The organism is Mesorhizobium sp. P2_B11 (assembly GCF_056404855.1).
In genome coordinates this window covers 514098-570481 of record NZ_JBFUDF010000001.1, presented here as the reverse complement: position 1 = coordinate 570481, position 56384 = coordinate 514098, and the positions used below count along the sequence as shown (strand labels likewise).

Below are 56384 nucleotides of genomic sequence, written 5' to 3'. Positions count from 1 at the left end.
GGCGCGCGGCTACAAGGCAAGGCAAATGGCGGCCTATTCCGAGCTGCAGGAAGCCGAGTTCGCGGCCGAAGTCCACGGCTACACCGCGACCAAACACCAGCGCGAGGTCGGCACCGGCTATTTCGACGCGGTGTCGATGGCAATCAGCGGCGGCCAGTCCTCGACCACCGCCATGCATGAATCGACCGAGCACGCCCAGTTCAAACCGGCAGCGGAATAGCAGCAACCAACAGAGGAAACGCCCAAAAGGGCAAGGGACATAGGAGAAGAAAATGGCATCGATAAGCCGCGTCAAGGAACGTGCAGAAGAGCAGTCCACCACCATGAGCGTCGACCAGCAGGCGACCATCCGCATGCTGGCCAACGACCTGCACAGGCTCAATCAATCGGTGATGAAGGCCGTCGAGGCGGGCGTCTCGGTGGAACTGGTGCGCTCGGCCCGGCATCATGGCGGCGACGGCAATTGGGGCGACCTGCTGATCCCGGTGATCGTCACCCAGCAGAGCCACGGATGATCTTCCCTTACGGAAGCTTTGTGCTTGCGGAATCTTCCGACACGGTCGTGCACTGGCCGATTTCAACGTCACTCGCGCGTTTTCAGCGCGGGTGACTTTCGCTTTTGATCGTGCCCTCAACTACAGTTTGAAATCAGACCTTAGTTCTGGGTCTTAATATTTCCGGCTATATTTCCCAGCTCCGCCATTTCAGCTTGACATGGCGCGCGATCTCGCGCCAATTGGCTCTCATATTTCAACCCTGCATTGAAGCAGCGCCGAGTGCCCGCCCCGCCCATGTGCCCTGTGAATCGCGAGACCGACACCGCCAAACATCTGAATTCGACAGGCAGGGATGCGAACTCCGAGATATCAACGGATTTCTCCCACGTGCTCGTGGTCGGAAAATCGCCGATCAACCGGGTTGTGGTGTCGAAGATCGTCGAGAAGTCCGGGCTGAAGCCGATCTCCGAGTCGCCCGAAATGGCGACCAAGACATTGCGCACCCTTAGTCCGGGCGCGGTCGTTCTCGACGGCGGCGCCGACAACAAGGACTGCGACGCACTGATGTCGGCCATCGGCGCCTTGCGGCGCGCGTCGGGCCGGTCGCTGCCTTCGGTGATCCTGCTTTCAACCAAGACCGGCACGCCCGAAAGCCTCGGCCTGTCCAGCGTGATCGACGTGGTGGTGACCAAGCCGATCACCACCGAAAGGCTGCAGCCGGTGATCGACCGGCTGATCGGCCTCGGGCGCGGCTGACCGCACTCCGCGCCTCACTGTCTGAAACGAGGCAAGGCGGTCAACCTTTGCTGTCGATGCTTTCGATCAAAGCCGGCAGCTCGCCCAGATCAACAATCTGCCGAAAGCGCGGTGCCGAGACCGGTGGCTCGACATGCTCCAGCACCCAGGTCAGTTCGTGCGGGATATAGACGCCCCAGCTGCCGGCCTCGATGGCTGGCACCACATCCGACTTGAGCGAATTGCCAACCATCATGCTGTCCTGCGGGCTGCCGTGGCGGCCAAAGATCCTGGCGTAGGTGGCGGCGCTCTTGTCGCTGACGATCTCGACGGCATCGAACAGGTCGCCGAGGCCGGAGGCTTCCAGCTTGCGTTCCTGATCGAACAGATCGCCCTTGGTGATCAGCACCAGATGAAAGGCGCCGGCGAGCTTTTCCACGGTCTCGCGCGCATGCGGCAGCGCCTCGACCGGATGTCCCAGCATGTCGCGGCCGGCGGCCAGGATTTCGGCGATGGTCGAGGCCGGCACACGGCCCTCGGTGACCTCGATCGCCGTTTCGATCATCGACAAGGTGAAGCCCTTGATGCCGAAGCCGTAGACGGCAAGGTTGCGCTTTTCGGCCTCGAGCAGCCGCGCCGAGATGTGCTCAGCCTCGCCATGGTCGGCGAGCAGTGCGGCAAAGCGCTTTTCGGTCGTGCGGAAGAACTGTTCGTTCTGCCACAGCGTGTCGTCGGCATCGAAGCCGATGGTGGTCAATTTGCCGGGCATGCGGTGTCTTCTGCTGCTCGATCTGCGGGAGGCCGACCCTAATCTGCGCGGAGCGATTTTCAACCAGGAAGGCGAACGTCCTTGTTTGACGCAATTCTCATCTAGGCGGCCTCCCCTTCCCTTCCATCACCCGCCCCGGCTATACTGCGAAATCCGCAACCCAAACTGGTGAATGATGCCGCCTGCAAAAAAGGAAGTCCGTCCGTCGAGCCGCGGAGGACGCGTCCGCACGCCTGCCTTCGTGAAAAACCAACGCGGCGTGAAGAACTGGAAGGAAGTCAGCGCCTGGCTAGAATGGCGCGGCATCGAAGACATAGAATGCATCACCCCCGACCAGGCGGGCGTCGCCCGCGGCAAGATKATGCCGTCTAAGAAGTTCACCTCCAACACCTCGCTGGCGCTGCCTTCGGCGGTGTTCATGACGACGATTTCGGGCGGCTATCCCGAGGATGGCAACGGTTTCCATTATCCGGAAGACGATGGCGACCTGAAGCTGATGCCGGATCTGTCGACGCTGACCGTGGTGCCGTGGGAAGAAGACCCGACGGCCGCCGTCATCTGCGATCTCGTCCATCAGGACGGCCGCTCGGTGGAGTTCACGCCACGCAATGTGCTGAAACGCGTGCTGGCCGCCTATGACAAGCGTGGGCTGAAGCCTGTGGTGGCGCCCGAGATCGAATTCTACCTGGTGCGCAAGAATCCCGATCCGGACTATCCGCTGACCCCGCCGGTCGGGCGTTCGGGACGGGCGATCGGCGGCGGCGCCGGCTATTCGATCGCCGGCGTCAACGAATTCGACGAACTGATCGACGACATCTACCATTTCTCCGAGAGCCAGGGCCTGGAGATCGACACGCTGATCCACGAAGAGGGCGCCGGCCAGCTCGAGATCAATTTGCGTCACGGCGACCCGATCGAGCTTGCCGACCAGGTGTTCATGTTCAAGCGCACCATCCGCGAGGCAGCGCTGAAGCACGAGATCTACGCCACGTTCATGGCCAAGCCCATCCAGGGGCAGCCGGGCTCGGCCATGCACATCCACCAGTCGATCATCGACAAGAAGACCGGCCAGAACATTTTTTCGGCCGAGGACGGCTCGGAAACCGACGACTTCTTCCATTTCATCGGCGGCATGCAGAAGCATGTGCCGAACGCGCTGGTGATGTTTGCGCCCTACGTCAATTCCTACCGCCGGCTGACGCAATCGGCCTCGGCCCCGGTCAACAACAAATGGGGCTATGACAACCGCACCACGGCGTTCCGCGTGCCGCGCTCGGACCCGGCGGCGCGGCGTGTCGAAAACCGCATCCCGTCTTCCGACGCCAATCCCTATCTGGCGCTGGCGGCGTCGCTTGCCTGCGGGTTGATCGGCATGACCAACAAGATCAAGGCCGAGCCACCGGTGCTGACCACCGCCAACGCAGACGAGATCGACCTGCCGCGCGGGCTGCTCGAGGCCGTCGACCTGTTCGAAGGCGACGAGGAACTCTGCGCCCTTTTGGGCAAGTCCTTCGCCGCCACCTATGCGGCGATCAAGCGGGCCGAATTCGAGACCTTCATGGAAGTGATCAGCCCGTGGGAGCGGGAGTACTTGTTGCTGAATGTTTAGGCGGCGATGCGTGAATGGTGAACAGTGAATGGTGAGTAGTTTCATCTTGGATGGATGAGCGCAGAAGACTCGTCTTCTCGCAGCCATTCACTATTCACCGTTCATTGGATTCATTGGCGTTCCCATGACCTATCAATCTCCGATTTCTCCGGGCCGCTCGTGGTATGAGGATACGGCCGGCCTCCGACCTGAATACCCTTCGCTAGACGGTGATCGCCAATGCGATGTCGTCATTGTCGGCGGAGGCTTCACGGGCCTGTCCGCCGCCGCCCATCTTGCCAAGGCCGGAACGGACGTCGTTCTGATCGAGGCGTATCGCTTCGGCGACGGCGCCTCCGGGCGCAACGGCGGCCAGCTCGGCACCGGCCAGCGCGCGTGGGCCGAGGAGCTGGAGGCGGAATACGGCTTCTCCCGCGCCAAGGCGCTGTTCGACCTTGCCGAGGAAGCCAAGGCGCATCTGCTCGAATTCGCCGCCGTCAACCAGATCGATATCGACTATATGCCGGGTCAGCTGTCGGTGGCGCACAAGCAGCGCTACGTCGACGACTACAAGGCGCATGCCGAGATCATGGCGAGCCGCTTCAACTATCCGCATATCGCCTTCATGGATGCCAGGGAAACGGCCGAGCGGCTGGGCTCCACGCGCTACTTCGGCGGTACCCGCGACACCGGCACCGGGCACATCCACCCGATGAAGCTGGTGATCGGCACGGCAAAAGTGGCGGCAGCGGCGGGCGCCCATCTGTTCGAACAGACGCCGTCGACCGGCATCACGTCCAGCGGCGGCACGGTGAAAGTCACGACGCCGAGAGGCACGATCACCGCGCAGAAATGCCTGATCGGCGTCAATGCCTATGGCGGCACGCTCGAGCCGGTGAGTGCCGCGCACATCATGCCGATCGGCTCCTTCATCGGCGCGACGGTGCCGTTGGGCGTCGATTCGAAAGTGCTGCCGGGCGGCGAAGCGGTCGACGATTCCCGGTTCGTGGTGCGCTATTTCCGCAAATCCAGGGATGGAAGGCTGCTGTTCGGTGGGCGCGAAGTCTACGGCGTCAACGATCCGAAGGACATCCATATCCATATCCGCCGGCAGATCGCGGAACTCTATCCGGAGCTCCGAGATGTCGAGATCACCCATGGCTGGGGTGGCTATGTCGGCATCACCGTGCCGAGAAAACCGTTCGTGCGCGAGGTGATGCCCAATGTGATCTCTGCCGGCGGCTATTCCGGCCACGGCGTCATGCTGTCGAACTTCTTCGGCAAGCTCTATGCCGAGACCGTCGCCGGCAATCGCGACCGGCTGAAGCTGATCGAGGACCTGAAAATCCCGGCCTTCCCCGGCGGCCGGCGCTTTAGAACGCCATTGTTGTTCCTGGCGCTCAACTGGTTTGCCCTGAGGGATCGAATATAGGGAAAGTATCTCATATCGGCCCGGCTGATACCGGGCTGATTCTATTGAGATGTTGGTTGCCGTAGCGAGACGTTGCGGAATCCTTAACAAGGGCGCAGAATTCCTCCCAAGGGCGCACTGATGCCACAATCAAGGGCAAAGGATGCCGGTTCTGGGCGATTGAACGGGGATTTCTGCGGGCTTGCCCGCTTTGTTGTTGGGACCGATGCCGATCGAATGCCGCACTACTGGCGCTGATCGAAAGAACACCGGCCCGCCTTTTGGAGGTGGCAAGAGTGAACGAGCCCTTCAGTTTCGGCGCGCCGGAACGTCGGCGCTTTGCCATGCAATTCGGTTATGACATGCGGCCCTCCTTCTGGCAGGGCGTGCGCACGAATTCGCATCTGGTGATCGCCGCAGTCGGCACCGCAGCGCTGCTTGGCGTGGCGGGTATCGCGCTTTGGCTGGCGTTGCCGGCCAACGACCGGCAAGCGGTCGCCAGCACACAGCAGAACGTTCCGACCATTCCGGTCAAGACAACCAAGATCGCCCCGGTCACGCCCGCAACGACAGTTGCCGTGGCAGCGGCGCCGCAAGCCGCGCGCAAGGGCGACGCGGTTTCAACGACGGTGGCTGCCGGGGCGGCCGCGATACCGGCGCTGGCGGCCAACGATCCGCGCTGGACTGCGCCGCAATCGAACAGCGACCCCGCAGCAACACCGTCCGACCAGGCCGCGGCTGAGCAGGCTGCCGCCAAACCGTCAGATGCGGCAGCGTATGAGGAACCGTCGGCGCAGAGCGATGCCACCACGCAACTGTCCAAGGTTGCCGCACCAGACCCCGCAGCGAAGGACGGGCACACCGATGGCGCCGAAACCGCCGCGATCCCGACGCCAAAGCCGCAACTGCCGGACGCGCAATCTTCCGCCGCAACGGACGAGGCCAAGACCAAGCCCCAGAAGGTGGCCGCTGCCGCCGGCACCGGACGTATTCTCAGGACGGTGACAATGCGCACCGGCCCGCAGAAGAATGCCGCCGCCATGGGTACGGTGCCCGCCAAGGCGTCGGTGCAGGTGGTGAGCTGCAAGAAATGGTGCCAGATCGTCTACAACGGCAAGCGCGGCTGGATCTACAAGAGCTACATCAAGACCGGGGCGTGAGATAACGACGTCATCGAAGCTGCCAGTTTCTGGTCAGCCGCCGAGCAGCCATCTGAAACGGTGCCTTCTGCGAGCAAGTCTGCGCTTCGCTACGAAATCCCGGTGTTCCTCGAACGGCACTTCATAAAGGCCACACGTTTGGCAGCTTTTTGGCTTGCCGCATACCGGGATCCAGCATTTCACATCGTGCGTCCAGGCGAGCGCGATCCTTTCCAGATGAAGGTTGGACGAACTTTTCAGCAGGATCAGTTCTCCTGGGACTGCCGTCTGTTTGATATGATCCGAAACTTCCTTGGCGCTGCGAAGCTCAACGAAACGGCCGCTGTCACGGTCGGCCTGGCTGGCGCGCGAGCGATGCGCATTGTCGCCGGTGTAGATGACCTGATCGGCGATTTCGCGCGCGATCTTGTAGGTCGTGCCGTACTTTCTCGACGAGCCGGCGTAGTCGGATATCTGGCCAAGCACGATGCGCTTCCGAGTGGCCTTGGCCTTTGCAATCATCTCCAGGGCGATGTTGAGCGAGTGCCAGGGCGCTTTGGCCGTATCGACCAGGAATTGCGGACCTGCTTGTACCACTTGCACGGTGGAGCGGTTGGGTAACGGTTCAAACGATGCCGTTCGCGCCGCAACTGTCTCCGGCGGGACGCCAAGTTCCAAGGCGGTGGCAACGGCCGCTGCAGTCGGCAGCCAGAATTGCTCGCCGGGAAAAGGCGCCTGAACAGTCAAGCTGCCAGCGCGCCAATGAAGGGTGAACCGAAGCAATTCCGGATACGCGGCATACACATCACTCACGCGGTAGTCTGCCTCTACGGATTGGCCGAAGGTCGCAATTCGGCACTTCGCGCCAGACGCCATACCGAGCACCAGTGGGTCATCGCAATTGAGAACCGCAAGTCCATCGGGTTGGATTGCCTCGACCAGCGCCCGCTTCTCTGCCGCCACAGCGTCCAGAGTCCTGAATTTACCGAAGTGCTCCAGCCGGACCATCGTGACCACCGCCACGCTTGGCTTCAGCATCTGCGCCATTGCGCCGATCGAGCCGAAGTCGGAAGCGCCGGCTTCGAAAACGACGTAATCGACTTTGCCGGCCTTCCTCAGGCGCTTGTAGAGCGTCCGAATAAGCGCAGGCATCGTGTTGGCCTGGGCCTGGAGATGCACCTTGCCTTGGGCGCCCAGTAAATGTGCAAGCAGGCTGGTGGATGTGGATTTGCCGGAGCTGCCGGTAATGCCGATGAACGTCGCCTTGCTACGCGCTCGCACCCAGCGCGCCTGCAGCCGTCGCAGCGCCCAACCCAGGTCCTTGCGAATTTTCCGGAATTCCAGTTTCACAACCCGCCGGTTTTTAGCACAGCCTTATATGCGTCGTGCCAAATTCTGGAGTCAAACGGTACTGGCGCTCGGGCCATAACTTTAGCGACCGAGAAGCCGCAGCAGTCTCAGCTTGCGGCGCTTCGATTTTCTCTGCGCCACAAATTCGCGGTGCTGCTCAAACGGCACTTCATAGAGGCCGCATTGCTCGCATCCCTCGGTCTTGCCGCATACCGGAACCCAGCACTGGACGTTGTGGGTCCAGGCAAGTGCGACACGTTCGAGGTGAAGGCTGGATGAGCTCTTGATCAGGATCAGCTCGTCCGGCTGCGCGGTTTGTGCGACATAGTCCGATACTTCCTTTGCCGTGCGCAGTTCGACGAAGCGGCCGCTGTCGCGATCAGCCTGGTTTGCCTTTGAGCGGTGGGCGTGATCGCCGGCATAGATCACCTGGTCAGCGATCTCGCGCGCACCGCTATAAGCTTGGGCATACTTGTTATTCGAGCCGGCAAAATCCGATAGCTGGCCAAGAACGATGCGTTTTCGCGCGAATGTGGACCTGGCTACCATGTCGAAAGCAAGGGTCAGCGAATGCCATGGCGCCTTTGCGGCGTCCACGATGAAGTGGGGGCCGCCGGCGGGGACGAGCACCTGACCGCGGTTCGCCAGGGGCTGGAACGTCGCAGTCCTGTCTTTTACGGTCTGCGGAGGCACTCCCAGCTCCAGAGCGGTTGCCGCGGCCGCGACCGTCGGCAGCCAGAAATGCGCGCCGGGGAACGGCGTCTTGATGTCGAGCACACCGCCGCGCCAATGGAGGGAGAATCGCAACGGCTTGGGATAGGCGGCCTCGATATCGCTGACGCGATAATCCGCCTGCTCCGATGTGCCGAATGTGACGGCCCGGCAATCGCTCACCGAGGCCATGCCCAGCACATGTGGGTCATCGGCATTGAGCATCGCGAAGCCGCCCGGCTCCAGCGCCGCGACCAATGCGCTCTTTTCATGCGCGACGTTTTCCAGGGTCTTGAAACTGGCACGATGCTCCAGCCGGACCATCGTGACAACAGCCACGTCAGGGCGAAGCAACTCGGCCATTGGCCTGATTGTGTCCGGACCGGAGGCGCCAGCCTCGAACACGACGTAGTCGGCTTTGCCGCCCTTCCCCATTCGCCTGGATAGCGTCGAGACCAACAGCTTCATCGTGTTGGCCAGAACCTGTGTATAGACCGAACCGTGGCCCGCCAGGATATGTCCAAGCAGGCTTCCCGCCGTCGTCTTGCCGGAACTTCCGGTAATGCCAATGAACGTCGCCTTGCTTCTCGCCCGCGCACGTCTGGCGAGGTAAAGCCGCAGCCGCCAGCCCAGATCGTTGCGACTTTTCTGCCGCCTGTTCCTCATCACCCGCCAACACCATCCACGATCCGTTATGCCTTTCGGTGGATCGTGAAGTCAAACTGGGGCCTGGCGTGACGACGTCAACTGTTCGTTCCTTGGCCGGCCGGCGAACCGATGCGAAGTCTTCCCAACGTTGCTGTGCCTGCCATGCCTGCGAACAGAGGGCTACTTCCCCTGAATGGCTCAGATGCAGCGTCCGCCGTCGACCTCCAGCGCCACGCCGGTGATGAAGGCGGCTTCGTCGGAAGCGAGCCAGAGCGCGGCGTTGGCGATATCGAGCGGTGTCGACAGCCGGCCGAGCGGGATCGAGGCGCGGAATTTTTCGCGGATTTCGGGCGTGTCGGTGCCCATGAATTTCTCCAGCATGGCGGTTTCACCGGCGACCGGGCACAGGCAGTTGACGCGGATGTTCTTCGGCGCGAGCTCGACCGCCATCGACTTGGTGGCGGTGATCGCCCAGCCTTTCGACGCATTGTACCAGGTGAGGCCCGGCCGCGGCCTGAGACCCGCGGTCGAAGCCGTGGTCAGGATGACGCCGCCGCCCTGCCGCTCCATGATCGGCACCACGGCAAGTGCGGCATGGTATATCGCCTTCATGTTGACGGATGTGATCAGGTCGAAGGTCGCCTCGTCGACGTCGAGCATGTCGCCATTGCGATGGGTATAGCCGGCATTGTTGACCATGATGTCGATGCGGCCGAAGGCGCTTTTGGCGGCGTAGACCATCTCGTCGAATTCAGAGCGCTGCGAAACGTCGGTCTGCGTCCAGATCGCGGCCTCGCCGATCTCGGCGGCGACACGCTCGGCGCCCTTGGCGTTGAGGTCGGCGACGACGACCTTGGCGCCCTCTTCGGCAAAGCGCCTGGCCATGCCTTCGCCGAAGCCCGCCGCAGCACCGGTTATGACGGCAACCTTGTTTTCCAGACGCATGCTTTTCCCGCTCATTCCAAGATCACCTCGCAAGTGAATTTCTCTCTTTGTTTCGATGCATGTCGACCTCTCAAAACCGGGGCCACTTTTGAGCGACATGCATTAGCTTTCGTCACATTCCCGCTCTATGTTGCAGGTGCGAAAGCTCCCCGGGACCCTCTGACAACGACAAGCCTCCGGGTGGCAGCCAGTGTCAAGGCACATTTGGACCGAATCAATATGGAGTGATTGGTCCTTGATGTGACACCATGGCACTGGATAATTTAAATCGATTAGATTATATCAGCCGCGTCACAGCGAGCGGCGTCAAAGCGGACAGACCATGACCAGCCAGATCATCCCCGTCGATCCTTTCGACTTCATCATCTTCGGCGGCACCGGCGACCTGTCGGAACGCAAGCTCCTGCCGTCGCTCTACCATCGCCAGCGCGACCATCAGTTTTCCGAGCCGACCCGCATCATCGGCACGTCGCGCTCGAAGATGACCGACGCCGAATTCCAGGCTTTCGCCAGCCAGGCGATTTCCGATCATGTCAAGCCGGCCGATATCGACCCCAAGGAGCTGAAGACGTTCCTTGCCCGGTTGTCCTACATCCCGGCCGACGCTACGACCGGCGCAGGCTTCGACAAATTGAAGAAGGCGATCGGCGACAGCGACCGCATCCGCGCCTTCTATCTCGCTGTGGCGCCAGCGCTGTTCGGCGATATCTCGCACAAGCTGAAAGAGCACAAGCTGATCACGCCGAATTCGCGCATCGTGCTGGAAAAGCCGATCGGCCGCGACCTTGCCTCCGCGCGCGCGCTCAACGACGCCGTCGGTGACGATTTCGACGAAAGCCAGATCTTCCGCATCGACCACTATCTCGGCAAGGAGACGGTGCAGAACCTGATGGCGCTGCGCTTTGCCAATGCGCTCTACCAGCCGCTGTGGAATTCCGCGCATATCGACCATGTGCAGATCACGGTCGCCGAAACCGTCGGTCTCGAAGACCGCGTCACCTATTACGACAAGGCTGGCGCGCTGCGCGACATGGTGCAGAACCACATGCTGCAGCTCTTGTGCCTGGTCGCCATGGAAACGCCGTCCTCGATGGACGCGGATGCCGTGCGCGACGAGAAGCTCAAGGTGCTGCGCGCGCTGAAGCGCATCAACGGCAACGAGGCGCCCAAGCATACGGTGCGTGGCCAGTACCGTGCCGGCGCGTCGGCCGGCGGCGCGGTGAAGGGTTATGTCGAGGAACTCGGCAAGGACAGCACCACCGAAACCTTCGTTGCCATCAGGGCCGAAATCGGCAACTGGCGCTGGGCCGGCGTGCCGTTCTATCTCAGGACCGGCAAAAGGCTGGCAAGCCGGGTTTCGGAAATCGTCATCGAGTTCAAGCCGATCCCCTTCTCGATCTTCGACGAGAGCGCGGGACCGATCTTCGCCAACCAGCTGGTCATCCGGCTGCAGCCCGACGAAGGTGTCAAGCAGTTCATCATGATCAAGGATCCGGGTCCGGGCGGCATGCGGCTGCGCCAGATCCCGCTCGACATGAGCTTCGCAACGTCGTTCGACGGTCGCGCGCCCGATGCCTACGAACGGCTGATCATGGATGTCGTGCGCGGCAACCAGACGCTGTTCATGCGCCGCGACGAGGTCGAGGCGGCATGGAAGTGGATCGATCCGATCCAGAACGCCTGGGAAAGCGCCAGGCAGGAAGCGCAAGGCTATACGGCCGGCACCTGGGGCCCTTCGGCCTCGATTGCGCTGATCGAACGCGACGGGCGGACATGGCACGAGAGCAATTGAGCGAGCCCGCCTATAACTGGAACGGCTTTGCCGGGCGCCAGGACCTGGCGGCAGCCCTTGCCGGCAATGTCGCGGCGCGGCTGACCAAGGCCATCGACGAGCGCGGCGGCGGCCTGCTCGCCGTTTCCGGCGGCACCACGCCGGCGAAGTTCTTTGCAGCGCTTTCGGCGATTCCGATCGCCTGGAACAAGGTGACGGTCACCCTGGTCGACGAACGGTTCGTGCCGGCCTCCTCGCCACGCTCGAATGCCGGGCTGGTTGCCGCCAACTTGCTCCAGAACGCGGCCGCAGCCGCGCATTTCGTGCCGATGTATCATGAGGCTGCAAGCATCGAGACCGCCGCAGCGTCCGACGACACGGCACTCAAGGCACTGGCCTGGCCGCTCGACGTCGTCGTGCTCGGCATGGGCGGCGACGGCCACACCGCGTCGTTCTTTCCCGATGCCGACAATCTTCCCGCCTTGCTCGATCCTGCTTCGCGCAGAATCGTGCTGCCGGTGCATGCACCGAGCGGCGGCGAGCCGCGGCTGACGCTCTCGATGGCGCGCATCATCGCCGCCGGCTTCATCGCGCTGCATATCGAAGGCGAGGACAAGCTTACCGCCTTCGAGGATGCGATGGGACCGGGAAAGCACAAGCCTATCCGCGCCGTGATCGATGCCTCGCCCAAGCCCGTAGAGGTGTTCTGGGCGCCCTGATTTCAACTGCCATAGTCCCGGCAGACGGTGGAGGACGTTCTCCGGGGCTTGAAAGGATTGACCGCCATGACAGCCAGACGCGACATCGAAGCCATCACGGAACGCATCCGCCAGCGCTCGAAAGCCGGACGCGAACGCTATCTCGGCCGCATCGCCGAGGCCTCGAACCGCACCGCCAACCGGGCGGTGCTGTCCTGCGGCAACCTCGCGCATGGCTTTGCCGTCTGCAGCCCGTCTGAAAAGCTGGCGCTCGGCGCCGACAAGGTGCCGAACCTCGGCATCATCACCTCCTACAACGACATGCTGTCGGCGCATCAGCCGTTCGAGACATATCCGGCGCTGATCAAGGAAGCCGCGAAGGAAGTTGGCGGCATCGCGCAAGTCGCCGGCGGCGTGCCGGCCATGTGTGACGGTGTCACCCAGGGACAGCCCGGCATGGAGCTGTCGCTGTTTTCACGCGACATCATCGCCATGGCGGCCGCGGTCGGCCTGTCGCACAACATGTTCGATGCCGCCGTCTATCTCGGCGTCTGCGACAAGATCGTGCCGGGACTGGTGATCGCGGCCCTCACCTTCGGCCATCTGCCGGCGGTGTTCATCCCGGCCGGGCCGATGACGACGGGCCTGCCCAATGACGAGAAGGCCAAGGTTCGCCAGCTCTATGCCGAAGGCAAGGCCGGACGCGCCGAACTGCTCGAAGCCGAGTCCAAATCCTACCATGGGCCGGGCACCTGCACCTTCTACGGCACCGCCAACTCCAACCAGATGCTGATGGAGATCATGGGCCTGCATACGCCCGGCGCCTCCTTCGTCAATCCGGGCACGCCGCTGCGCGACGCGCTGACGCGTGAGGCGACGAAGCGGGCGCTGGCGATCACCGCGCTCGGCAACGCCTACACGCCGGTCGGCCGCATGATCGACGAACGCTCTTTCGTCAACGGCGTGGTCGGCCTGCACGCCACCGGCGGCTCGACCAACCACACCATCCACCTGATCGCCATGGCGGCAGCCGCCGGCATCACGCTGACCTGGCAGGACATTTCCGACCTGTCGGAAGCAGTGCCGCTTCTCGCCCGCGTCTATCCGAACGGGCTTGCCGACGTGAACCATTTCCACGCCGCCGGCGGGCTTGGCTTCCTGATCCGCGAACTGCTCGACGAAGGCATCCTGCATGAGGATGTGCAGACGGTGTGGGGCGAAGGTCTGCGGCCCTATGCGGTCGAGGCCAGGCTCGGCGAAGACGGCAGCGTGGTGCGCGAGGCCTCGCCACTTGAGAGCGGCGATGAGAAAGTGCTGGCGCCGTTCAAGAAGGCCTTCCAGCCGACCGGCGGCCTGAAAGTGCTGGCCGGCAATCTCGGCCACGCCGTCATCAAGACGTCGGCCGTGAAGCCGGAACGCCGCGTCATCGAGGCGCCGGCAAAAGTGTTCGACAGCCAGCAAGGTCTCAACGAAGCCTTCAAGGCCGGCACGCTCACCGGCGACTTCATCGCCGTCATCCGCTTCCAGGGGCCGAAGGCCAACGGCATGCCGGAACTGCACAAGCTGACCACTGTGCTCGGCATCCTGCAGGATCGCGGCCAGCGCGTCGCGCTGGTCACCGACGGGCGCATGTCGGGCGCTTCCGGCAAGGTGCCGGCGGCGATCCATGTGACGCCGGAAGCGGTCGAGGAAGGGCCCATCGCCCGTATCCATGACGGCGACATCATCCGGCTCGACGCCGACGCCGGCACACTGGAAGTGCTGGTGCCGGGGCCGGAGCTTGCGCTGCGCCGCACGGCCGACATCGATCTCATCGGCAACGAGTTCGGCTTCGGCCGTGAGCTGTTCGCCGGTTTCCGCCAGCTGGTCGGCCGCGCCGATCATGGCGCCAGCGCTTTCGGCACCGCCTGAGCCATCATTCACGCGATACAAAAAGGGCGGCTCAAGCCGCCCTTTTTCGTTTGGGATAAAACGTTAATTACGGCTGGACCGTAACCTCGCTCCGTTCGCCGGCCTTGACAGTCACCGGCATTTCCTTGTCCTGGCCTTCACCGGACATGTGGCGGACGACAACATAGTCGCCGGCCGGAATGGTCTGCTGCCAGGTGTCGCCATAGCTCAGGCCAAGTGCCTTGCGGTTGCCCTGGATGTCCTTCTTCGATGACAGCACCTCGATCGAATAGGCGCCCGGCGCCGACATGGCTAGCACACCGGCATCGAGCGTCACCTTGACGTCCTTGACATCGCCAGCCTTGACGCTGAACGGCTGCTCGACGGTCGCGAGGTCAAGCGCGGTGACCGCGACATAGTCGTCCGGCGGCAGCCAGAACTTGCTGTCAGGGCCATAGGAATGGGCGACATCTTCGCGCGAGCCGTCGATCTTCTTCTTGGCCTTGACGATCTGAATGCTGATGCCTGACGAGTCGGCCTTGTCGCCGCCTGCGGTGTAATAGGCGTTGACGACCGCATGGCCGACGCCGACGACGATATCCTTTTCGACGGTCTGGCCGGCGGCGAGCTGGATGGTCTCGCTTACCGAGCCGCTGCCGATCTCGACCTTCACCTTCTGCTCACCGGCCGGCACGATGATCTTGGTATCGCCATAGTGGGTGGTGCTGCCGCCCGGGAAGGCGAAGTCGACATGGGCTTCATCGCTGATATCGGCACCCTGGTAGGCTTTTGGATGGATGAGCATGGTGCCGGCGTTCAAGGTGAAGAGCGGCTTGTAGACCTGACCGGCCTCGATCTTGACCTTCTGTTCCACCTGAGCCTCGTCGGCGCGCGCGACGACGATATAGTCGCCCGGCTCGAGATTGGCCTCGTAGCTGTTGTACTGGGTGGTGACGGACTCGCCGCGCGTGCCATCGGACTTGGCCTTGTAGACCTCCCAAGCATTGCCGTCGGTGATCGGATCGCCGCCTTCGGCCATGACCACGCTCGGAATGAAATTGAATTCGGGCTTTGCCGGCTCGGGCGCCGGGGTTGGAGCCGGAGCCGGCGCGGGTTCAGGCGCGGGTGCCGGGGCCGGCGCGGCGACGGTTTCGACCAGCGCTTCCTGCAGCGCCTTCTCGTCCGAAGCCTGGATGTATTTGCCGCCGGTGTTGTCGGCGAGGCAGGCGATCTGCTTGCCTTCGTCGGCGGTCAGGCCGAAGCCGACGACGTCTGCGGTGAAGTCGACGCCCGAGGCTTCCAGCTCCTTGCCCAGCGCGCACGGATCGCCGCCGCAGGTTTCAAGCCCGTCGGTGATGAGAACGACGGTCGCCTTGTCCTCGGTGTATTTCAGTGCTTCGGCCGCCTGTTTGACGGCAGCGGTCAGCGGCGTCTTGCCCAAAAATTTCAGGCTGTCGGCAGCGGCCGAGATGGCACTGGCCGAGCCCGCCTGCGGCGGCACGATCAGCTCGATGTCCTCGCAGCTGCCCTTTTCACGGTGGCCATAGGCCATGAAGCCGATCTCGTCGTCGGCCGGGACCGACTGCAGCACGGTCCTGAGCGATTCACGGGCGATTTCGAGCTTCGGCTTGCCGTCGATCTGGGCCCACATCGAGCCTGAAGCGTCAAGAATGATGATGACCTTGTTCGCGGCAAAGCCGAGCGACGTCATCGACAAAAGGAGCAGCGCCGCAGCGACGCTCCGCAAAAGTCCCGCCATGGAAATCTCCTTGAGGCCGCCCTCTGGTCCGCGCCGGAAGCTATTTGACGGCGCGTTCTGACACAAGCCCGCAGCGTGTCACGAACGGTTGCAGTGTAACAGGATCGGCCCCCGGCCAAGGCCTGTTCCGAGGCCGGCTCAAACACTGCATCAGTAGGTGGTGCGCCGCTCCTCCGAGGGCGGACGGCCGAACTGCAGCCGGTAGCTCTGCGCGAAATAGGAGTGCGAGGTGAAGCCGGTGGCAATGGCCACATCGAGGATCGGCATGTTGGTCTGGCGCAGCAATTCGCGGGCCCGCTCGAGCCTGAGCCGCATGTAGTAGCGGCCGGGTGTCACGCTCAGATGGCGCAGGAACAGCCGCTCGACCTGGCGCACCGACAGGCCTGCCGACTTGGCGAGCTGCACCGCCGACAAAGGTTCGTCGAGATGGTCGGCCATCAGTTCGACAATACGCCTCAGCTTCTCCGACTTGCCCGTCAGGTCGCGCTCCGGCCCGACGCGCTGGCGGTCGCCGGCGGAGCGGATGCGCTCATGCTGGAACTGGTTGGCGACGCCATTGGCGAGGTTCGAGCCGAAATCGCCACGCACGATCTCCAGCATCAGGTCGATCGAGGTGGTGCCGCCGGCGCAGGTGTAGCGCTTGCGGTCGATCTCGAAGACGTTGCCGGTGCAATTGATGTCGGGAAAGCGCTCGACGAAGCCGGCGCGATTCTCCCAATGGATGGTGCAGCGATAGCCTTCGAGCTGGCCGGCTTCGGCCAGGAGATAAGAACCGACCGACAGCGCGCCGAGCGCGTTGCCGCGCCGGCCCCAGCTGCGCAGCGCCGCCAGCACCTTGCTCTTGCCGGGGAACTCGATCGACAGGCCCACCGACACGAACAGGATGTCGACCGGCGGCAGGTCGGCCACGGCATAGTCGATCTTGAGCGGCAGGCCGTTGGAGGCCATGACCGGATCGCCGTCGGCCGAGACCGTGGTCCAGCCGTAGAAATCGCGGCCGAGCAGGCGGTTGGCCGAGCGGAAGGTGTCGATCGCCGCGGCCAGCGAAAACATCGAAAACTTGTCGACCAGCAGGAATGCGAATTGCCGGCCGCCTTGAACGGGATCATCCATGACCGGCCGTTCAGAGGGAATAATGGGGTTCGGCAAAGAAGCTGCTTTCTGGGTCAGAAGGAGGGCCGCTTCAAGCCGGCCGCAAGGTAGGCTGAGGCTAACGTATTGGCCATCAGCATGGCAATGGTCATCGGTCCGACACCGCCGGGCACCGGCGTGATGGCGCCGGCGGCCTTCGCCGCTTCGGCATAGGCGACGTCGCCGACGAGGCGGGTTTTGCCTTCGCCCTTCTCGGGCGCCGGAATGCGGTTGATCCCGACATCGATGACGGTGGCACCCGGCTTGACCCAGTCGCCCTTGACCATTTCGGGCCGGCCGACGGCAGCCACCAATATGTCGGCGGTGCGGGCCAGCGCCGGCAAGTCCTTGGTGCGGCTATGGGCGATGGTAACGGTGCAATTGGCGGCAAGCAAAAGATTGGCCATCGGCTTGCCGACAATGTTGGAGCGGCCGACGACCACGGCATTGAGGCCGGAAAGGTCCTTGCCGCGCACGCGTTCGATCAAGAGCATGGAACCCGCCGGCGTGCAGGGCACGAAGGCGGTTTCGAGTTCGCCGGTGCCGAGCTTGCCGACATTGATGAAATGGAAGCCGTCGACATCCTTTTGCGGCGCGATGGCCTGGATGATCTTGCCGGCATCGATATGGCCGGGAAGCGGCAGCTGAACCAGAATGCCGTTGACGGCCGGATCGGCGTTGAGCTCGCCGATGATCTTCAGCAGTGCCGCTTCGGACGTGTCGGCCGGCAGCGTGTGCTGGAGCGAATGAAAACCGCATTCCTTGGCGGTGCGCGACTTGGAAGCGACATAGACCTGGCTTGCCGGATCCTCGCCGACGATGACCACCGCCAGGCCGGGCTTGGCCTTGCCCTTGGCGATCAGGTCCGCGGTCAAGGCCTTGACCTTCTGAACCACGTCTTCGGCGACGCTCTTTCCGTCAATCACTTCGGCCATGAACCATCCTCGACATCATTCCAGCCAGGGCGCCGCGCGCGCCTTGGACATTGTTTCGCGCATGTCGTTGTTCCAAACGTTCCGCCCATTCGGGTCAAGCCCGACGGCAGCGCTTTTTGAGCGCCATGCTGCGCGGCATTTTCACGAAATTTGGCCCGGGCAATCCCGTCAAAGCGCCGTCAGATGCCGCTAACTCGAAACCGGCAGCTTTTATTGTGTGCTGACGGGCTCAGAGCGGCTCATCCCTTCACGGAAAGGCTGAACCGCTCTGCCTGTTGTTTTGACGCAATTCCGGACGGAAAACCGCGATGCACTTTTCCTGGAGTTGCTCAGAAATAGCGGCGGCGCGAACGGTTTTCGGTGAGTTCGCGCACCGCCTCGCGAAATTCGCGCAGGCCGGCGCGGATATCGTCGATTTGCGCCTGCTGGTCGTCCGACGGCGCCTCGGCCGGCTGCGGGGAAGACCAACTCTCGTGCGCTGCCGGCATCGGTCGGGCCTGCGAATAGGCGTAGTCAGCCGGTCGGCCGGGTTGCGCGTAGCCGGGCTGCTGCTCATAGGCGTGCGGAGCCTCGTGCCGGAAGTCCGGCTGACGATAGCCTACGGGCTCCTGCGCCGGCCTTGCGTATTCGGCGGCTGGTTGGGCGCCGTAGGTCTCGACGGGCCGTTCCCCTGATGTCCCGCTGCCTGGCGTGGCTTTGCGCATCGCTGAAAACAGTCCGCCGAACAGACCTGGGCCGCGGGCGGCGGGAGCGGCCTCGACCGGCAACACCAGAGGTGCTGCAGGTGGCGCCACAGGCAGCGGCGCGCGATAGACCTTGTCTTCGACGGGTGGCCGGCGCTCGTCCATTCTGCCGCGCGAACGCGAACCGGTGGCGTCGCGCAGGCTTGCAAAGGCGCCGCGCATTGCACCGAGACCGATGCCGGAAGCAAGGCCAAGCAGCAGGCCCGCAAGCGCGATCACAGCCCGCGACGGTCCGTTGGGTTCGAGTGGCGGTTGCGCTGCGGTCAGCACATTGATGTTGGTGGTGTTGATTTTTACCTGTTCGCCGGTCTGCTTGGCGCGCAGAAGATATTGTTCGTAGACAGAGCGTTTGGCGGTCGCATCGCGCTCCAGTTCGCGCAGGCTGACCAGATCGCTGTTGACGTCGCCGCTCTGGACCTTTGCCTGGGCCAGGCGGGAAGCAAGATCCTGCTCAAGCTGGACCGAGCGCTTCAAGTCGACCTGCAGCGACGAGGCGATGCGGCGCAGTTCGCCTGCGATGCGCTCGCGCGAGCCGTCGAGCTGGGCATCGAGCGCCTGATATTCGGGATGCCGCGGCCCCAGACGCACGGCGGCGCGGTCGGCCTCCTGCTTCAACGCTGCATATTGCGCACGCAGTTCGCTCATCGTGTTGGAGTTGATTTCTTCCGGCAGAGTGCCGTTGATAACCGAATTGAYGTCCAGCGAACGCGCCGACGCGGCGCGGGCATTGAGTTCCAGCGTGCGGGCCCGGGTGACGGAGAGCTGCTCGTTGAGCTTCAGCATCTGGTCGTCGCTGATCAGGTGGCCCTGCGCGTCAACGAGATCATGCGTGGCCCTGAAATCCTCGACCTTGCGCTCGGCCGCCTCGACATCCTTGCGCAGGTCATCGAGCTTGGCGGTCAGCTGGTCCGTCGCGCGTCCGGCCATCCCGAACTGGTATTGGGCCGCCTCCTGCTGGAAAACGTCCCTCGTCGTGTTGGCGATCTCCGCCGACTTGTCGGCACTTTGGGTGGTGGCGCCGATGGAAACGACAAAGCTCTTGCCGCTGCGCTCCACCGACAGGCTCTTGGCCAGATTGCCAACCGCCAGCGCCTGGCGGCGCGCTTCACCGGCTCCGCCAGGTCCATCCTGGCGCGACAGGATCGAGCGGATCAGCGACATGACGCCGAGGCCGCCGGAACCCTGTCCGTTGAACTCCGGATCGGCGACGAGATTGAGATCGGCGACGACCTTGTCGAGGACCTTGCCTGACGTCACCATCTTGATACGGGTTTCGACGACGGCCAGCGCCGCATCAGGCTGCCCGACCGGTTGGGTGAGATCGTTGTCGGAAAGCTTCAGGTCACCCGGCTCAATGACCACCTGGGTGGTGGCTTCGTATTTCTTCGGCGTCGAAACGGCGACGGCGACGCCGAGCACCGTTCCCAGTATCGTCGTCGAGACAATCAGCAGCTTGGACCGGGTGATGCCGCGGACGACCTGCAGCGGGTCGATCAGCGGCTTCCATTGCTGATCGTCGTCATCGTCGCGGTCCCGCCGCTGCTCGTCGGCATAGCGGGGCCTGTAAGCGGCTTGCGAGCGGTAGGCTTCGAAACGGGCCGCCTCGTCACGCGGTCTGAAGCCAGACGCCTCAGATGGCCTGGCCTGCTGGTAGCGAACGGCATCGTCTGCCGACGACCACGGTTCGCCCGAAACGGGTCCGCGGTCGGCTCGCGGCGGCTCGGGCGCCGCTTCGCGTGAGGCGTTTGACTGCGCCTCGCGCTGCGAGCGGGCAATCCGGTGACGCGTTGCGGCGTCTTCGCGCCATGACGGATCGGCCCGGTCGCCGATCGAAACCGGCGATGCATCCGCCGCCTCGTCGCCGCGCACAGCCCTGCCGAGCGCCAGGAGGGAGCGCTCGCGCCTCCAGTCTTCACGGTTTTCCCTGTCGACCATGTCTCGAAACTTTACCCTTGGCGGCTTGGGAGCGGCGGTCGGCCAATCGTTAAGCCACGCTAAACAGACATGGGAAACAAAAGGTTAATTTCCTTGACCCGAAGCCCAAGTTTCTCGCGTCCGCCGCACATTGTCGAGTGCGTAGAAAGGGTGGTCAGAACCGCACGTTAAACTTTCCGGCCTATGGCTTTCCTCGACATGATGCAGGCCAGCGACACACCGCAAAGGCGGACACTCGCCCGGATCGGTACCTTCGTGGCCGAACGACGGGGGCTGGTCCGCGACTATCTCTCGGCGATCAGCGGCGCCGGCGGGCGGCTGGTGTTCTCGCTCGCCTATTTCATCGCGCTCGCCAACACGCTGTCGATCGCCGAGTTCGGCATGTTCGCGACCGCTTCCGCCGCCGGCGTCATGCTGTCTCGCATCCTCGCCTTCGGCTTCATCTCGGCGCTCTATCGTACCGCCACCATCCGTCCCAACCTGATCGGCACCTTCACCGCCGGCTTCCTGCTGCTTGGCGCCGTGTCCTTGCCGTTGCTGGCGGCGGCCTCCTGGGGCGTCTACCTGATCTTCTTCGCCAGCACCGTGCCGCTGGCCGTCTTTGCCGCAATCGTCTTTGCCGAAGCGCTTTTGTGGCGGCCGGTCGAGGTGGTGCTGATCGTCAACAACGGGCTCGGCAAATTCGGCCGCGCCGCCGTGCTGTCGATCGTGACCACGGCGTTCCGCGCGCTCGGCGCCGTGTTGTTCATGCTGTCCGGGCAGCACAGCGTCTGGGTCTGGTCGTTGTTCTACATCGGCGCCAATGCCGCCTCGCTGCTGCTCGCCTTCGGCTTCTACTATCCGCGCCAGCGGCTCAGGCTGCGCACCGAGCTGTATCTGCGGCGGCTTGCCGATTCGATCTATGTCGCCGGCGCCGAAGTGCTGTTCTACCTGCAGTCGGAATTCGACAAGCTGCTTGTGCTGGCGATCGGCGGGCCGCATCTGGCCGGCATCTATGCCATCATCATGCGGCTGGTCGATCTGACCGCAATCCCGATCCGCACCTTCTCGATGATGCTGGTGCAGAAGATGATGCGAGCGCCGGAAATGTTGGCGCGGCTGCGGGTCAAGAGCGGCATCGAGGGCGGCGTGTTCCTGGTGTCGACACTGGCGCTGGCGGCACTCGGCATCGTGCTGCATTTCTTCCCCAATGCGCTGGGCCGCAACGTCGCCGAGGCGGCACCGCTGGTGGCATTGGCAATCGGCGTGCCGGGACTGCGCAATTTGATCGAGTACCAGGCCGAGCTGCTGTTCGCGCGCGGGCAGACCGCGATCCGCGCGCTCAACCTTGGCCTGCTGGCCGGGCTGAAGGCGGTGCTGTTGACCTATGTGCTGACCACGATCGCCGACACGCCCACTCTGGTGCTGTCGCTCAATGTCGTCTTCCTGCTTCTTTATCTCGCCTCGGCACTGCTGACCTACTCAGCAATGCGCAAACCGGCGAAAGCGATCTAATCCAGCCCGATCAGACGGCGGATGCGGCCGATATCGGTGCCGATGAAGGACTGCATGCCGATCGCCACCTGCTCCGGCGCCATGGCGGCGACGAAGCTTCGGAATTCGTCATCCGACAGCGCCTCGCCGGTCCAGTGGACGCGGCAGAATTCTTCTGCACCGTGGAAATGGCCGGCGCCTTTCAGCACATCGTCGACATAGCGGCCGTAGATCATGCATTCGGAGAAGCGGCGCGCCGAGCCGATGACTTCGACCCAGTTGCGACCACCATGCACCTTCTCGATCTCAGCGCACATCGCCATCACCGTCTGCCGGCGCCAGCCAATCAGCGTCGAGATGTAGTCGTGGGTCGAGACTTCTGATGGATCGACGCCAAGCGCCGAGGCTGCATTGCGCGACCAGATGCGATGCTCATCATGACCCTCGCTCGACAGCACGCCGTCGCGCCGGAACAACCGCACTTTGCCGTCGCGCCAGAACGCGCTCAGATCGAACGGTTTGACGAACGCGACGTCGGAATCGCAGAAGACCAGCACGTCCTCCCCAGCATGTGCAGCGATGGCGATGCGGCGCAGCTGCTGCACGTGCCAGCCGCGCAGCGGCTGGGTCTTGAAGCTCAGCCAGATGCGACGGCGAAACAGGCTCATCGGATCGTCGAACACGCGCAGCCAGCGCGGCAGCAGGTCGCGTTCATCGACGACGCTGCGGCGGCTGCTTTCCAATTGGCGAAACAGCGCCATGTCGCGATGCTCGACCAGTATGTAGTGATGCGCCACGCCGGAGACATTGCGGTCGAGGGTCTCGCACAGCAGGCGGCAGCGCTCGAAATCCGGCGCATAGCTGGCGGTCACCACCGCCGCTGTCGGCGTCTGCGGCAGGACACCCGTGTCCACGGCGGGGCTCGGCACGAAGCGGCTGTTCACCGCGGCTCTCCGACAGACCTGGGCGAGAATTTCTGCCTGACGGCACGCCACAGGAACACCGGATTGCCGACGACGTAGCGGCGCCACAGCCGACCCGGCTCGATGCACAGGCGAAACAGCCATTCGAGCCTCAGCTGGCGCATCCACAGCGGTGCTCGCGGCACGGAGCCGGAAAGGAAATCGAGCAGCGCGCCGACGGCGATCGGCAGCGTGCAGTGGCGCGCATCGATATGACGGGCGATCCACAATTCCTGGCGCGGCACGCCCATGGCGACAAGCAGCACGTCGGGCCGCAACGCCTCGATGCGGTCGACGATTGCCTGCTCTTCGGCGGGCGAGAAATAGCCGTCATGGATGACGACGAATTTGTGCTGCACGGCCAGCGCAGCCAGCTTGATCGACGCCGCCTCGGCGTTGGCGCGAGTGGCGCCAAGCAGCCCGACGGTCAGCGGCCTTGCCGATGCCTGCAGAAAGGCCGGAATGAAATCGGTGCCGTTGAGATTGTCCGGAAATGGCGAGCCGTAGAGCAGCTTTGCCGCCAGATCGACGCCGACGCCGTCGGGCAGGATGAGGAAATCGTCGAGCGCTTCGGCAAAGACCGGATCGGTATAGGCGATGTTGGCGTTGTGAGCGTTGAGAAAGCTGATCTTGGTGAAGCGCCGCTCGACAATCAACCGAGCCATTAGCGCGATCGCATCATCCCAGCGGATGGCGAGGACCGGAATGCCGAGGATCGTCTTCAGCCTATCGAGGCCCAAGGCGGCGCGGGCGGTGTGCATGTTCATGCAAACACCTCCTGCCCGACCGGCCCGAGCTTTTCCAAACCGAGCCTGATGGCGGCATCGAGCGCCTTCATCTGACTGCGGTGGAAGGCGCTGCCGTCGACATCCCTGACATCGGCCGCCGCCGCCTCCAGCGCGCCCGCGAAGGCAGCGGGATCGTCCGACACCACGCAGTTGGCCGGGCGATGGTCGATGCCGCGCAGCGAGCGGCTGGTGGCGACCGACGGCAGGCCAAGCTCGAAGGTTTCGATGGTCTTGAGCTGCACGCCTGAGCCGGCGGTGCTGATCAGCGGAATGACGGCGCCACCGCGCACGAAAGCCTGCGCGTCGGGCACGCGGCCGACGAATTGGACACCGGGATGCGAAGAGCTGATATCGGACGGCATGTTGCCGGCGATCCTGATGCGAAAACTCCGGCGAAGATGCGGCACGACCTTTTCCAGGAACCAGTCGAGGCCGATGCGATTCGGCTGCCAGGTCCAGGTGCCGATCAGCGCCGCGTCGTAATCGATGCGGCGCGGCTTTACCGGCTTCGGCGCCGTGGCAGTGGTCACCAGCGGCAGCACTGCCGAGCGCTCATCGGAGGCAACGCCGAGTGCGGCGCGATCTTCCTCGGCAAGCGTAAAGACGAAGCGGGCCTGGCGGCAGAGCCGCTCCTCCATGATCTTGAGCAGCCTCGCCTCGCGGGCAAACAGCAAGCGCTGGAAGCGACTGTTTGCAGCCGCCGCATTCTCCAGTGCCGAAGCATGTTCGACATTGTGAGCGACAAAGATCGAGGGACGGTCGGCGAACAGTTTTTCGAAGGCGCCGGCAAACTGCACGGAATTCAGGACATAGCCGTCGAAAGGACCGGCGCGCTCGATCGCAGCACTGACGTCACTGTCGGAAACCGCGCGCAACTTGACGGAAGCGAAGGTGAGCCCTGACAGCATCGCCTTGCCGAGCCAGGCGAGCTTCTGCCGTACCGAGGCGTTTTCCGTGCGCACGTCGACGGCGCCGAGCACGATGGTGTTTTCGGGGTCGCTCGGCGCCTTGCCCGGCCAGATGAAGCCGATGACGGTGACGCGCACGCCGGCGCGCCGCAAAGCGGCGATGATCGCAGCATTGGCGATCTCATAGCCCGAGGCGAGTGCGCCGTCGGGCACGATCGATGTGGCGAACAGCAGATGCATCTCACCTATCCAGGCGCCAGCCACTAGCAAAGCTGGGTGAACCCTTGATTAAGTCACACAACGCAACGGTGGAAAGGCGAAAATCGGCCGGCGCCGCTGCGAAAGATGATTAACCAAACGTTATCATCGCAATGCTATCGAAAACCAGATTTAATACTTGCGGCTGGAAGCGGATGATCCCTTTGCCATCGGATGGTTCGGTATCGATCGCGGGACGCTCTCCGGGGCTCGCCGCCGAGACCATCGAAGCCGTCGTCACGCTGCCGACTTTCAAGCGGCCAGAGCTGCTCCTGGAAACGCTGGCGTCGCTGAAGGCGCAAATGACAGCGAGGCGTTTCGCCGTCATCGTCATCGAGAACGAAGCCGAGGCCCGCGAGGGCGCCAAGGCGGCGCTGCCGCTGTTTGCGCGCGGCGATATGGCTGGCATGGTCATCATCGCGCATGAGCGCGGCAATTGCAGCGCCTACAATGCCGGCTGGCAGACGGCGATCCTGCATTTTCCTGACTTCCGCCACCTGCTTGTCATCGACGATGACGAGATCGCCGACGCAGATTGGCTGGAGCGCATGTGCAAGGCGTCGGAGACGCTTGGCGCCGACATTGTCGGCGGGCCGCAAGTGCCTGTGTTTGCCGATCCGGCCCACGCCAAATGGGCCGAGCACCCGGTGTTTGCGCCGCCCTATCGCGAGACCGGGCGCGTGGCCGCACTCTATTCCTCGGGCAACCTTCTGGTCGGGCGCAATGTGCTGACCGCCATGGGGCCGCCCTTCCTCGACTTGCGCTTCAACTTCATGGGCGGCGGCGATTCCGACTTCCTCAGCCGGTCGGCGCAGAAAGGTTTCGTGCTTGGCTGGTGCGCCGAGGCCAGGGTGCGCGAAGGCGTTCCGGCCAGGCGCGTCGAGGCCAACTGGATCCGCGCCCGATCCTTGCGCAACGGCGTGATCTCGACACTGGTCGAGAAGAAGAAACGCGCCGGCACGCCGTTGGCCGGAGTCAAGGTGTTTGCTAAAAGTCTGGCACTGCTTGCCGCCTCGCCGCTGCGCGGTGCGATCAAGCTGGCGCGGACAGGCTCCCTGTCGACGGCGCTTTATCCCGTCTATGTCGCGCTCGGCCGCGTGCTTGCCGAATTCGGATACGCCAATGAGCAATACAGGCAGCCTGAGAAGAACTGACGAGCTGCTGCTGGGCGGCATCGTCACCCGCGACGGCATGGCGACGGCGATTGCCGCGCTGCTGTTTGCCGTCATCATCGTGTCGTTCCGGCCATTTCAGCCGGCCGGCGCCGAACTGACCGGCGATGGCGGCGATATCGTCAACCAGCTCGGCTTCAGTTCGCTCGGCGCCATTTCGATCTTCTCGCTGCTGACCTTCGCCGACCCCAAGGTGGTGCGCTCGCTGCTCAGCCCGTCCTGGATCCTGATGCTCGGCTTTTTCATGCTTTCGGTCATCAACGCGACCGATCCGTCCTCGGCGATGCGCGCGGCCTTCTTCACGCTGCTCGGCATTTTGACGATCGCCACGGTGCTGATCCTGCCGCGCGATGCCGACAGTTTCTCGAAAGTCATCATCTTCTGCGCGGTCGTCGTTATCGGCCTGTCCTATATCGGCCTCATCGTCTTTCCGCATGAGGCACTGCATACAGCCGACTCGCAGGAGCCTGAACATGCGGGCCTGTGGCGCGGCGTCTTCGCCCACAAGAACATCGCCGGGCCGGTCATGGCCTGCTTCAGCTTCGCCGGGCTCTATCTCTTCCGGCGTGGGCAAAAATTCTGGGGCGTGGCGATCTTCGGTGCGGCGATGGTCTTCATGCTGCACACCGGTTCCAAGACGACGGCCGGCCTGGTGCCGTTCTCGATCCTGATCGTGGTGCTGCCGGGCCTGATCGGCATGCGGTTCGGCACGCCGGTCCTGTTTGCGCTGGCAATGATTGCCACGGCTGTCGGCACGCTGGGCATCGTCTTCATCCCGCCGGTCAAGGAACTGGCGGCGACCTATTTCCCCGACCTCACCTATACAGGCCGCACCACGCTGTGGGAGTTTTCCGGCGAGATGCTGGCGAAGAAGCCGTGGACCGGCTACGGCTATGAAAGTTTTTGGGGCACGCCGCTGCTGCTCAGCCAGGACCAGCCTTTCGACCGGCCCTGGGACATCCGGACCATCGTGCACGGCCATGACGGCTATCTCGACATTGCCGTGCTGATGGGCATCCCGGCGCTCTGCGTTGCCGTCTACACATTCCTGATCGCGCCGCTGCGCGACTACATGCGCATCCCGCCGCGCAAGGAGAACATCTATCTCGGCGACTTCTTCATGATGGTGGTGCTGTTCACGGCGCTGAACGCTTTCCTCGAAAGCTTCTTCTTCCACCGCGGCGACCCGGTCTGGCTGTTCTTCGTGCTCGGCGTGCTTGGCCTGCGGCAAGTGTCGCTGCGGCCGATAGCGGTGCGCCGGCGACCTTGACCGGCTGGCCTGATCCAGCCAGCCTTGAGGGTCTTCCCCGCCCGTCGGCGAGCGTTTAAGGAGAAGCCTGTCTCGGAGGGCTCTCAATGACGATCAGGCTTGTTCTCGCCGGTTGCGGCAATATGGGTTACGCCATGCTGGCGGGCTGGCTGAAATCCGGCAAGCTTGCCGCGCAAGCCGTGTTCGTGGTCGAGCCCAATGCCGAGCTGCGCAAGCGCGCCGAGCATCTTGGCTGCGGCGTCGCCGCGGATGCGAAGGGCATCCCGGCCGATGCTGAGCCCGACCTCGTCGTCATCGCCGTGAAGCCGCAGGTCATCCGCGACGTCACCGCTGCCTACAAGCGTTTCGCCGATGGCAGGACCACCTTCGTCAGCATCGCTGCCGGCACGTCTGTCGCCACCTTCGAGCACATCCTCGGCCATCTCGCGCCGATCATCCGCTGCATGCCGAACACGCCGGCGGCGATCGGCAAGGGCATGATGGTGGTCTACTCCAACCCCTTGGTGACCGACGATGTCCGCCGTTTCGTTGCCGAGTTGCTGTCGGCGAGCGGAGTGGTGACCACGATCGACGACGAAGGGCTGATGGATGCGGTGACGGCGGTGTCCGGCTCCGGCCCGGCCTATATCTTCCACTTCATCGAAGGGCTGACGGTGGCCGCCGAAAAGGCCGGCCTGCCGAGAGATACCGCCAGGCTGCTGGCCATGCAGACCGTCTATGGCGCCGCAGCACTCGCAGCCGAAAGCGGCGAGGAGCCCGGCGTGCTGCGCCAGCAAGTCACCAGCCCCAACGGCACCACAGCCGCGGCGCTTGCCGTGCTGATGGGCGAAGAGCGGTTGACGAAGCTGCTGACCGAAGCGGTGGAAGCCGCACGGCTGAGGTCGATAGAGCTCGGGAAATAACACCTGCGGGGCGTCAGGGCTGTATGCAGCCCTGACCCGAGCCAGGCCGCATCAGCCCCACTTCATTTCACCCTTGGCGACCTTTGCGCCCAGCTCCAGCGACGAGACGTCAAGCAGATCGGGATAGCGCCGCTTCATCGCCGCAATCAGCTCGACGCTGGATTTCGCCTTGTCGGCTTCCTCATTGAACGCTTCGAGATAGGCGCGGGTGAATTCCACCGCCGCCAGGCCGTCCGGCGCACCGGCGACCTGATGCGACGGCACCACGATCTTGGGTTTGCGCGCAGCGATTTCACCCAGCGCGGCAATCCATTTCTTGCGCTCGTCAATGGTTGGCTCATCGGCAACCCAGACATGCACGCCCGACGAGATCAGCACGCCACCGAACACGGCTTCAAGACTGGGCACCCAGAGATAGCGGCGGTCTTTCAGATCGGCGACGGTGACGATCTCGACCGTGTTGCCTTCGATTTCAAGCGCGGCGACATCGGACACCTCGGGAATGACGACATCCGCCAGAACCTTCGGACCGTTGTCCTTGAGCTGCGGCCCCCAGACATCGAGCTTGCCCTGCACATTGGCCTTGATCGCGGCCACCGTCGCGCCGGCCGCGATGATCCTGGCGCCGGGAAAGGCATCCGCGATGGGACGCAGACCGAAATAATAGTCAGGGTCGCTGCAGCTGACATAGATCGTGGTCAGGGTCTTGCCCGTCGCCTTGATCGCATCCGCGACCGCCCGGCCATCGGAGAGCGTAAATCCGCCGTCGAGCAGGATGGCTTCCTTCTCGCCGGTCAGCAGCACCGGCGTGCGGCGGAAGCCGCTCTCATCGGCCTGAAAATAGGTCCATGCCAGCTTGCCGGCAGCGCTGGCTGCAAAGGTCAGCGGCTGCAGCACGGCAACCGCGCCCGCGGCCAGAAGGGTTTTCATCGTGTCGCGTCTTGTCCAAACGGTCTGCAACATCTCAATCCTCAATGGGTTTCAACTGATCGGCCGGAGATTGGCATCTCGGCATCGTTTGAAAAATACGGATCAAAAAGACAGAGTGTCTGAATGGATCAGACAATGGTGGCCGGCGCATGAGGCACGGCTAGCCCTATGCGATTGCCCCGTCACTTCACCCCGAAAGCCTACGCCCCGTAGAGCATCTCATCCTGCAGCTTGCGCAGGGCGTAAAGCCTGGTCGTCTGGTCGGGCGTGGCATTGTCCGTGGTCAGCAGTTCGCCCTTCCTGACCGGTTTCAGCACCTTGCCACCCTCGAGCAGGCCGACCGGTACGGCGTGGTGGGCGCGGGCCTCTTCAGCGGTCATGGTCCAGGAACGGTAGCAGGTCTCGCCGATGGCATCGAACGTCTCGCCGGCGGCGAGATCGCGTTTGGCCACCGCGCAGACCTCGGCGACCGGCTTCGGCAGCGGCACCATGTCGGGCCGGCCGTAGAGCATGATGCGGGCGGCCGTCAGCGGCACTTCCAGCGAAGTCAGGTGATAGGGCCGGAAGAAGCTGTAATAGGGGCCGTGGCCGATATGCAGATCGTCCATGCGCTCGACGATGCGCGGATGCGTCGCCTCGACGATGACGAAGACGCCGGGCGCCACGCCCTTGCCAATGGTGTAGTCAACCACGCCCTTCTTCGACAGGATGCCGCCATCGGCGCGCGGGATCAGCACCTTGGCCAGTTCGTCGCGGTCGGCCTTCGGGCCATGCATGCCAGGAACATCCGGTACCAGGCCGGTGGCGTTGGCGATGGCGCACATCTCGACCATGGTTTTCGAGCCGTCGACGAACTCGACCAGCATACGCGGGTTCATGTTGCGGCGGATCGCTTCCTCGCGATAGTCGTCGGGCACGGCATCATGGTTGAGCGGGTTGTTCTTGCCCTTGCCGGCCGAGACGATGGTGTAGCCGAGCGCCGAAGCGAACTCGATCAGCTCCATGCAGCTCGATGGCTCATCGCCGGCGCCGACCGAATAAACGACGCCGAGACGATCGGCCTGCTGCTTGAGATAACAGCCGATGGTGACGTCAGCCTCGACATTCATCATCACCAGATGCTTGCCGTGTTCCATTGCCTTCAAGTCGAAATCGGCGGCGACGCCGGGTTTTCCGGTGGCATCGATGACGACGTCGATCAGCGGATTGGTGACCAGCATCTCGTTCGAGGTGATGGCGATTTTTCCCGACTCGATCGCCGAAGTGACTTTCGAGCCTGTATCGGCTTCGACGGCCATGGCCTCGTCGCCATAGGCGATCCGGATCGCGTCACGCGCCGTGTGCGGGCGCCGCGTCGAGATCGCCGACACCGAGATGCCCGGCATCAGCATGCCTTGCGTGACCAGATCGGTGCCCATTTCGCCGGAGCCGATGACGCCGATGCGCACCGGCTTGCCTTCGGCAGCGCGCTTCGCGAGATCGCGGGCCAGTCCGGTCAGGGCGACATTGGTCATGCAAGCGTGTCCACGGCTTCTTGATTTGCAGGCGGGAATAGCAGGGAACGGCCCTACTTTGCCAACGAAACCGGCGGACTGCGGCAATTTCTCGGACAATAGACGCTGCCGGCCAGGTTAACCCCGTCAAGAAACCGACTGGCCGAATGCTGCTTCAAACCACCCTGACGTAGCTCGTCATGCCGGTTTTCTGGTGTTCGATGATGTGGCAGTGCAGCAGCCAGTCGCCAAGATTATCGGCGACGAAGCCGAGCTGCACCTTCTCATTGGGCTGGATGAGATAGGTGTCGGAGATCACCGGCTGCACCGGGCGCGTCGAGGACGACAGCACCTTGAAGCTCATGCCGTGCAGATGGATCGGATGCGATTGCGGCGTCAAATTCTCCATGTCGATGACATAGCTTTTGCCGAGTTTCAGTTCGGCCAAGGGCGCGGTGGGGTCCGGCGTGTCACCCGGCCACGGCACCTTGTTGATGGCCCAGAAACTGTACCCCAGCGTGCCGCATATGCTGTCGCTCGGCACGTTTTCCGCTGTGGCGCTGAGCGACAGCGCAATATGCCTGGCGCTGGCGAGGTCGACCTCCTGCACCGGATTGGCTTCCAGCGGCGCGAGGTCGCGCAGGTCCCGCTTGAGCGAGCTGCCGGTGGCGCGCAGCGTGGCGAGCGTCTTGGGTTTTGTCCCCCTGACGTCGCCGAGGCTGACGATGGCGCCCTCCTGGTCCGGCATGCGGATGGCGAGGTCCATGCGCTGGCCCGGACCGAGCAGCAAGGCATCGGGCGCAAAACGCTGAGGCACCGGATTGCCGTCGAGCGCGATAACAGTGGCTTCCGCGCCTTCGACGCGAAAGGCGTAGATGCGGGTGACATCGGTGATAGCGACCCGCAGCCGCACCAGCCCGCCCGCCGGCGCGTCGAACTGCGGCTGGTCGAGCCAGTTGGCGGTGCGAACCGTACCATAGGTGCCGGTTTTTGCGGCATCGCGCGGGCGGAACTGCTGGATGAACTGGGCGTCGTCGCCGAGCCGCCAGTCGCGCAGGTTGACGACCGCCTCGGCGTCGAACTTCGGATCGCTGGGGTTTTCGACAACGATGACGCCGGTGAGGCCATGGCCCATCTGCTCCAGCGTGTTGCAGTGCGGGTGATACCAGAAGGTGCCGGCGTCGGGCGGGGTGAAGGCGTAGTCGAAATGATCGCCGGTGTAGACGTAGGGCTGAACCAGGAAAGGGACGCCGTCCATCTTGTTGGGAACGCGGATGCCGTGCCAGTGGATGGTGGTCGGATCGTCGATGCCGTTGACGAGCTGCGCGGCAAAGGGCTCGCCCTTTTTCATCCTGAGCACCGGCGGCATGCCGGATTGACCATAGGTCAGCACGTCCCGGGTCTCGGCCGCATCCATGAACTTCGCCTGGATCTTCGCCGTCTTGAGCACCGCCGGCTCCGGCGCAGCCGCCGCCCAGCCGCCGAGCCTCGCCATAGCAGCAAGGCCGACCCCGCCAACGCCGGCAACCGCAGCCGTTTTTAGAAGCCTGCGGCGGGTGAATATGGTCATATGAAGCTCCAACTGAAATGCGGCTGTGTTGGCGCTCTGGATGGCGGCGGCTACCGGCGCAAGGTGATATTGCCATATCGCACCTCTGTCAGGCCATGGCGGGCCGATGACATTTGCTTGCGCGGCAGTGTGAACGCCGGCGTCGCCGTTTCAATGCAATTCCGCCAGCAGTGCCTGTGCTTCGGCGAGGTTCTTTTCGGAACCTGCGGCGAGATCGTCCATCTTCTTGTCGCGGAAGATGACGAGCGCCTCCTGGCAGGCGGCTATGGCTTCCTGGGCAAGCGCCTTGTCCTTGTGGGCAGCGCCGAGATCAACCAGCACGTCGCACAGGCTATCCTGCGTGAAGGCGACGGCCGGCACCGACTTGATCTTCTTTTGCACCACGATCGCCTCGCGCAGGACCAGCACCGCTTCCTCGAAATGCGCGACGTTGTTTTCGGCGCGGCCGGCCATGGTCAGGGCGTAGCCCATCTCGTTGCGCGCATTGGCCCAGCGTTCGGGATCGCGCTCGCGGCCGATCTGCTCAGCCAGCGCCCGGTTGACGACAACCGCCTCCTCGTACAGTTCGGTCGAAGGCTCGCGGGCCGCGATCATGCTCAGCGTCTGCGCGAGGCTGGTCTGGTTGATGATCCACTGACCGGGATCGCGCTCGATCGTGCGAACCGTGGCGAGGTCGCGGTAGATCTGGGCGGCTCGCTTCAGCTTGCCGACATCGTTAGCCCAGTAGCCGAGGCTCGACAGGCCGCTGGCGAGATTGTTCTGGTTGTTCTCCCAGACCGCCAGCGCGTTGTCGCGCGTCACCACGCTGAGTGCCGCGTCATAGGCGGCAATCGCGCGGGTGAGCAACTCGACGTCCTTGCCGTCCGCAACCATCAGCAAGGCATTGCCGATATCGCCCTTGGTGCGCGCCCATTGCATGCGATCGGGAAAGCCGTCGTAGACCAGCGCTGCCGTCTCGAAGTTCTCCACCGCCTTGGCATAGAACGAGGCGTCGCCGCCGATGCGGCCTTGGCTATAGAGGGTAAAACCGAGATCGTAGTTGATGCTGGCCCATTCTTCCGGATCGGCGTCCCTTGAATAGGCCGGAAGGGCCGCCTTGAGCGCGTCGGCCGCTTGCGCCAGTAAGTCCAGGTTGGATGTGTTGGTGCCAAGAATTGACAGGGTCTGGCCAAGCACGCGCCGCGTCTGGCCGATCTCCGTGACGTCACCGCCCGCCGTTTGCCCGTCCAGCGCCGCCCGCAGCGCCTCCACCGATTGCTGCAGCATTTGATCGTCGGAAGCCAGCTTGCCCGAAATCATCAGCGCATAGCCAAGACGGAATTCCGTCTTGGCCCAATTGGCCGGATCGTTGTCGCGGGTGCGGACCGTGAGCACCTGACCATAGGTATCGATCGCCTGCCGCAGGATCGAAATGTCCTCGGCGCGATCGCCCCAGTTCGACAGCGTGCCTGCCAAGTTGTAACCGATCGAAGCGAACTCGCGCGGCGCACCGCCAGCGGTATAGACTTCCCATGCCTGACGATACGCGGTCACCGCCTGGATGTAGTAATCGGTTCCCGTGTCGAGATCGCCGAGCGTGTCGTAGACCGACCCCAGATTCTGGTGCAGGGAAGCCCAGTCGAGCGGCAGTTTCTCACGCGGATATTCGGACAGCGCTGCCTGGTACGCCGTCGCGGCCTGCAGCAGTAGATCCTTCTTCTTCTGCTTGGCTCCGAGGCGGTACAGGGCATTGCCCAGCGTCAGCTGGCCGTTGGCCCAGCTGGCTGCGGCGTGTTCGCGCGTCCACACAGTAAGCGACGCCAAAGCAGCGTCGCGCGCCTGCTCGAGGGTGGCGATGTCGCCGTTGATCTGACCGATCGATTCCAGTGCCGTGCTCAGATTGTTCTGTATCGTCGCCCATTGCGCCGGTGCGCGCTCCCGGGTCATTTCGCCGGTCGCCGCCTGATAGGCAGCGACTGCCTGCTGCATGGTCGCGATATCCTTTTCGCGCTCACCAAGGCGATAGAGCGCAGCACCTAGATTGACCTGGCTCAGCGCCCAGTCGAGCGGCACACGCTCCCTGCTGTATTCGGTCAGTGCCGCACGATGCGCCTCGATCGCCGCGCGGAAACTGTCTGATGTGGTCTGGCGTTCGCCGATTTCGGACAGCACGATGCCGAGATTGTTCTGCGTCGCCGCCCATTCCAACGGCAGCCGCTTCGACGACTGCACCTCAAGCGCCGAGCGGAAGGCCGCGACCGCCCGCTCCAGCAGCGCCGTGCCGTTCTCGCGCTGGCCGAGCCGCCAGTAGACCGTACCGAGATTGCCATAGGTCGAAGCCCAGTCGTCCGGATAGGCATCGTGAGTGTAGACGGTCAGCGCCTGCTCATAGGCGGCTGCTGCCTTGTCGAGGTTTTCGCGGCCGGCTTCCCGCTCGCCCAGAGTGGAAAGCGTTGCCGCCATATTGTTCTGGGTGGCGGCCCAGAGCAGCGGCGATTTTTCGCGGGTGACATAGGTCAGCGCCTGCGCGTAGGCCGTCAGGGCCTGGGTGAGATACGCATTGTCGCCGGAGAAGTCCCCCTGTTCCGACAGCGCGTTGGCCTCTGCCGCCTTGTAGTAGAACGCGTCCTCGTCGCTCCATTTGGCGGCCTGCTCATAGGCCTTGGCATAGTCCTGCGCCGCCTCCTTGAAGTTGAAGGAGATTTCATAGGTCCTGGCGCTTGAGGCGAAGACTTTCGCGAATTCGAGCCGCTTTGCCTTCAGCTCGGCCTCTGCCTGGTCGACCGTCGACGACAGCTCACCGATGCGGGCCTTGGCCTGTTCGTTGAATTTTTGCGCTGCCTCCAGCGCACCTTCCTGCACCGCCTGTTCGGCCAGCTTCGACAGCCTGGCGATCTCGGGATCCGGGTTTTTCAAAGTCTCGCGCTCGGCCAGCACTTGTTTCAGCCGCTCGGTTTGGCCACGCAGCAGCTTGTCCAGTTCGGCCGGGTCCTTGGGTATGTCGACGCCGAGCGCTTTCAACATGGCATAGAGCGCATCCATCGGAACATTGCCGTCGCGCGCGATGGTCTCGATCTGGCGGCGCTCCGGGTCGGGCAATGACGCTATGGTAACCAGCAGCTGGCGCCGTTCTCTGAGGATTTCGCCCTCATCGCCTTTCGGCGCCTCGGCGGGGGTGCCGAAGTAAAGCAGCCGGCGCAGGCTTTCATTGACCCAGGGCCGCTGCTGGCCGTTGGTCTTGAGATAGACCTCCTCGCCGATCATGCGCAGGAGGGTGCCGAATTCTTCGCCGCCCATCGTGTCGATGTGGCGCAGGACGGCGGCCGCATAGGGGCTGTTGCCGTCGGCCGGACCGTCGAGCGCAACCTTGCCCGGTTCGGCGGCAAAGCCGATGACCTGACCGAGGCTGTCGTCGGTCGAGCCCTTGGCTTCGGCATTGCCTTTCAGGGAAACCACGCCGCGCGTTTCGCCGAGGCCGCCGGCGCTGATCGGCTTGCCCTCGTCATTGGGCGAACGCTTCAGCAGCGTGCCGGGCGGGAAAGGATCATTGCGGCAGGCGTCGAGCAGCACGATGGTGACCGGCACCTTGGATTTCAGCTCGGCCACGATGGCGGAAAGCGCGACCAGCTTCTCGCCGGCATCGCCGAGCGACGAGACGTCGGCATCGACAGGCACCAGATAGTTCTCGCCGCCGGCCTCGATGCCGTGGCCGGAATAATAGATGATGGCGACGTCCGCACCTTCGGCATCTTCGACGAATCCTTCGAGGTCGCGGCGCAATTTGCGGGCGTCGCGATTGGTGGCGACATCGGTCTCGAAGCCGAGCTTGTCGAACATCTCCTCGATGGCGCGGGCGTCGTTTTCCGGATTGGGCAATTTCCCGACATGCTGGTAGTCTGACTGGCCGATGACCAGCGCCACGCCTTTCAGCGTTTTCGGTTCTTCAGCCAAAGCAGGGATGATCGCGCACAGGCACAGCAGCAGTGCCGCGGCCATTGCCGCGCACGTGCGCCCCGTCGCACCTGCTGTTCGCCCAAAAAGCATCGTCTAGCCCAAAACCCGGCAATATCTTGCGCAAGCGAGATGGCATCATGATGGCCGGCCGATGGCAAGTCCTTGGGCGAGCTGTGGTCTTGTCGTGGGTAATGCGGACAACGCCGGCTGGCTTTCAGCAGGCGAGTGGGTAGTGTTCTGCATGAGGCGCCGGATGCGGAAATTCCGGAGCCCGACAGTTTTCAGGGGAGGTTTGCAATGACGACGGACTACACGCCGAAATTCGACCTGGGCGGCAAGGTGGCGCTCGTCACCGGCGCCTCACGCGGCATCGGCCGCGCCTGTGCGCTGGCCTGCGCCGGCTCGGGCGCCGACATGATTGTCGGTGTGCGCAGCAAGGCCGATGGGGCCGAGCTTGTCGCCGAGATCGAACGCATCGGCCGGCGGGCGCTTGCCGTGCATATGGATGCGACCGATCTCGCCACGGTGCGGGCTGGTGTTGCGGAGGCGCACGCCGCCTTCGGCCGCATCGAGGTTCTGGTCAACAATGTCGGGCTCGGGCCGGAAAACCTGGCCGAGAACGTCACCGAGGCGGATTTCGACCTGACGGTGAACGTCAACCTAAAGGGCACCTTCTTCACCACCCAGGCGGTGGCCAAGCTGATGATTGCGCAGAAAGGCGGACGCATCATCAACATCAGCTCGCAGGCCGGCACGGTGACGCTGAAGGGCGAAGCCATCTACTGCATGAGCAAGGCGGCGATAAATCATCTGACCCGCTGCCTGGCCGCCGAGTGGGCGCAGCATGGCATCGCCGTCAACAGCGTGGCGCCGACCTTCATCTGGACCGACGGCACGCGGCCCTCGCTGGCCGAGCCGGAGTTTCATGCGCATGTGCTGGGCCATATCCCGCTCGGCCGCATCGGCGATCCGATCGACGTCGCGGGAACCGTGGTGTTCCTGGCCTCGCCGGCGGCCTCGCTGATCACCGGCGCCAACATTCTGGTCGATGGCGGCTGGTCGGTGGCGTAGAGCGCCCGGCGTCAAAAGCGCGGCCGGGCTGCCGGCCGAATGGATGGCGCCATTGGCGACGGCGACCCACAGGTGGGAAGCGGCCTTCGCGCCGGTGCTATCTCTTCGGCATCGTCGAACGCAGAAGCGTCTGCATATGCTCCGGAAGGTCAAGTTCGCCGCGTGCCTCTATCTCCAGGAGATATCGAGCCTTGGCCAGGCGGTCGCCTTCTTCAACCGCGGGATAAGCGCAGATGGCCAGCAACGCCTTCTCTTCATCCCGGCTAGCTCTTTCGTGGTCGGAGCGGTCAGCGCGCATGTCGCGGACGGCCTTGCCGAACGCGACGTAAGCGGTCTGGTGGGTTTCGATCAGCCCTTGCAGGCGACTGGACGATTGCTTTTCCGGTGGCGACGGCTTTGCGACGGCGGCTCTCGCCACAATGGTCGACGTGACAACGGCGCCACCGGATTGAAACAGCAAGGCGCGGCGATTGATCCTGGACGTGACACTATCTCCTCTTCAGGCGGGCGCACCATGGCGCGGCGAGCACCATCAGCACCGTAACACGGCGGTCTGCGCATTTTTGTCAGGATGGTGAATGGCCACGCGGCGCTGAGGCTACCCGGCACCGTTCGCCCCGGGTTGCAATGGCGGCCTGCTGTTGTCATGTTGCCCTCATGTCAGACAAATGGAGTTGCCATGACCGCCCATCCCAAACTGCCGGCCGCGCCCCACAAACACCAGAACCTCATCGGCGGACGCTGGAGCGACAGCGATGGYGGCGAGATCGTTCGCCTGAGCCCGGCGCATGGCGTGCCGGTGTCGATCGTGCCGCGCGGTACGGCGGCCGATGTCGACAAGGCGGTCACTGCTGCGCGCCGACGGTTCGACGGCGGCGGCTGGGCGGAGACGCCGGCCAGCTATCGCGCCGCGATCCTGCGCAAGGCGGCCGACATCATCATGCGGCGCAAGGATGAGCTGGCACTGATCGAAACGCTGGAGAGCGGCAAGCCGCTGTGGCAGGCCGTCGGCGAGGTCACCGGCGCGGCCGGCTGCTGGTACTATGCGTCGGGCCAGGCGCAAGGCGTGCATGGCGAGACCTACAACAATCTCGGCCATGATTCACTGGGCCTGGTGCTGCGCGAACCGATCGGCGTCGTCGGCCTGATTACACCGTGGAATTTCCCATTCTACATCCTGGCCGAGCGCCTGCCCTTCATCCTGGCCGCCGGCTGCACGGTGGTGATCAAGCCGTCGGAACACACCTCGTCGACGACGGTGATGATGGGCCACATCCTGGAAGAGGCCGGCCTGCCGGAGGGCGTGGTCAACATCGTCACCGGCTATGGCGACCCGGTCGGCCAGGCGATCGTGAACCATATGGACATCGACATGGTGTCCTTCACCGGCTCGACGCGGGTCGGGCGCTCCACGGTCATCGCCTCGGCCGCCAACATCAAGAAGGTCAGCCTCGAACTCGGCGGCAAGAACCCGGTCGTGGTCACCGCCGACGCCGACCTCGACAAGGCGGCCGACGGCATCGTCTACGGCGTCCTGCACAATGCCGGCCAATGCTGCGTTTCGGGCAGCCGGCTGATCGTGCATGAGAGTGTGGAAAAGGCGCTGACCGAGCGCGTCCTGGCGCTGATGGCCAAGGTACGCGTCGGCGACCCGCTGGCGCCGGAAACCCGCGTCGGCGCCATCGTCAACGAGACGCAGATGACGCGCATTTTGAGTCTCATCGACCAGGGCAAGGCGCAAGGCGGCAGGCTGGTGACCGGTGGCGGCCGCATGGAGCCGCAAGCCGGCTATTTCGTCGAGCCGACGCTGTTCACCGGCATAACGCCCGACATGACGATCGCCCGTGAAGAGGTGTTCGGCCCGGTGCTGGGCATCTCCACCTTCAAGACGATCGCCGAGGCGATCCGCATGGCCAACGACACCGAATACGGCCTTGCCGCCACCATCTGGTCGTCCGATTTGCGGGCGAGCATGGACCTGATGCGCGGTATTCGCGCCGGAAGAATGTGGATCAACACCACCATCACCGGCGGCCCCGAAATGCCGATCGGCGGCTACAAACAGTCCGGCCTAGGCCGCGAGACCGGACCATCCGGCATCGACGAATACACCGAAGCGAAATCGGTGATCGTCGATCTCGGTGCGCGCCAGCCCTGGGTTGTCTGATCCCAAAGCCGCCGTCGTTCCGCAATGGCCTCCGGCGCGACGCGCCAGAGGTCGGAAATGCCTGAGGTCGGACATGATCACACCTCCGCCGGCGAGCCTCGCCGGCGCGGTGTCCTACTTGATCACGATCGTCGCGTTCGGGATCTTGACGCCGTTGCTGCCCGGGAAGGAGGCGCCAAGAAACGCCTTCATGTCGTCGRTGATGGCAATGACGCGCTGGCGGCTGTCGACAAAATTGATGTCGTCGGTGGCGGTTGCAAGCTTCGTCGCCGGGTTGATGCAGCCGATCGAAGACAGGAAGCCGCGGCCCGGATGCATCAGGATCCCGACCCGCTTGCCGGTCGGCAGCAGCAGCAGGCCGGGACGCTTCAGCGCAGCCGGATTGACGTTCGAGGTATAGCCGATCGTCACATATTTGGCGCCGGCTTGCGTGAACAGATTGTAGGTGCCGGCCTCGACACAACGATTGTTGCCGGCAGTCTTGTTGTCGCCCGGTCCCTTCGTCTCGGCAGTCACGCCGGAGAGACCGGCGACTCTGACGCCGTCGTGAAAGACTTCGTATTTGCCGACTGTTCTGCGCTTCACGCCTCTGGTCTGCTCACCGGTGCGCGTAATTCTCAACTCCCAATTATTGGCCATTCCACCCTCCCTGCCCTGTTAAGATCGTTGCGCAAGACATCAATAAATTCGAGCGCTTCGGCAATGATGTGTTGCCGATCATGATTGCTACACAGAAATGTTGCTTTCGGACTGTGAGTTTGTTCACTTCAAACCAGGAACTTTTCGGCCGCGCGGGCTGGAGCCTGTTGTCAAACGGCCGTTATGAAACCAAGCCAACCGCCCGTTTCATGACCCTGACAGGCGTCACGGTCGAATGGCTTTGCCCGACGTTGTCGGGGCCTTAGTGTTATGCATGACACGAAGCGAAGCGCTGTATTGTTGCGGGTGTAATGTGGATCGCATCTATTTGACCGAAGGTGCAGCCGGGCGGTGGCAGAGCATCGCCGACAGCCTTGCCGGCGACTGGACCGTCCGCCGCACGATGGTCGATTTCGTTGCCGGTGCGACATACAGTTTCACCGGCAATGCCGTCGTGACCGGTGATACCTTCACCGAGCGCGGCATCATGCAAACCGGCGCTCACGCCATGCCGGCGAGCAGAACATACCGGCTCGAGTTGCGCGAGCATTCGATCGCGATTCTTCGTGCCGACGGCAGCGACTTCATCGAGCTCGAGCCGAAGGCAACACAGATCGTCCAGCATCTTTGCGGCGCCGATGTCTATGCCGGGCGCTTCTGGTTTCGCAGCCGCGACGAATGGGCCGAGGCCTGGCGGGTCAAGGGTCCGCGCAAGAATTACGCGAGCCTCAGCCGGTTTTGTCGCCTTGATGCCGGGGGTGTTGGGCGCGTGAAACCTCTTCCAGGTAATTGATGAAGACCCGGACTTTCGCCGGCAGGAATTTCCGGCTGAGATAGATGGCGTAGAGAGTGAAGCTGGCGGTGCTCCAGCCGTCCAGGATCGGCACCAGCCGGCCGGCGGCAATGTCGTCCTCGACGATGAATTCGGGGCCGAGCACGATGGCGAGGCCCTGGACGGCGAGTTCGCGCAGGACATCGCCATTGTTGGCGCGAACGATCGGGCTGACGCGCACCGATGTCGCCTGGCCCTGGCGGTCGACCAGGCTCCAGCTCTCCCCCGTCGACAGATAGGAGTAGCTGAGCGTTTGGTGGTGGATGAGATCGGCAGGGACGGTCGGGCAGCCGTAACGCTTCAGATAGTCCGGGGAAGCGCAGATCACCATGGCAATGGGGGCGAGTCGCCTGGAGATGACGTTGGTCGTCGCAGGCTGCAGCGCGATGCGCAGAGCGACGTCGACGCCCTCGGTGGCGAGATCGACCATCCGGTCGGTCAGGTCGACGTCGAGACGCAGGTCCGGATGGCGGACGATGAAGCCCGGCAGCCATTTCGAAAGCGTGCTGATGCCGAAGGACAGCGGCGCGCTGATGCGCAGCAGGCCAGAGGGTGACGTCGCGCTTTCGCCGGCGATCGCCTCGGCCTCGGCTACATCGCTCAGGATTTGCTGCGCCCGGCTAAAAAACTCCTGGCCGGCATCGGTCATCGACAGGCGGCGTGTCGTGCGGTTCAGCAGCCTCGTGCCGAGATGGTCTTCCAGGGCGGCGACATGGCGGGAGACGGCGGCGTTCGAGGTGTCCAGCTTGGCGGCGGCGGCGACGAGGCTGCGTGCCTCCACCACAGCCACGTAGACCTGCATCGCCCGGATCAGATCCATCGCGCCATTGTTCCACTTTTCGTAACGATCTACTTAATTTACCGCCATTTATCTCGATCATCAAGTTGAATACCACATCACCCAGGCGCCATTGGTGGCGCCGGTTCAACTCCAGGATTGAGAGACCTCATCATGAAAGTCGCGGTTATCGGATCGGGCAATATGGGCTCGTCCTTCGTCAAGCAACTTGCCAAAGCGGGCCATTCCGTCACTGTTTCCAGCCGCAATGCGGCTTCGGCCGAGACCCTTGCCAAGACGTATGACGCGGCTGTGGTCGACCCAGCCAAACTCGGCGACGCCGAGGTGATCATCCTTGCCACCGGGGCCGGCGACGCCATTGCCGCCCTCAAGGGCGTCAGCAAGCTCGACGGCAAGATCGTCGTCGACATCACCAACCCGCTGACAGCGGACTATATGGGCCTGACCATCGGCCATTCGACGTCGAGCGCCGAGGAAATCGCCGCGGCGATGCCCGGCGTGCGGCTAGTGAAAGGTTTCAACACGATCTTCGCGCAGTTGCTCGATGCCGGAGCGGCTCTTCCCAACGGCGGCAAGGCCAGCGTTTTCCTGGCCTCGGACGACGCGGATGCCAAGACCACCGTCACCAAGCTCGCGGAATCCATGGGCTTCTCGGTGGTCGATGCCGGTCCTTTGAAAAACGCCCGTTATCTCGAGCCGCTGGCTGGCCTCAACATCTATCTGGCCTACGGCGCCGGTCTCGGCACGGGGATTTCGCCGGCCTTCGTCGCCGCCGCCTGACCCTCACCGCGAACCAACAGGGAGAATCACCATGAACAACTTCATCGTCAAATCCGCTCTCGCTCTTGCCGTGACCGGCCTTCTCGCCACCGGCGCATTCGCAGATACACTTTGGGAAAATCCGGCCACGCCGGCTCCTGCACCGGAAGTGCAGGCGCCCGAGGTCGAGAGCAAGCTCAAGATTTTCGATACGCTCGATTTCGATGTGTTCTCGAACCAGAAATGGGATCGTCTGGGCGAAAGCCATTCCAAGGACATCGTGGTGACATGGCCCGACGGCCATGAAACCAAAGGCATCGACAAGCACATAGCCGACCTCAAGACCCTGTTCGTGTGGGCGCCCGATACCGCAATCCACGAGCATCCGATCCGCTTCGGTTCGGGAACCTGGACCAGCGCGCAAGGCGTGATGACGGGCACCTTCACCAAGGCGATGCCGACGCCCGACGGCGGCGCCATTCAGCCGACCGGCACACGCTATGCGCTGGGCATGGTGACGATCGGCCACTGGAAGGACGGCACCATGGATCACGAATGGCTGTTCTGGGACAACCAGGACCTGATGAAGCAGCTCGGCCTTGGGAAGTAGATCACGAGGTCATGACCTCGTAGATCCGGCCGGAAGTGTATGGCCCCATGCGTCGAGTTGAACGTCCCTCAAGAAACCCCGGCTCTGCCGGGGTTTCGCTTGATGGAAGACAGACAGGCCTGCCGCAGTTCGGCTCAGCGGCCGTCTGCGCAAGGCAGCACGGCGGCGGTCAGGCCATCTTTGCCATTATCTTGGCCATATCCGCCGCGTCGAACGCTCTCAATGTCTGAGTTCTGATGTTGCCTAGCGATGCAATCGATAAGGCTAGTGCGGTCGCCGCAATGTCGTCGTCGGCTTCGGCAATCGCCACAACATCATGTTGACCAAGCGTCCACAACAGGGTGTGAACCTTGATGCCGCTCTTGCTGGCCATCGCCTTGAAGGCCTCAGCACGTTTCTGAGTATCCTTTATGCCCTTGATACCTTGATCTGTGAAATTTGACAGCAATACGTAATAAGCCATTTGTTCCTCCCATGGTGAGAGCGGGCGGGCACTCACGGCGCGTCCGCCGTCTCCCGGAACTACGATAGCATGAGTTGGGTGCGCGAACCACTTGGGCAAGGAAGGCGATGCCTTGCAAATCAAGGGCTTCAATGACTTCAAGGGGATGGGCTGGTGCTGCGAGAGAGGATTGAACTCTCGACCTCTCCCTTACCAAGGGAGTGCTCTACCACTGAGCTACCGCAGCCGCTGATGGCGGGGCTTCTGCCATATCGAACCGGCAAGCGCAAGGCATCTGTGAAAGGCTTTTGCCGGACAAGTTTCGCTGACAGGACGGCGCCACAATGCTAGCTATCCCCTTGGAACGGCAGACCCTGCCAGTCTCGGGTGGGACGGAACGATGAACGACAAGACAATTCCACCGAAAAAGGCCGATCCGGCAAAAAAGGGCGGAACCGACCGCAAGGACCGGCTGGCCGAGCAGTTGCGCGCCAATCTCATGAAGCGCAAGACGCAGGCACGGTCGCGGCGCACCGGTGATGCCGACCAGCGGCCGGAAGGCCTAGCGGCTGCTGAAAAAATGCACAAGGACTGACCGAAAGCAGCCACACTGGCCCTCCACCTTGGCCAAAGGGGCAGGAAATCCTATTTCTTGAACCAAGCCGGCCAATGGTCTAGACGGGCCGATACACAAACGGACGAAAACCGGCCTTTCGGGCCGAGGGGACATTCTCTCATGGATCGCATCAGAATTGTCGGCGGCAACAAGCTCGCCGGAAGCATTCCGATTTCGGGCGCGAAAAACGCCGCCCTGCCGCTGATGATCGCGTCGCTGCTCACCGACGACACGCTGACGCTGGAAAACGTGCCGCATCTGGCCGATGTCGAGCAGTTGATCCGCATTCTCGGCAATCACGGCGTCGACTATTCGGTCAACGGCCGCCGCGAAAAGCAGAATGAGGGCTATTCGCGCACCATCAATTTCTCGGCCCGCAACATTGTCGACACCACCGCCCCTTACGAGCTGGTGTCGAAGATGCGGGCGTCGTTCTGGGTGATCGGCCCGCTGCTGGCCCGCATGGGCGAGGCCAAAGTGTCGCTGCCCGGCGGTTGCGCCATCGGCACGCGGCCGGTCGATCTGTTCCTCGAAGGCCTGCAGGCGCTGGGCGCCGACATCGATGTCGACACCGGCTATGTGCTGGCCAAGACCAGGAATGGCCGCCTTGTCGGCAACCGCTATATCTTCCCGAAAGTCTCGGTCGGCGCCACCCATGTCCTGATGATGGCGGCGTCGCTGGCCAAGGGCGAGACGGTGCTGGAGAACGCCGCCTGCGAGCCCGAAATCGTCAACCTCGCCGAATGCCTCAACGCCATGGGCGCCAAGATCTCCGGCGCCGGCACGCCGACGATCACCATTGATGGCGTCGAATCGCTGTCGGGCGCGCGCGTGCGCGTCATCCCCGACCGCATCGAGACCGGCACCTATGCCATGGCTGTCGCCATGACCGGCGGCGACGTGGTGCTGGAAGGCGCCCGCCCCGAGCTGTTGCAGACCGCGCTCGACATCATTGCCCAGACCGGCGCCGAGATCACCCCGACCAATTCCGGCATTCGCGTGCGCCGCAACGGCGCCGGCATTGCGCCGGTCGACGTGACGACGGCGCCCTTCCCGGCCTTCCCGACCGACCTGCAGGCACAGTTCATGGGGCTGATGACCATGGCCAAGGGCAAGTCGCGCATCACCGAGACCATTTTTGAAAACCGCTTCATGCACGTGCAGGAACTGGCCCGTCTCGGCGCCCACATCACGCTGTCCGGCCAGACGGCGATCGTCGATGGCGTCGCCAAGCTGAAGGGCGCGCCTGTCATGGCGACCGACCTGCGCGCCTCGGTGTCGCTGGTCATCGCCGGCCTCGCGGCCGAAGGCGAGACCACGGTCAACCGCGTCTACCACCTCGACCGCGGTTTTGAGCGGCTGGAAGAAAAGCTGTCCAACTGCGGCGCCGTGATCGAGCGGATTTCGGCTTAAGCGCACGGCAGTTGCTCCAGACAAACAGGAGTCTGGTGCTGTCTTCATTCCCAGCCGACACACCAAACCCGAGGCGCTAGCCTCGGGTCGAGTTTGTGTCGCGGTTGCACGGACCGGAAAGACCGCCTAACAGAGGGCTGAAACCAACTTTCAGGTGTGCATTCGGCATGGCAGCCCTCAAACTCATTGCGCTCGACGATCAGGATCTGAGCATTGTCTCGGCCCATGTCCAGGACGCCGTGATGAAGGTCTCGGACCTCGAATATTTGCCTTCGGCCAAGCGTTTCGTGCTGACCATGAACCGCTTCGTCTGGGAGGCGAAATCCGGCCTGTTCAACCAGCACAATGAACGGCGCCAGGCGGTGCTGCATTTCGACCGCGTGCTCGGCGCCAAGACCAACGGCATCGCCCGCAACAGGCCGGCCGAGGTGCTGTCGCTCTTGGCAATCAGCTTTGTCGAGATCAGCAAGCCGGCCGGTATCGTCGAGCTGGTCTTCTCCGGCGGCGGCACGATCATGCTCGACGTCGAGTGCATCGAGGCGCGGCTGGCCGATATAGGCGGCGCCTGGGAAGCCACCTCGCGTCCGGTGCACAGGGGCTAAGCATGATCCCAAAAAGTGGATACCGGTTTTTGGAAAAGATCATGCTCCAACAAAGGGTTAGATCATGGTGAGATTTCAACCAAATCTCATCGTGATCTAGACGCAGCCGATGGCCATCACGCTCCGCCAGTCCGATGCCGGTTTCGAGCAGCGTTTCGCCGCCTTCCTGACCACCAAGCGGGAAGTCTCGGAGGACGTCGACACCGCCGTACGCGCCATTATCGCCAGGGTGCGTTCCGAAGGCGACGCGGCGCTGGTCGACTATACGTTGAAGTTCGACAAGGCCGATTTGAGCCAGGTCGGCATCGCCGTCTCCAGGGACGATATTGCTCAGGCCTACAAGCAAGCCGATCCGCAGACGGTCGAGGCGCTGAAGTTTGCCCGTGACCGCATCCGGTCTCATCACGAACGACAAATGCCCAGGGACGATCGCTATACCGATGCCGCCGGCGTCGAATTGGGGTCGCGGTGGACGGCGATCGAGGCGGTCGGGCTCTATGTGCCCGGCGGCACGGCGAGCTATCCGAGCTCGGTGCTGATGAACGCGGTGCCGGCCAAGGTGGCGGGCGTCGAGCGCATCGTCATCGTCGTGCCGGCGCCCGGCGGCATCATCAACCCGCTGGTGTTGGTGGCGGCCGATATGGCAGGCGTTTCAGAGATTTACCGCGTCGGCGGCGCGCAGGCTATCGCAGCGCTTGCCCATGGCACCGAAACGATAAAGCCGGTCGCCAAGATCGTCGGCCCCGGCAATGCCTATGTCGCCGCCGCCAAGCGGCAAGTGTTCGGCACGGTCGGCATCGACATGATCGCCGGCCCGTCGGAAGTGCTGGTGGTGGCCGACGGCAGCAACGATCCCGACTGGATCGCCGCCGACCTTTTGGCCCAGGCCGAGCATGACGTGTCGGCGCAATCGATCCTGATCACCGACGACCCTGCCTTCGGCAAAGCAGTCGAACAGGCGGTCGAGCGGCAGCTGCAGAGCTTGCCGCGTGCTGAAACGGCGGCCGCCAGCTGGCGCGATTTCGGTGCAGTGATCCTTGTGGACACAATCGACGCCTCGCTGCCGCTGGTCGACCGCATCGCCGCCGAGCATGTCGAGTTGGCAATCGACGACGCCGAGGGTTTCCTGGCCCGCATGCGCAATGCAGGCGCGGTATTTCTGGGACGCCATACGCCCGAAGTCATCGGCGACTATGTCGGCGGCTCCAACCACGTGCTGCCGACGGCGCGCTCGGCGCGCTTCTCGTCGGGCCTGTCGGTGCTCGATTTCGTCAAGCGCACCTCGATCCTGAAGCTCGGGCCGGAGCAGCTCAGGGCACTGGCGCCTGCGGCGATCGCGCTGGCCAAGGCGGAAGGGCTCGACGCGCATGGTCGCTCCGTCGCCATCCGGCTGAACATGTAGGCGGCGATGGCGGACGGCGATCCAACCCGCGCAAGACTGATCGACGTCGAACTCGACGAATCGATCGGCCGTTCGACGCCGGACGTCGAACATGAACGCGCGGTGGCGATCTTCGACCTGATCGAGGAAAACAGTTTTCGGCCGATCAATGACGATGGCACTGGGCCCTACCGGCTGAAGCTGTCGCTGGCCGAATCCCGGCTGGTGTTCGCGGTCGCGCGAGAGGATGGTGCTGCCGTCGTCACCCACATCCTTTCGCTGACGCCTCTGCGGCGCATCGTCAAGGACTACTACCTGATTTGCGAAAGCTACTACGACGCCATCCGATCCTCGACGCCGAGCCATATCGAGGCGATCGATATGGGCCGGCGCGGCCTGCACAATGAAGGCTCGCAGACGCTGATGGACCGGCTGGCCGGCAAGATCGACATCGACTTCGACACGGCGCGACGGCTGTTCACGCTGGTCTGCGTGCTGCACTGGCGGGGTTAGGATCGGGATGACGCTTCGTTGAATCGCCATCCTGATCTGACTCTTTGTTGGAGCATGATCTCAGGACAAAACTCTTCCCGTTTTGTCCGAGAAAACCGGTTTCCACTTTTCGGGATCATGCTCTAGTGGCTTCGGCGCCGCATTCGATCCTGTTTTTGTGCGGCATGAACGCCGTGCGCTCGCCGATGGCCGAGCAGCTGGCGCGGCGCATGCTGCCGCCGGCCACTTTCGTCGCCTCGGCTGGCGTGCACAGGGGCGAGCGCGACCCGTTCGTCGATGCGGTTCTGGCCGAAGAAGGCCTGACGCTGGGCGAGCGCCAGCCGCGCGACATGGACGATCTCGAGGACGACTATTTCGACCTGATCGTCACGCTGGCGCCGGAAGCCCACCATGCCGCGCTCGAACTCACCCGCTCGCTTGCCGTCGAGGTCGAATACTGGCCGATGCCCGACCCGACCGATGCCGGCGGCAGGCGCGAGCAGATCATGGCCAGCTATCGCGACGTGCGCGAACGGCTGAAAGCGCGTATTAGCCGCCGTTTTTTGCTTCCAGAGGCAAAAAACGCGGCGGATTAAGCGTGTTCACAAGCGCACGATTATCATATAGGTTCCGCCGAAATTCCGGCCTGGGCGCTCCAGGACGCCGGAACTGCAATCCAAGCAAAGGTATCGAATGCCGAAGGAAGAAGTCCTCGAGTTTCCGGGTATCGTGACGGAATTGTTGCCGAACGCGATGTTCCGGGTGAAGCTCGAAAACGAACACGAGATCATCGCCCATACGGCCGGCCGCATGCGCAAGAACCGCATCCGCGTTTTGACCGGCGACAAGGTCCTGGTCGAGATGACGCCCTATGACCTGACCAAGGGCCGCATCACCTACCGTTTCAAGTAACGGCCTGCCGGAAAGCCCGCGATGAGCAGTTTGCAGAAGCTGGTGCTTGCCTCGGGTTCACCGCGCCGGATCGAATTGCTGCAGCAGGCCGGCATCGAGCCCGATCGCATCTTGCCGGCCGATGTCGACGAGACGCCGCTGCGCGCCGAACATCCGCGCTCGCTGGCCAAGCGGCTGTCGAAGGAAAAGGCCGAGAAAGCGTTCGCCTCGCTGAAGAGCGAGGAAGACTATGCGCCAGGCTTCGTGCTGGCCGCCGATACGGTGGTTGCCGTCGGCCGCCGCATCCTGCCCAAGGCCGAGACGCTGGACGACGCCGCCAATTGCCTTGGGCTCTTGTCCGGCCGTTCGCACCGGGTCTATTCCGGCATCTGCCTGATCACGCCAGGCGGCAAACTGCGCCAAAGGCTGGTTGAATCCAGGGTGCGCTTCAAGCGGCTGCCGCGCGAAGAGATCGACGCCTACGTCGCGTCGGGCGAATGGCGCGGCAAGGCCGGCGGCTACGCCGTGCAGGGCCTGGCCGGTTCTTTCGTCGTCAAGCTGGTCGGATCCTACACCAACATCGTCGGCCTGCCGCTCTACGAGACGGTGGCGCTGCTTTCGGGCGAAGGCTTCAAGATCCACACCAACTGGCACACCGCGCGGCCATGAGCCTGGACGACAAGGTCACGCCGCTGCGCCCGAAGCGCCCCTGCCCCGAATGCGGCAAGCCATCGGCGCGCGACACCTATCCCTTCTGCTCGAAGCGCTGCAAGGACATCGACCTCAACCGCTGGCTGAAGGGCGCCTATGTCATCACCGCAAGGGATGACGAGGAGGAGAGCGACGAGCCGAAGTAGGGTTTGCGCGGCGCCGGCCGCGACAATTCCACTTGGCTGGCCTGCGCAATTGCTGCTTTGCCGACGCCGATCGAACCCCGTCATGTATCCGCGACAATTGCCCCGGAAAATCGGTGCTTAGGCGCTGGACAGGCCGGATTCCCGTGCTATAACCCACCCGCTTTCAAGGGGCGCCCACGGCGCTTTCCTGAAATCCGGTCCGCGATATTTCGTTTGCCGGCGAGGCCCAGATAGCTCAGTTGGTAGAGCAGCGGACTGAAAATCCGCGTGTCGGTGGTTCGAATCCGCCTCTGGGCACCATCTCTTTCCTGAAGAAATCAAGTACCTGACCTCGTAGGGGCGACTGCGCGCGGCTTCTTGAACTCGGGCCGCCGAGTGAGCCGATGTCCCTTCCGCACCCGAATTATGAACTTTCGGCGCGCACGGTCTCCACGCCCAGCGAGCCTGCGGGCAACGGCTGCAACAATTCGGCTTCCGGCTTCGTCAGATTGAGCCATGCGGACCAGTTCTCAGGCTGAAGCACCACGACCTGGCGATTATGATAGGGGGCGATATCGGGTCCAGGCTCGGTCGTCAGCATGGTGAAGGTCGGCGGCTTGTTGCCGACGGCTTCCCGCAGAGTCCTGCGATGGCCATGAACGGTGAGCCGTTCAGCGTGAAGCGATGCTTTGCCTTCGGATACTTCGTGCCTGTAAACTCGAAGAAGGCGGATGCCGGGACGAGGCAGCGTTTGCTGCTTGCGAATTGCCGGCCTTCGGAGCGGAAGTTGAACACTGGTCCGCCTTTTGGTCCGGCCGGTGGAAATCCGAACGTCATCGAAGTGAGTTCAACAACGCCGGTGCCGCCGGCGGCGCGCATGATCGGGGCCGGATCGTTGACGTGGATGTCGTCCGCCTGCGGCAGGTCAAGTTCGGTCTGGTGGGTCGGGATCTCGAGCGCCAGCGACTCCAGCATCCGGCAATATTCAGCCCAGAGAATATGCTGCTCATAGTCGTTGCACATAAAAGGCTCCAGGCCGGGCCACCAGTCTACGGCAAGCGAAGGGGCGATGAAAAGTGGTGGACGCTCATCCCTGACGGTCGCGCTCAACCAGGATATCGGCCTCGATCGCCGCATTGACGAAGGCCGCGCGGGCATAGTGCGCCTCTTTCAGACCTTCGAGAGCGCCAAGGCAGGCTTTGCGGGCGGCAACGTGGTAGCGGCCCGTCTTCACGGGCCAGCGGTTCATAAGGATGTCGGCGGCTTGTGCAACACGCTCCACCTTGTAGATCGTATTCTTGGACCCGCCGAGCGCGACGCGAACCGGCTCATCGAAATGCTGATCTTGCATGCTTTCCCTCCCGAACGCGACCGCAAGTCAATTCGGCAGAGCCAGTTCGGTTCCCACAGAGGCGATTTGCCAACACAAAAAACCCGACTGCCGAAATCACTTTGCGCGCATCGGCCAAATGGCGGATTTGATTTGCTTGGTGATCCCCTCTTCCTAGGGCAAACTGCCTGTCGGGGCTGCAGGAGGAGAAATGAGAGCACGCGCAGCTACGATCGGCGATCTCGAAAGTGTTTTCCGGGATTTGTCCAGGCGGATGTCGGACGAGTATGTGGCGGCCGGCAAGGACAGCAAAGCCGCCTACGACAATCTGATGATGAATTTGAAGGAAGGCCGCGCTCACGCGCTGGTCGAGGGCGACAAGACGGTGGCGATCATCGCCTGGCATGAGAACAGCGACGCCGCCGACACGCTGTTTGCCGCGCAGGAGGGTTTTTTCAGCGCCGCGACGGTCCGCTTCTGCCAGCGCCATATCCGCCATATCCAGGCGCTCGCCGGCAACCTTCCCATCCACTCGCGCAGCTGGCTGCAGCGGGCCGACGTCGCCAAATGGTTCCGCGTCATCGGCTATGTCGAACGCGGCCAGGAGAACGGCGCTACCGTGTTCGAATTGCCGCCGGCCCGGGCAGCGCAATCGGTGCGTGCCGCATAAGGCTGCGCACTGAGGGGTGCAGTCATGGAAAAGCCCACCGCCGAGAAAGCGATGGGCTGATATTAGCCTGCGATAGGCTCAAATATCGGGCTGATCGAGCGCCTCGAAAATCGCCTGTTCCAGCGAACCGAATTCTTCTTCGATCTCGCTGACCTCAAGGCCTAGATGGCGCGCATCCAAGGCAGCGCGGGTGGCCAGGGTTCGAGCCGTTGCCTTGTCGGCAGGCAGCTCGCCCGGCAGGCGCTCGTGTATCCAGCCATGCAGAAAATCAACACCGCGCTCGCTCATCGATTATCTTCCTGCGCTTCGAGGGCTAATTGCCTAAAACGATCCCGGAGGCGACGATCTGGGCCGTCACGCTGGTGAGCCTGCCTCGCTTCACGAGCGTCGGTTTTCCATAGATTTTCTTCATGACGTACCTTTCGCGACAGATCGCTCGTCAGCAACAACGTCTTTCGTGGGGCCGCGTTCCATGGCCGGCCGTTGAGCCGGACGCCCGGACACATCGCTTTCGAGGGCAGCTCTGGACTTTCGCTTCCGCGAACCCTTGGTGTTTGTGCAGCGTGTTGCGCCACCATCGCGCCGCGTGGCATCTGTCGCTGCCGCTCATTGTGATGCAAAACAGGATTATGGCGCAGTCGCCCAACAATGCCCGACAACCGGCCCCGGGAGCAGGCGTCAGCCTGAACCGGGCGCTTTCCAAGCTTGGCCTGTGTTCGCGCAAGCAGGCCGAGCTGTTGATCGCCGAGGGGCGCGTGCGGGTCGGCGGCAAGGTGGCGCGCGATCCGTCGCTGCGCGTCGACCTCAACCGTGATCGCATCAGTGTCGATGGCGAGCATGTCGTTGCCGAGGCCAAGGTCTACCTGATGGTCAACAAGCCGCGCGGGCTCGTCACCACCCGCGACGACCCGCAGCGGCGCGGCACCGTCTATGACTGCCTTGCCGGGCTCGACCTGCCTTTCGTGTCACCGGTCGGGCGCCTCGACAAGGCCAGCGAAGGCCTGCTGCTGATGACCAACGACACGCGCTGGGCCAACGGCCTGCTCGATCCGGCCTCGCATGTCGCCAAGACCTATCACGTGCAGATCGGTGCTGCGCCCGACGCGGCGATGCTGGCGCGGTTTCGCGACGGCGCTGATGTCGATGGCGAGTTGCTGACGGCGCAATCGATCGAGATGCTGCGCAGCGGCGGCCGCACCGCCTGGCTGGAGATCGTGCTCGATGAGGGCCGCAACCGCCAGATCCGCCGCCTGCTCGGCGCCTTCGATATCGAGGTGCTGAGGCTGGTCAGAGTGGCGATCGGCGGTTTGCTGCTGGGCGAGCTCGCCAAGGGCAAGGCACGGCATCTGACGGTAGAGGAATTGGCGCTGCTGGCAGGCTAGTGGCTGCTCTCGAACTTCGTCATTCTAGGGCGGAGCAAGGAGCGAAGCGACGCGGCGCAGACCCTAGAATCCATTCCGTGACGTCCACGCACTGCAACGGTGCAGAGCGACCTCAGTTTTGCAACCGCCTCAGCCTTTCGCGCGAAGTAACGGAATGGATCCTCGGGTCTGCGCGCGTCGCTGCGCTCCTTGCTCCGCCCGTGGATGACGAAGGGGTGGGCGCCTCACCTACTTCTGGTTCCACTTCCGTATCACCGGCTCGCTCAAATCATGCTCGTAGCCGAGGATGCTGATGCTGGCGGTGTCGAGCACGAAATGCGCGCCGCCCTCGGGCGGCAGGCCGAGCCAGCGCGCTGCCAGCACACGCAGGAAATGCGAGCTCGAAAACACCAGTACGTTGCCCTCGATGGCGCGCAGCCCGGCGATGATGGTGTCGGCCCTGGCGCCGACATCGGCGGCAGACTCGCCGCCGGGGCAGCCGTCACGGAACAACTGCCAGCCGGGGCGCTCAGCCAGAATCTCCTTCGTCTTCACGCCCTCATAGGCGCCATAGTCCCATTCCTGCAGATCGTCCTTCTTCACGGCGGCAGCGCCGAAGCCCGCCAGCATGCAGGTGTTGAAGGCGCGCTGCGATGGGCTCGACCACACCGCCTTGACGGACAGGCCCTTGAGCCGGTCGGCCACGCCACGCGCGGCCGCCTCGCCCGCCGCCGTCAGCGGTATGTCGGTGCGGCCGGTGTGTTTGCCCGACGCGCTCCATTCGGTCTCGCCGTGACGGACGAGGTAGATTTCGGGATACGCACTGCTCATTTGGCCGGCCTTTCGATTCTGGGCGTGCGCAACAATCCCGGACCGGCGGCAATCCGTCAAACCTCTTATCGGGCCACTTGTCGGGCCGCTTGTCAGGCCGCGATGTAGGCGGTCTTCTTCCTGAGATAGGCGTCGAAGCCATATTTGCCGTCTTCGCCGCCAAGGCCGGAGTTTTTCCAGCCGGAATGAAAGCCTTGGACCATCTCGCCGCAGGTGCGGTTGATGTAGAGTTCGCCAAAGGCGCTTTCGCGGTTGAAGCGCATGACGCGCTTGAGGTCAGCGGTGAACAGATAGGCGGAGAGGCCCAACGCCGAATCATTGGCGAGCACAAGCGCCTCGTCGAAATCCTTGACCCGCATCACTGGCACGACCGGCCCAAAGATCTCGTTTTGCATGATCGGCGCCTTGTTGGAGGGCGCCAGCATGACCGTCGGCTCGAACCAATGACCCTTGGCAAAGACATTGTCGCTGAGCCGGCGGCCGCCGGTCAGTATTTCGGCGCCGCCGGACACCGCCTCGTCGACCATCGCCGCCACCTTTTCCAGTTCTGGACGGCTGATCTTGGGGCCAAGGTCGACCTCGCGCAGAGGATTGCCGACGGTGAGCGCGGCCGCCCGCGCGACGAAGGCTTCGAGGAAGCGATCGGCGATCTTCGCGTGCAGATACATACGCTCGTTGCAGGTGCAGATCTGGCCGCAATTGGTGAAGCGCGCAATGATTGCGGCATCGACTGCGGCGTCGATATCGGCATCGTCCATGACGATGAACGGCGCCTTGCCGCCGAGCTCGAGGCGGATGACTTTCAGGCTCTCGGCCGCCGCCGCAAATATCTCGCGCCCCGCCCGCACGCTGCCGGTCATGGTCACGACGTCGGAGAGCGGACTGCGCACCAGCGCATCACCGACATCACGGCCGGTGCCGCTGACAATGTTGACGACGCCGGCCGGAATGCCGGCCTCCTCGCAGAGGCGGCCGATCTCGATCAGCGAGAGCGGCGTCAGCTCGTGCGACTTGAGCACGATGGTGTTGCCGGCCGCCAGCGCCGGGCCGAGCTTTCGGCCGGCGAGCGCCACCGGATAGTTCCAGGCGGTCAGCCCCACCACCACGCCGTAAGGCACGCGCCGGATCCAGATCTCCTCGCCGGCATTGTCCGAGGGGATGATATCGCCTTCGATGCGCCGGGCGCTGTCGGCGGCAAACTCTATGAAGCCGATGGCGCCACCGACTTCGCCGCGCGCCTGGGCGATCGGCTTGCCCTGTTCGAGCGTGATGATGCGGGCGATCGTCTCGCGGTCGCGGTCGAGCAGGCAACACAGCCGGCGAAGCATGCGGGCGCGCTCGATCGGCGGCAGCGTCGCCCAGGCCGGCTGCGCGGCACGGGCCGCCGCCAGCGCGTCCTCGGCATCGCCTGATGTGCCCTCGGGCACCGTGCCGACCAGCTCCTCGGTGGCCGGGCTGTGCACGGCGATCGTGCGCGTCGCCTGGCCGAGCGTCCAGCGGCCGCCAATGTACATCTTGCCCTCGACGGGCAAGCCGGTCTGCGCGGTCATTCTTGATTATCTCCGATTCAATGAGACGGCCAGGATGATGACGATGCCCTTGACGATCTCCTGGATGGTCGTGGAGAGGCCGAGCACCACCAGGCCGAAGGCGAGGATGCCGATGAAGATGGCGCCGACGACCGAGCCGATCACCGAGCCGCGGCCGCCGAACAGGCTGGTGCCGCCGATGACGACGGCGGCGATGACATTGAGCTCGAGCCCGACGCCGACGCTGGGATTGCCCGCCGAGGCGCGCGCCGCCAGCATGTAGCCGGCAAAGGCGGCGCAGGCGCCGCAAATAGCGAAGGCCAGCACCTTGGCGCGATCGACATCGATGCCCGAGAAGCGGGCCGCGGCCTCGTTGCCGCCGGTGGCGGCCATGCGGCGGCCGATCACCGACAAATGCAGCACATAGATGCCGGCAAGGGCGAAGACAACGGTCCACCAGACTGCCGCCGGCAGGCCGAGCAAGGTGCCATTGGCCATGATCTTGCCCAGCGTGCGGTCGCCGATCGGCACCGGCAGCGAATCGGTCAGCGTCAGTGCCGTGCCCGACAGGATGCTGAGCATGCCCAGCGTCGCCAGGAAGGAGGGAATGCGCAGCCGGGTGACAATCAGGCCGTTGGCCAGCCCGATCAGCGCGCCGAAGCCGGTCATCACCGGTATCGACAGCCACGGATTGATCCCGGTCTGCATCAGCATGGCGCCGACCATGGCCGACAGGCTGGCGAGCGCGCCCACCGACAGGTCGATCTCGCGGCACATGATCACCATGGTCATGCCGACC

Annotated in this window: 53 protein-coding genes, 2 tRNA genes and 1 pseudogene (2 of these 56 cut by a window edge); 30 read left to right on the top strand and 26 right to left on the bottom strand. The window is 63.5% G+C overall.

The genetic code is table 11. From position 1 onward, the window contains the following. From aceA to AC1DYJ_RS02585, 3 genes are all read left to right on the top strand, one after another. Nucleotides 1-220 carry the 3' portion of an isocitrate lyase gene (aceA, locus tag AC1DYJ_RS02595; protein ID WP_477279714.1) on the top strand. Its footprint begins 1070 nt before the window's first position, so only the last 220 of its 1290 coding nucleotides appear in the window; its start codon lies off the left edge, out of view; the stop codon is at nt 218-220. Nucleotides 221-272: 52 nt separating this feature from the next. After that, nucleotides 273-515, top strand: a complete 243-nt coding sequence (locus AC1DYJ_RS02590) for an SMc00767 family acetate metabolism repressor (RefSeq protein WP_006202762.1) — start codon at nt 273-275, stop codon at nt 513-515. Nucleotides 516-791: 276 nt separating this feature from the next. Next, complete coding sequence (locus AC1DYJ_RS02585) at nt 792-1253, top strand: response regulator (protein WP_477279712.1); 462 nt, start codon at nt 792-794, stop codon at nt 1251-1253. A gap of 40 nt (nt 1254-1293) precedes the next feature. Here the strand turns inward: AC1DYJ_RS02585 and AC1DYJ_RS02580 are convergent, their stop codons facing one another. Continuing rightward, the gene (locus AC1DYJ_RS02580; protein ID WP_477279710.1) at nt 1294-2001 is read right to left on the bottom strand and encodes an HAD family hydrolase; all 708 of its coding nucleotides are present in this window, start codon (nt 1999-2001) and stop codon (nt 1294-1296) included. Between the two features lie 172 nt (nt 2002-2173). Between AC1DYJ_RS02580 and AC1DYJ_RS02575 the strand changes: the two genes are divergently transcribed. The 3 genes from AC1DYJ_RS02575 to AC1DYJ_RS02565 all read left to right on the top strand — a co-directional run bounded on the left by AC1DYJ_RS02575 (nt 2174) and on the right by AC1DYJ_RS02565 (nt 6160). Continuing rightward, complete coding sequence (locus tag AC1DYJ_RS02575; RefSeq protein WP_477425928.1) at nt 2174-3610, top strand: glutamine synthetase family protein; 1437 nt, start codon at nt 2174-2176, stop codon at nt 3608-3610. 124 nt (nt 3611-3734) lie between these two features. Continuing rightward, nucleotides 3735-5021, top strand: coding sequence for an NAD(P)/FAD-dependent oxidoreductase (locus AC1DYJ_RS02570; RefSeq protein ID WP_477279707.1), 1287 nt, complete (start codon nt 3735-3737; stop codon nt 5019-5021). Between the two features lie 275 nt (nt 5022-5296). Then, nucleotides 5297-6160, top strand: a complete 864-nt coding sequence (locus AC1DYJ_RS02565; RefSeq protein ID WP_477279705.1) for an SH3 domain-containing protein — start codon at nt 5297-5299, stop codon at nt 6158-6160. A 33-nt stretch (nt 6161-6193) separates the two neighbouring features. Here the strand turns inward: AC1DYJ_RS02565 and AC1DYJ_RS02560 are convergent, their stop codons facing one another. The 3 genes from AC1DYJ_RS02560 to AC1DYJ_RS02550 form a co-directional block, all read right to left on the bottom strand. After that, on the bottom strand, nt 6194-7489 hold the full coding sequence (locus AC1DYJ_RS02560; RefSeq protein ID WP_477279703.1) for a Mur ligase family protein: 1296 nt from the start codon (nt 7487-7489) through the stop codon (nt 6194-6196). An 81-nt stretch (nt 7490-7570) separates the two neighbouring features. After that, a complete protein-coding gene (locus tag AC1DYJ_RS02555; RefSeq protein ID WP_477279701.1) occupies nt 7571-8866 on the bottom strand; it encodes a Mur ligase family protein in 1296 nt (431 codons plus the stop codon). Between the two features lie 180 nt (nt 8867-9046). Then, nucleotides 9047-9793, bottom strand: a complete 747-nt coding sequence (locus AC1DYJ_RS02550) for an SDR family oxidoreductase (RefSeq protein ID WP_477280200.1) — start codon at nt 9791-9793, stop codon at nt 9047-9049. Nucleotides 9794-10115: 322 nt separating this feature from the next. Between AC1DYJ_RS02550 and zwf the strand changes: the two genes are divergently transcribed. From zwf to edd, 3 genes are all read left to right on the top strand, one after another. After that, entirely contained in the window at nt 10116-11585 is a 1470-nt protein-coding gene (zwf, locus tag AC1DYJ_RS02545) for a glucose-6-phosphate dehydrogenase (protein ID WP_477279699.1), read from the top strand. After that, a complete protein-coding gene (gene pgl, locus AC1DYJ_RS02540; RefSeq protein ID WP_477279697.1) occupies nt 11567-12283 on the top strand; it encodes a 6-phosphogluconolactonase in 717 nt (238 codons plus the stop codon). Before zwf ends, pgl begins: the two co-directional genes overlap by 19 nt. Nucleotides 12284-12349: 66 nt before the next feature. Continuing rightward, nucleotides 12350-14173 (top strand): phosphogluconate dehydratase, encoded by a 1824-nt coding sequence (edd, locus tag AC1DYJ_RS02535; protein ID WP_477279695.1) that lies wholly within the window; start codon nt 12350-12352, stop codon nt 14171-14173. A 67-nt stretch (nt 14174-14240) separates the two neighbouring features. Here edd and AC1DYJ_RS02530 read toward each other — a convergent pair whose 3' ends face one another. The 4 genes from AC1DYJ_RS02530 to AC1DYJ_RS02515 form a co-directional block, all read right to left on the bottom strand. Further along, the gene (locus tag AC1DYJ_RS02530) at nt 14241-15911 is read right to left on the bottom strand and encodes a vWA domain-containing protein (protein ID WP_477279693.1); all 1671 of its coding nucleotides are present in this window, start codon (nt 15909-15911) and stop codon (nt 14241-14243) included. Between the two features lie 150 nt (nt 15912-16061). Continuing rightward, the gene (locus AC1DYJ_RS02525; protein WP_112561945.1) at nt 16062-17024 is read right to left on the bottom strand and encodes a GlxA family transcriptional regulator; all 963 of its coding nucleotides are present in this window, start codon (nt 17022-17024) and stop codon (nt 16062-16064) included. 53 nt (nt 17025-17077) lie between these two features. After that, entirely contained in the window at nt 17078-17977 is a 900-nt protein-coding gene (gene folD, locus AC1DYJ_RS02520) for a bifunctional methylenetetrahydrofolate dehydrogenase/methenyltetrahydrofolate cyclohydrolase FolD (RefSeq protein WP_477279690.1), read from the bottom strand. Between the two features lie 329 nt (nt 17978-18306). Beyond that, the gene (locus AC1DYJ_RS02515) at nt 18307-20655 is read right to left on the bottom strand and encodes a GumC family protein (RefSeq protein WP_477425926.1); all 2349 of its coding nucleotides are present in this window, start codon (nt 20653-20655) and stop codon (nt 18307-18309) included. A 198-nt stretch (nt 20656-20853) separates the two neighbouring features. On the opposite strand from AC1DYJ_RS02515, the gene AC1DYJ_RS02510 reads away from it, so the two are divergent. Continuing rightward, nucleotides 20854-22149, top strand: a complete 1296-nt coding sequence (locus AC1DYJ_RS02510; RefSeq protein ID WP_477279686.1) for a lipopolysaccharide biosynthesis protein — start codon at nt 20854-20856, stop codon at nt 22147-22149. Here AC1DYJ_RS02510 and AC1DYJ_RS02505 read toward each other — a convergent pair. The 3 genes from AC1DYJ_RS02505 to AC1DYJ_RS02495 are packed head-to-tail and all read right to left on the bottom strand — an operon-like array spanning nt 22146 to nt 25026. Next, nucleotides 22146-23072: a DUF6492 family protein gene (locus tag AC1DYJ_RS02505; RefSeq protein WP_477279684.1), complete on the bottom strand. Its 927-nt coding sequence runs from the start codon at nt 23070-23072 to the stop codon at nt 22146-22148. The genes AC1DYJ_RS02510 and AC1DYJ_RS02505 overlap by 4 nt on opposite strands. After that, nucleotides 23069-23857, bottom strand: a complete 789-nt coding sequence (locus tag AC1DYJ_RS02500) for a WecB/TagA/CpsF family glycosyltransferase (RefSeq protein WP_477279682.1) — start codon at nt 23855-23857, stop codon at nt 23069-23071. Before AC1DYJ_RS02500 ends, AC1DYJ_RS02505 begins: the two co-directional genes overlap by 4 nt. After that, a complete protein-coding gene (locus AC1DYJ_RS02495; RefSeq protein WP_477279680.1) occupies nt 23854-25026 on the bottom strand; it encodes a glycosyltransferase family 4 protein in 1173 nt (390 codons plus the stop codon). The genes AC1DYJ_RS02500 and AC1DYJ_RS02495 overlap by 4 nt, the downstream gene beginning before the upstream one ends. Nucleotides 25027-25199: 173 nt before the next feature. Between AC1DYJ_RS02495 and AC1DYJ_RS02490 the strand changes: the two genes are divergently transcribed. From AC1DYJ_RS02490 to proC, 3 genes are all read left to right on the top strand, one after another. Continuing rightward, a complete protein-coding gene (locus tag AC1DYJ_RS02490) occupies nt 25200-26198 on the top strand; it encodes a glycosyltransferase family 2 protein (RefSeq protein ID WP_477279678.1) in 999 nt (332 codons plus the stop codon). Next, complete coding sequence (locus tag AC1DYJ_RS02485) at nt 26167-27486, top strand: O-antigen ligase family protein (protein WP_477279676.1); 1320 nt, start codon at nt 26167-26169, stop codon at nt 27484-27486. Before AC1DYJ_RS02490 ends, AC1DYJ_RS02485 begins: the two co-directional genes overlap by 32 nt. Nucleotides 27487-27572: 86 nt before the next feature. Continuing rightward, the gene (gene proC, locus AC1DYJ_RS02480) at nt 27573-28388 is read left to right on the top strand and encodes a pyrroline-5-carboxylate reductase (protein ID WP_477279674.1); all 816 of its coding nucleotides are present in this window, start codon (nt 27573-27575) and stop codon (nt 28386-28388) included. Nucleotides 28389-28439: 51 nt separating this feature from the next. Here the strand turns inward: proC and AC1DYJ_RS02475 are convergent, their stop codons facing one another. The 4 genes from AC1DYJ_RS02475 to AC1DYJ_RS02460 form a co-directional block, all read right to left on the bottom strand. After that, nucleotides 28440-29318, bottom strand: coding sequence for an MBL fold metallo-hydrolase (locus tag AC1DYJ_RS02475; RefSeq protein WP_477279672.1), 879 nt, complete (start codon nt 29316-29318; stop codon nt 28440-28442). Nucleotides 29319-29518: 200 nt separating this feature from the next. After that, nucleotides 29519-30832: an NAD(P)H-dependent oxidoreductase gene (locus AC1DYJ_RS02470; protein ID WP_477279670.1), complete on the bottom strand. Its 1314-nt coding sequence runs from the start codon at nt 30830-30832 to the stop codon at nt 29519-29521. Nucleotides 30833-30986: 154 nt separating this feature from the next. Continuing rightward, nucleotides 30987-32381: a multicopper oxidase family protein gene (locus AC1DYJ_RS02465; RefSeq protein WP_477279668.1), complete on the bottom strand. Its 1395-nt coding sequence runs from the start codon at nt 32379-32381 to the stop codon at nt 30987-30989. Between the two features lie 150 nt (nt 32382-32531). Beyond that, nucleotides 32532-36356 carry a caspase family protein gene (locus tag AC1DYJ_RS02460; RefSeq protein WP_477425924.1) on the bottom strand — a complete coding sequence of 1275 codons (3825 nt, stop codon included), beginning with the start codon at nt 36354-36356 and terminating at the stop codon, nt 32532-32534. A gap of 255 nt (nt 36357-36611) precedes the next feature. On the opposite strand from AC1DYJ_RS02460, the gene AC1DYJ_RS02455 reads away from it, so the two are divergent. Then, nucleotides 36612-37385, top strand: a complete 774-nt coding sequence (locus tag AC1DYJ_RS02455; protein ID WP_477279664.1) for an SDR family NAD(P)-dependent oxidoreductase — start codon at nt 36612-36614, stop codon at nt 37383-37385. A 97-nt stretch (nt 37386-37482) separates the two neighbouring features. On the opposite strand, the gene AC1DYJ_RS02450 is transcribed toward AC1DYJ_RS02455, so the two are convergent. Next, complete coding sequence (locus tag AC1DYJ_RS02450; protein ID WP_477279662.1) at nt 37483-37845, bottom strand: hypothetical protein; 363 nt, start codon at nt 37843-37845, stop codon at nt 37483-37485. A 219-nt stretch (nt 37846-38064) separates the two neighbouring features. Here AC1DYJ_RS02450 and AC1DYJ_RS02445 point away from each other — a divergent pair, with 219 nt between their 5' ends. After that, the gene (locus AC1DYJ_RS02445; RefSeq protein ID WP_477279660.1) at nt 38065-39552 is read left to right on the top strand and encodes an aldehyde dehydrogenase family protein; all 1488 of its coding nucleotides are present in this window, start codon (nt 38065-38067) and stop codon (nt 39550-39552) included. A 114-nt stretch (nt 39553-39666) separates the two neighbouring features. Here AC1DYJ_RS02445 and AC1DYJ_RS02440 read toward each other — a convergent pair whose 3' ends face one another. After that, a complete protein-coding gene (locus AC1DYJ_RS02440) occupies nt 39667-40137 on the bottom strand; it encodes a hypothetical protein (protein ID WP_477425922.1) in 471 nt (156 codons plus the stop codon). A gap of 289 nt (nt 40138-40426) precedes the next feature. On the opposite strand from AC1DYJ_RS02440, the gene AC1DYJ_RS02435 reads away from it, so the two are divergent. Continuing rightward, nucleotides 40427-40984, top strand: a complete 558-nt coding sequence (locus tag AC1DYJ_RS02435) for a DUF6314 family protein (protein WP_477279656.1) — start codon at nt 40427-40429, stop codon at nt 40982-40984. Here AC1DYJ_RS02435 and AC1DYJ_RS02430 read toward each other — a convergent pair. Beyond that, nucleotides 40920-41843, bottom strand: a complete 924-nt coding sequence (locus tag AC1DYJ_RS02430) for a LysR family transcriptional regulator (RefSeq protein WP_477279654.1) — start codon at nt 41841-41843, stop codon at nt 40920-40922. The two genes, AC1DYJ_RS02435 and AC1DYJ_RS02430, sit on opposite strands and share 65 nt — an antisense overlap. A gap of 132 nt (nt 41844-41975) precedes the next feature. Here AC1DYJ_RS02430 and AC1DYJ_RS02425 point away from each other — a divergent pair, with 132 nt between their 5' ends. Both AC1DYJ_RS02425 and AC1DYJ_RS02420 read left to right on the top strand, forming a co-directional pair. Continuing rightward, nucleotides 41976-42602: an NADPH-dependent F420 reductase gene (locus AC1DYJ_RS02425; protein WP_477279652.1), complete on the top strand. Its 627-nt coding sequence runs from the start codon at nt 41976-41978 to the stop codon at nt 42600-42602. 31 nt (nt 42603-42633) lie between these two features. After that, nucleotides 42634-43191, top strand: a complete 558-nt coding sequence (locus AC1DYJ_RS02420; RefSeq protein ID WP_477279650.1) for an ester cyclase — start codon at nt 42634-42636, stop codon at nt 43189-43191. A 169-nt stretch (nt 43192-43360) separates the two neighbouring features. On the opposite strand, the gene AC1DYJ_RS02415 is transcribed toward AC1DYJ_RS02420, so the two are convergent. Both AC1DYJ_RS02415 and AC1DYJ_RS02410 read right to left on the bottom strand, forming a co-directional pair. Continuing rightward, a complete protein-coding gene (locus AC1DYJ_RS02415; RefSeq protein ID WP_477279648.1) occupies nt 43361-43654 on the bottom strand; it encodes a GYD domain-containing protein in 294 nt (97 codons plus the stop codon). Nucleotides 43655-43805: 151 nt separating this feature from the next. Continuing rightward, nucleotides 43806-43880, bottom strand: a tRNA-Thr gene (locus tag AC1DYJ_RS02410). Nucleotides 43881-44033: 153 nt separating this feature from the next. Here AC1DYJ_RS02410 and AC1DYJ_RS02405 point away from each other — a divergent pair. From AC1DYJ_RS02405 to AC1DYJ_RS02360, 10 genes are all read left to right on the top strand, one after another. Further along, nucleotides 44034-44228, top strand: a complete 195-nt coding sequence (locus tag AC1DYJ_RS02405; RefSeq protein WP_477279646.1) for a hypothetical protein — start codon at nt 44034-44036, stop codon at nt 44226-44228. A 141-nt stretch (nt 44229-44369) separates the two neighbouring features. Beyond that, on the top strand, nt 44370-45662 hold the full coding sequence (gene murA / locus AC1DYJ_RS02400) for a UDP-N-acetylglucosamine 1-carboxyvinyltransferase (RefSeq protein WP_477279644.1): 1293 nt from the start codon (nt 44370-44372) through the stop codon (nt 45660-45662). Nucleotides 45663-45829: 167 nt separating this feature from the next. Then, complete coding sequence (locus AC1DYJ_RS02395; RefSeq protein ID WP_477279642.1) at nt 45830-46264, top strand: DUF2948 family protein; 435 nt, start codon at nt 45830-45832, stop codon at nt 46262-46264. A gap of 109 nt (nt 46265-46373) precedes the next feature. Next, on the top strand, nt 46374-47666 hold the full coding sequence (gene hisD / locus AC1DYJ_RS02390; protein ID WP_477279640.1) for a histidinol dehydrogenase: 1293 nt from the start codon (nt 46374-46376) through the stop codon (nt 47664-47666). Between the two features lie 6 nt (nt 47667-47672). Further along, nucleotides 47673-48158: a UPF0262 family protein gene (locus tag AC1DYJ_RS02385; protein WP_477279638.1), complete on the top strand. Its 486-nt coding sequence runs from the start codon at nt 47673-47675 to the stop codon at nt 48156-48158. A 125-nt stretch (nt 48159-48283) separates the two neighbouring features. Beyond that, nucleotides 48284-48733 (top strand): arsenate-mycothiol transferase ArsC, encoded by a 450-nt coding sequence (locus AC1DYJ_RS02380; RefSeq protein WP_477279636.1) that lies wholly within the window; start codon nt 48284-48286, stop codon nt 48731-48733. 97 nt (nt 48734-48830) lie between these two features. Next, on the top strand, nt 48831-49049 hold the full coding sequence (infA, locus tag AC1DYJ_RS02375; RefSeq protein ID WP_006329283.1) for a translation initiation factor IF-1: 219 nt from the start codon (nt 48831-48833) through the stop codon (nt 49047-49049). Between the two features lie 21 nt (nt 49050-49070). Further along, a complete protein-coding gene (locus AC1DYJ_RS02370; protein ID WP_477279633.1) occupies nt 49071-49697 on the top strand; it encodes a Maf-like protein in 627 nt (208 codons plus the stop codon). Continuing rightward, a complete protein-coding gene (gene yacG, locus AC1DYJ_RS02365) occupies nt 49694-49885 on the top strand; it encodes a DNA gyrase inhibitor YacG (protein ID WP_477279631.1) in 192 nt (63 codons plus the stop codon). Before AC1DYJ_RS02370 ends, yacG begins: the two co-directional genes overlap by 4 nt. A 224-nt stretch (nt 49886-50109) precedes the next feature. Further along, nucleotides 50110-50185, top strand: a tRNA-Phe gene (locus AC1DYJ_RS02360). A gap of 103 nt (nt 50186-50288) precedes the next feature. Here AC1DYJ_RS02360 and AC1DYJ_RS02355 read toward each other — a convergent pair. Both AC1DYJ_RS02355 and AC1DYJ_RS02350 read right to left on the bottom strand, forming a co-directional pair. Beyond that, nucleotides 50289-50887: pseudogene (locus tag AC1DYJ_RS02355) on the bottom strand (SOS response-associated peptidase). Nucleotides 50888-50951: 64 nt separating this feature from the next. Beyond that, nucleotides 50952-51215, bottom strand: a complete 264-nt coding sequence (locus AC1DYJ_RS02350; protein ID WP_477279629.1) for a DUF982 domain-containing protein — start codon at nt 51213-51215, stop codon at nt 50952-50954. Nucleotides 51216-51405: 190 nt separating this feature from the next. Between AC1DYJ_RS02350 and AC1DYJ_RS02345 the strand changes: the two genes are divergently transcribed. Then, complete coding sequence (locus tag AC1DYJ_RS02345) at nt 51406-51864, top strand: hypothetical protein (protein ID WP_477279627.1); 459 nt, start codon at nt 51406-51408, stop codon at nt 51862-51864. Between the two features lie 78 nt (nt 51865-51942). Here the strand turns inward: AC1DYJ_RS02345 and AC1DYJ_RS02340 are convergent, their stop codons facing one another. Continuing rightward, entirely contained in the window at nt 51943-52152 is a 210-nt protein-coding gene (locus tag AC1DYJ_RS02340; protein WP_477279625.1) for a DUF768 domain-containing protein, read from the bottom strand. A 326-nt stretch (nt 52153-52478) separates the two neighbouring features. Here AC1DYJ_RS02340 and AC1DYJ_RS02335 point away from each other — a divergent pair, with 326 nt between their 5' ends. Next, on the top strand, nt 52479-53246 hold the full coding sequence (locus tag AC1DYJ_RS02335) for a pseudouridine synthase (protein WP_477279623.1): 768 nt from the start codon (nt 52479-52481) through the stop codon (nt 53244-53246). 228 nt (nt 53247-53474) lie between these two features. Here AC1DYJ_RS02335 and AC1DYJ_RS02330 read toward each other — a convergent pair whose 3' ends face one another. From AC1DYJ_RS02330 to AC1DYJ_RS02320, 3 genes are all read right to left on the bottom strand, one after another. Further along, nucleotides 53475-54056, bottom strand: a complete 582-nt coding sequence (locus tag AC1DYJ_RS02330) for a histidine phosphatase family protein (RefSeq protein WP_477279621.1) — start codon at nt 54054-54056, stop codon at nt 53475-53477. 92 nt (nt 54057-54148) lie between these two features. Continuing rightward, nucleotides 54149-55606, bottom strand: coding sequence for an aldehyde dehydrogenase family protein (locus AC1DYJ_RS02325; RefSeq protein ID WP_477279619.1), 1458 nt, complete (start codon nt 55604-55606; stop codon nt 54149-54151). 6 nt (nt 55607-55612) lie between these two features. Next, nucleotides 55613-56384, bottom strand: the 3' portion of a protein-coding gene (locus AC1DYJ_RS02320; protein ID WP_477279617.1) for an ABC transporter permease. 206 nt of this gene lie beyond the right edge of the window; the window shows 772 of its 978 coding nt (coding positions 207-978); the start codon falls outside the window, past its right edge; its stop codon occupies nt 55613-55615.

Bases quoted from the DNA above. Each gene is read 5' to 3' on its own strand.
- AC1DYJ_RS02590 (WP_006202762.1), top strand. From the start codon at position 273: ATGGCATCGATAAGCCGCGTCAAGGAACGTGCAGAAGAGCAGTCCACC.
- AC1DYJ_RS02585 (WP_477279712.1), top strand. From the start codon at position 792: ATGTGCCCTGTGAATCGCGAGACCGACACCGCCAAACATCTGAATTCG.
- AC1DYJ_RS02580 (WP_477279710.1), bottom strand. From the start codon at position 2,001: ATGCCCGGCAAATTGACCACCATCGGCTTCGATGCCGACGACACGCTG.
- AC1DYJ_RS02570 (WP_477279707.1), top strand. From the start codon at position 3,735: ATGACCTATCAATCTCCGATTTCTCCGGGCCGCTCGTGGTATGAGGAT.
- AC1DYJ_RS02555 (WP_477279701.1), bottom strand. From the start codon at position 8,866: ATGAGGAACAGGCGGCAGAAAAGTCGCAACGATCTGGGCTGGCGGCTG.
- AC1DYJ_RS02550 (WP_477280200.1), bottom strand. From the start codon at position 9,793: ATGCGTCTGGAAAACAAGGTTGCCGTCATAACCGGTGCTGCGGCGGGC.
- zwf (WP_477279699.1), top strand. From the start codon at position 10,116: ATGACCAGCCAGATCATCCCCGTCGATCCTTTCGACTTCATCATCTTC.
- pgl (WP_477279697.1), top strand. From the start codon at position 11,567: ATGGCACGAGAGCAATTGAGCGAGCCCGCCTATAACTGGAACGGCTTT.
- edd (WP_477279695.1), top strand. From the start codon at position 12,350: ATGACAGCCAGACGCGACATCGAAGCCATCACGGAACGCATCCGCCAG.
- AC1DYJ_RS02530 (WP_477279693.1), bottom strand. From the start codon at position 15,911: ATGGCGGGACTTTTGCGGAGCGTCGCTGCGGCGCTGCTCCTTTTGTCG.
- AC1DYJ_RS02525 (WP_112561945.1), bottom strand. From the start codon at position 17,024: ATGGATGATCCCGTTCAAGGCGGCCGGCAATTCGCATTCCTGCTGGTC.
- folD (WP_477279690.1), bottom strand. From the start codon at position 17,977: ATGGCCGAAGTGATTGACGGAAAGAGCGTCGCCGAAGACGTGGTTCAG.
- AC1DYJ_RS02510 (WP_477279686.1), top strand. From the start codon at position 20,854: ATGATGCAGGCCAGCGACACACCGCAAAGGCGGACACTCGCCCGGATC.
- AC1DYJ_RS02500 (WP_477279682.1), bottom strand. From the start codon at position 23,857: ATGAACATGCACACCGCCCGCGCCGCCTTGGGCCTCGATAGGCTGAAG.
- AC1DYJ_RS02495 (WP_477279680.1), bottom strand. From the start codon at position 25,026: ATGCATCTGCTGTTCGCCACATCGATCGTGCCCGACGGCGCACTCGCC.
- AC1DYJ_RS02490 (WP_477279678.1), top strand. From the start codon at position 25,200: ATGATCCCTTTGCCATCGGATGGTTCGGTATCGATCGCGGGACGCTCT.
- AC1DYJ_RS02485 (WP_477279676.1), top strand. From the start codon at position 26,167: ATGAGCAATACAGGCAGCCTGAGAAGAACTGACGAGCTGCTGCTGGGC.
- proC (WP_477279674.1), top strand. From the start codon at position 27,573: ATGACGATCAGGCTTGTTCTCGCCGGTTGCGGCAATATGGGTTACGCC.
- AC1DYJ_RS02475 (WP_477279672.1), bottom strand. From the start codon at position 29,318: ATGAAAACCCTTCTGGCCGCGGGCGCGGTTGCCGTGCTGCAGCCGCTG.
- AC1DYJ_RS02470 (WP_477279670.1), bottom strand. From the start codon at position 30,832: ATGACCAATGTCGCCCTGACCGGACTGGCCCGCGATCTCGCGAAGCGC.
- AC1DYJ_RS02465 (WP_477279668.1), bottom strand. From the start codon at position 32,381: ATGACCATATTCACCCGCCGCAGGCTTCTAAAAACGGCTGCGGTTGCC.
- AC1DYJ_RS02460 (WP_477425924.1), bottom strand. From the start codon at position 36,356: ATGGCCGCGGCACTGCTGCTGTGCCTGTGCGCGATCATCCCTGCTTTG.
- AC1DYJ_RS02455 (WP_477279664.1), top strand. From the start codon at position 36,612: ATGACGACGGACTACACGCCGAAATTCGACCTGGGCGGCAAGGTGGCG.
- AC1DYJ_RS02435 (WP_477279656.1), top strand. From the start codon at position 40,427: ATGGCTTTGCCCGACGTTGTCGGGGCCTTAGTGTTATGCATGACACGA.
- AC1DYJ_RS02430 (WP_477279654.1), bottom strand. From the start codon at position 41,843: ATGGATCTGATCCGGGCGATGCAGGTCTACGTGGCTGTGGTGGAGGCA.
- AC1DYJ_RS02425 (WP_477279652.1), top strand. From the start codon at position 41,976: ATGAAAGTCGCGGTTATCGGATCGGGCAATATGGGCTCGTCCTTCGTC.
- AC1DYJ_RS02420 (WP_477279650.1), top strand. From the start codon at position 42,634: ATGAACAACTTCATCGTCAAATCCGCTCTCGCTCTTGCCGTGACCGGC.
- AC1DYJ_RS02415 (WP_477279648.1), bottom strand. From the start codon at position 43,654: ATGGCTTATTACGTATTGCTGTCAAATTTCACAGATCAAGGTATCAAG.
- AC1DYJ_RS02405 (WP_477279646.1), top strand. From the start codon at position 44,034: ATGAACGACAAGACAATTCCACCGAAAAAGGCCGATCCGGCAAAAAAG.
- murA (WP_477279644.1), top strand. From the start codon at position 44,370: ATGGATCGCATCAGAATTGTCGGCGGCAACAAGCTCGCCGGAAGCATT.
- AC1DYJ_RS02395 (WP_477279642.1), top strand. From the start codon at position 45,830: ATGGCAGCCCTCAAACTCATTGCGCTCGACGATCAGGATCTGAGCATT.
- hisD (WP_477279640.1), top strand. From the start codon at position 46,374: ATGGCCATCACGCTCCGCCAGTCCGATGCCGGTTTCGAGCAGCGTTTC.
- AC1DYJ_RS02385 (WP_477279638.1), top strand. From the start codon at position 47,673: ATGGCGGACGGCGATCCAACCCGCGCAAGACTGATCGACGTCGAACTC.
- infA (WP_006329283.1), top strand. From the start codon at position 48,831: ATGCCGAAGGAAGAAGTCCTCGAGTTTCCGGGTATCGTGACGGAATTG.
- AC1DYJ_RS02370 (WP_477279633.1), top strand. From the start codon at position 49,071: ATGAGCAGTTTGCAGAAGCTGGTGCTTGCCTCGGGTTCACCGCGCCGG.
- yacG (WP_477279631.1), top strand. From the start codon at position 49,694: ATGAGCCTGGACGACAAGGTCACGCCGCTGCGCCCGAAGCGCCCCTGC.
- AC1DYJ_RS02350 (WP_477279629.1), bottom strand. From the start codon at position 51,215: ATGCAAGATCAGCATTTCGATGAGCCGGTTCGCGTCGCGCTCGGCGGG.
- AC1DYJ_RS02345 (WP_477279627.1), top strand. From the start codon at position 51,406: ATGAGAGCACGCGCAGCTACGATCGGCGATCTCGAAAGTGTTTTCCGG.
- AC1DYJ_RS02340 (WP_477279625.1), bottom strand. From the start codon at position 52,152: ATGAGCGAGCGCGGTGTTGATTTTCTGCATGGCTGGATACACGAGCGC.
- AC1DYJ_RS02335 (WP_477279623.1), top strand. From the start codon at position 52,479: ATGCAAAACAGGATTATGGCGCAGTCGCCCAACAATGCCCGACAACCG.
- AC1DYJ_RS02330 (WP_477279621.1), bottom strand. From the start codon at position 54,056: ATGAGCAGTGCGTATCCCGAAATCTACCTCGTCCGTCACGGCGAGACC.
- AC1DYJ_RS02325 (WP_477279619.1), bottom strand. From the start codon at position 55,606: ATGACCGCGCAGACCGGCTTGCCCGTCGAGGGCAAGATGTACATTGGC.